We start from the raw sequence: 56,354 nt of genomic DNA on the forward strand, positions 1-56,354 counted from the left end.
CCGGCCGCCGCCTGCTCCTGGTGCACGCCCACCCCGACGACGAGTCGATCGGCAACGGCGCCACCATGGCCCGGTACGCCGCCGAGGGCGCCGGCGTCACCCTGGTGACCTGCACCCTCGGCGAGGGCGGCGAGGTGATCCCGCCCGAGCTGGCCCACCTGACGGCCGATCGGGAGGACATCCTCGGCGCGTACCGGATCGGCGAGCTCACCGAGGCGATGCGCGCCCTCGGCGTCACCGACTTCCGCTTCCTCGGCGGCCCGGGGCGCTACCGCGACTCCGGGATGATGGGCGTGCCCGACAACGACGTGCCCGGCTGCTTCTGGCAGGCCGACGTGGACGAGGCGGCCGACCACCTGGTCGCGGTGATCCGCGAGGTGCGGCCGCAGGTGCTGGTCACGTACGACCCGGACGGCGGCTACGGGCACCCGGACCACATCCAGGCGCACCGGGTCGCGATGCGCGCGTACGAGCTGGCCGCGGATCCGGCGCACCGCCCGGAGCTGGGCCCGGCCTGGCGGACCGCCAAGGTGTACTGGAACCGGATGCCCCGCTCGGTGCTCGACGCCGGGCTCGCCGCGACCGCCGCCGCGGCGCGCTTCCCGGGCGTGGCCGAACCCGCCGACGTCCCCGGGGTGGTGGCCGACGAGGTCGTCACCACCGTGGTGGACGGCTCCGCGTACGCCGGGCACAAGGCCGCCGCGCTGACCGCGCACGCCACCCAGATCACCGTGGACGGCGACTCCTTCGCGCTCTCCAACCACCTCGGCCAGCCGCTGTTCGCCACCGAGTACTACCAGCTGGTGCACGGCCAGGCCGGGCCCGGCGACGGCCCGGAGGACGACCTGTTCGCGGGCCTCGACACCGGGGCCGCCCGGGCGAGCGCCACCGCCTCCGAGGGGAGCGCCCGATGACCGCGCCCGCCGACCGGCCGCAGCGCGGCCCCCAGGACCGCCCGAAGGAGAGCCCGAAGGGCAACCCGAAGGACAGCCCGAAGGACCGCTCGTGGGCGGCGGCCGTGATCGGCACCCGCGAGGAGCGGCTGGCCGAGCCCCAACCGCCGCGCGCCGCCCGGATCGTCGTGTACGTCCTGTTCTTCCTGCTGGGCATCGCGGTGTCGGTGTGCGGAGCCTTTGTGCAGGCCTTGTGGCCGCCGGTGGGAGTCCTGCTGGCGCTCGCCGCGACCGGCGCGACCTTCTACGCCGGCCTGCGGATCACCGGCACCCGGCTCGGCGCCGGACTGCCCGCGGCCGGCTGGTTCCTGGCGATGCTGCTGCTGATCGTGCCGCGGCCGGAGGGCGACAACGTGCTCTGGTCCAACGCCACCTCGCTGGCCTGGCTGTTCGCCGGCTCGGTGCTGGGCGTGATCTGCGCCACCCTGCCGACCCGGACCAGCTGGTTCCCCGGGGTGCCCGGCCCGCCGCGCTGACCCCGGCGGGGCGCGGCGTACGGTACCGCACGCGACGCGCAGTCAGGAGCGTTCGGCCGTACTCTCATACCGGAGGAACCGGACGTATCAGGATCTGTCCGTGGCCGTTCCCCGCTCAGTTCTTCCCAGTATGGTGGTCCCGCAGTACGTCGTACCCGACCGCCGCCCGCCTGGAGCGAGGCCACAGACCCGGCCCCAGGCCCCGGCGACCACGAACCGCGGTCGCGCCGCACGGCCCGCCCGCGAACCCGGAGCAGAGCAGCATTGAGCAGCCGCGAATCTGACAACGCCAACCCGACGCCGCGGCGCACGGGTCCGGACGCCTACCCGTCGGGCACCCCGCCCTACGGCACCCCGGGGCTCCCCGGCGGCGACCGGGCCGCGGCCGGTGCCGCCCAGGGCGCCGCGTCGGGCGGCGAGGACGACGGTCCGAAGACCGAGACCACCCTGACCACCCGGGTCCGGATCAACATCCCCGGCTCGCGCCCGATCCCGCCGGTCGTCGTCCGCAGCACCGTCAAGAACGAGGACGGCCCCGGCAGGGGCGAGGACGGCCCGGCCGAGGAGGCCCCGGCGGCCCCCGAGCCCGGCGGCCGCCGGCACCGCACCGCGCCCGGCTCCCCCGTGCTCGGTGTGATGGAGGGCAACGACCGCAAGGGCACCCCGCCGAACCTGCCGCCGGAGTGGCAGATCCCGCCGATCCCGCCGGCGACCTCGGAGTCCGAGTCCACCGGCGCCTGGTTCCGGCCGCGGCAGAAGAAGAACCAGCCCGCCGAGCCCGCGCCGGCCACGGTGCCGGCCGGCGCCCCCGCCGCCGACCCGTTCGGCCCCGGCGGCGAGCCGCAGGCCGCTGCCGCCGCCGAGGCCCGGCCGCAGGCCGGTGCCGCCGCTGCCCGCCCGGCGCCGGGCGCGGGCCAGGCCCGGCCGAACGGCCGCCCGGTGCCCGCCCAGGCGAAGGCGCCGAACCCGGGCCAGCGCCAGGGCGGCGCGCCCACCGCGCCGTTCGGCGCCGAGGCCCCGCTGGAGGAGCCCGGCGTCTACCAGGCCGCCGACCCGTTCGCGCCGGTCGCCGACCCGTTCGCCCCGGCCGCCGGCCCCGAGGCCGGTGCGCGCGGCCCGCGCGGCGGCCGTCCGCAGCCGGGCGGCCCGCGGCAGAACGGACCGCGGCAGAACGGCCCGCGCCCGGGCGCCGCCCCGCAGGGCCCGGCGGTCGAGCAGCCGAACCCGGAGGACACCTCCGTCGACGGCTTCGCGCCGATCCGCGAGGACGTCCTGCCGCCCGCCGGCATACCCGGCCGGCCCGGCGGCGGTGCCCCGCGCGCCGCCGAAGGCCGTCCGCAGCCGGGCCTGTTCGCCTCGGCCCCGACCGGCACCGACCCGTTCGGCACCCAGCGCACCGCCGCTCCGGGCCAGGACGCCTTCGCCCCGCAGGGAACCCCGCACGGAGCGCCGCAGGGGGCCCAGCAGCCGGGCGGCCAGCCCGGTGCCCAGGCCGCCGCCCCCGGCTCGCTCTTCCCGGGCGTCCCGAACGCCCAGGGCACCCCCGGCGCCGCCCCCGGCCGCCCGCAGCGGGCCGGGCGCGACCCGGAGGCCACCGAGGTCACCCCGCTGCCCGCCCCGGCCCCTGCGCCCTCGGCCACCGAGCCCGGGCCCGCGGCCGCCCCGAAGCCCGCGCCCGCACCGGCGCCCGCGCCGGCCAAGGCCGAGCCCGCCAAGGCCAAGCGCGGCGGCCCCGGCAAGAAGCTCGTCAAGCTCGGCGTCTACGCCGTGGCCGGCGTGCTGTTCCTCGGCGCCGCGGCGTACGGCACCGGCCTGATGCTCAACCAGTCGGACGTCCCCAAGGGCACCGTGGTGCTCGGCACCGACATCGGCGGCAGCAGCCGCGACCAGGCCATCCACCAGCTGGACGGCACGGTCGGCAAGGCCGGCCAGCAGCCGCTCAAGCTGAAGATCGGCGACCAGACGGTCGACCTCGACCCGACCGCGGCCGGGCTGAGCTTCGACACCACGGCCACCGTGGACGGCCTCGCCCAGCACAGCTACAACCCGGTCGACGTGATCAAGTCGATCCAGGGCGGCAGCAAGGCGGTCCAGCCGGAGGTCCGGATCGACCGGGCGAAGCTGAAGTCCGCGCTGGACTCGCTGGCCGCCGGCTCCGGGCAGGGGCTGCAGGAGGGCTACGTCAAGTTCTCCGACACCGGCGACCCGGTCGTCGTCCCCGGCAAGGCCGGTCAGGCGGTGGACTCGGCGGGCGCCCTGGACGCCGTCGAGCAGGCCTACCGCGACCGCGCCGCGGGCAAGCCCGACCAGCCGATCGCGGTCGCCCTGACCGCCGCCCAGCCGAAGGTCTCCGCCCAGGCCCTGCAGGCCGCCGCGGACGGCCTCGGCAAGCAGGTGACCAACGGCAAGATCCACATCGTGGCCGGCGCCAAGTCCTTCGACTTCGGCGGCAAGACCGCCGCCAGGGCGCTCACGCTGGTCCCGGACGCCAACGGCAAGATCACGCCCAAGTGGGACCTCGACGCGCTGGGCTCCCAGCTGAACGGCGTCTTCGACAAGGTGAAGATCAAGAAGAACGGCCAGACCGCCGCGATCACCCCGCAGGACGTCGCGGACGCCATCACCCCGCTGTTCGACAAGACCGGCGACAAGGACCGCACCTTCAAGTTCACCGTCGCCTGACGGGCGGACCCCGCAGGGGCGGGCTTGCCGGATCGTGACCGATCCGGCGGGCCCGCCCCTCGACAACTCCCCCTCCAGGTCAGCAAGATGTGACGCCACACCTTCCGCCCCAGCCACCTCAGTCACACCGGGAGCACGCCGATGGGCCGCCGCCTCCAGCACCACCGGACGGCGCTGCTCGCCGGCCTCACCGCCGTCACGCTCTCCCTCACCCTGTGCGGCTGCGCCGGCCAGGGCGATCCCGCCGCGGACGCCGCGCCGTCCGCCGCCGCGGCCCCCAAGCTCACCTCGATCGACATCAACCCGCACGACCGGGCCCAACTGCGCCAGGGCGGCACCCTGAACCTGGCGATCCCGCAGTTCTCCCACCAGTGGTCGCCGATCCACACCGACGGCAGCGAGTCCTCGACCATGACCGTCGCCAAGCCGCTGCTGCCCACCTTCTTCCGCTCCGACGCGGCCGGCACCCAGACCCCCAACCCGGCCTACCTGCAGGAGGCGCACGCCGAGACCAGGAACGGCCGGCAGGTGGTCACCTGGACGCTCAACCCGAAGGCGCACTGGTCCGACGGCACCCCGATCACCTGGCGCGACATCGAGGCCAACTGGCGCGCCCTGAACGGGAAGGACCCGGCCTACCGGCCGTCCAGCAACACCGGCTTCGAGCTGGTCTCCGCGGTCGAGCGCGGCAAGGACGACTTCCAGGCCGTGATGACCTTCGACCGCCCGTTCAACGAGTGGCAGTCGATGTTCAACGGCGCCGCCAACGCGCCGCTGCTGCCGGCCAGCCGGATCGCCACCCCGGACCTGTTCAACACCGCCTACCTGGACGCGATCCCGGTCACCGCCGGCCCGTTCAAGCTGGAGAAGCTGGACCGCGCCACCCAGACCGTCAGCCTGGTCGCCGACCCCGCCTGGTGGGGCGACAAGCCGATGCTGGACCGGATCGTCTTCCACGCCATGCTGCCCAACGAGATGCCCGCCGCCTTCGCCAGGGGCGAGCTGGAGCTCGTCAACATCGGCCCGGACGTGGCGGGTTACCAGACCGTCAAGAACACCAAGGGCGCGGTGGTCCGCCGGGCGGGCGGGCCGGACTTCCGGCAGTTCACCCTGAACGCCCGCACCCCGGCGCTCTCCGACGCGACCGTCCGGCAGGCCGTGTTCCAGGCGATCAACCGGGACGCCGTCATCCGCTCGGACCTCAACGGCCTGGACTGGCCCGCCGTCCCGCTCAACAACCACCTGCTGGTCGCCAACCAGAACGCCTACCGGGACAACTCCCTGGGCCTCGCCCGCTTCGACCCCGCCGAGGCCGCCCGCAAGCTGGAGGCGGCCGGCTGGAAGCTGGAGGGCGACGTGCGGAAGAAGGACGGGCACGAGCTGAACCTGCGGATGGTCGTCCCGGCCGGCGTCACCCAGGCCCAGAACGAGGCCGCCAGCACCACCAGGATGCTCAAGGACGTCGGCATCAAGGTCACCACGGTGACCGCCGCCGCCAACGAGTTCTTCGACAAGTACGTCAACCAGAACAACTTCGACATCGCCGCCTACTCGCTGCTCGGCACCCCCTTCCCGGCCAGCGGCAACCGCTCCAACTTCGTCCAGAACGGCGGCACCAACCACGTCGGCGCCGGCAGCGCGGCGGTGGACTCCGCACTCGACCGGGCCGCCGCCGCGCCCGACGCGGCCACCGCCTCCGAGGCGATCAACCAGGCCGACGCCGAGCTCTGGAAGGTGGCCGGCATGCTGCCGCTGTACCAGCGGCCGCAGCTGATGGGCGCCCGCGCCGACCTCGCCAACATCGGCGCGCAGGGCCTGTCCGACATCGTCTGGGAGAACGTCGGCTACACCGGCTGAAGCCACTCGCCGGCTCAGCCGTGCAGCGTCTCCCGCCAGTAGTGGCAGGCGCTGCGGCGGCCCGGCAGCTCGCCGCCGCCCTCGCCCAGCACCGGTGTCAGCAGCGGGAGTTCGGTCAGGCAGCGGTCCTGCGCCCGGTCGCAGCGGGGATTGAAGGCGCAGCCCTGCGGGATCTGCAGCAGGCTGGGCGGCAGGCCCTTGATGGCGTGCAGGTCCCGCCCCTTCTGGTCCAGCCGGGGGATCGAGTCGAGCAGGCCGCGGGTGTACGGGTGCGCCGGGCGGGCGTACAGCTCGCGCACCGGGGCGGTCTCGACGATCCGGCCCGCGTACATCACGGCGATCTTGTCCGCGGTGTCGGCCACCACGCCCAGGTCGTGGGTGATCAGGATCAGCCCCATCCGGAACTCGGCCTGCAGCTCGGCAAGCAGGTCCATCACCTGGGCCTGGACGGTCACGTCCAGCGCGGTGGTCGGCTCGTCGGCGATGATCAGGTCGGGCTGCAGGGCCAGCGCCATGGCGATCATGATGCGCTGGCGCATGCCGCCGGAGAACTGGTGCGGGTAGTCGCCGACCCGCTGCTTGGCGGCCGGGATGCGGACCCGTTCCATCAGCTCGACGGCCTTGGCCTTGGCCTCCGCCCGGGACAGGCCCTGGTGCACCCGGAACATCTCGCCGAGCTGGTAGCCGACGCTGAGCACCGGGTTGAGCGCGGACAGCGCGTCCTGGAAGATCATCGCGATCCGCTGGCCGCGGACGGCCCGGCGGGCCCCGGCGGACATGGTCAGCAGGTCCTCGCCGCGGAAGAGGATCCGCCCCGCGGAAATCCGGGCCGGCGGCACGTCCAGGATGCCCATGATCGCCTGCGCCGACACCGACTTGCCCGAGCCGGACTCCCCCAGCACCGCCAGGGTCTCGCCGGCGGCCACCGAGTAGCTCACCCCGTTCACGGCCCTGGCCACGCCGTCCCGGGTGTGGAACTCCACGTGCAGGTCGTCGACCTCGAGCAACGGGGTCCCGGGCGCCAGGCTCGGCCGGCTTCCGATCACCTCCACCGCGTCCATCAGCAGCCCTCCTCCGCGCAGCGCGACCTTCGCCGGGCGCAGAGCAACTATCAAGGACGGGGCCGCACTTGGGGAGGGCGCGGGAGATCTCGGTTGCATCACGGCGAAAGGGCGCGCCCCCGGGAACGGGGACGCGCCCTCGGGCCCGCGGTGCTACTGCTGCTCCGGCTCCGGGCCGTTCTCGCGCTCCGCCGCGCTCTGCCCGTTCTCGCGCTCCGCCGCGCTCTGCTCGATGTCGCGCTCCGCCGCGAAGTGACACGCCGAGTCGTGGAACGCCCCGCCCTCCAGCCAACTCGGCGAGACGAGCAGCGGGACCTCCACCGCGCACCGCTCCTGCGCCTTCCAGCACCGCGTCCGGAACCGGCAGCCGGACGGCGGGTTGGCCGGCGACGGCACGTCCCCGGTGAGCACGATCCGGTCGCGCGACTCCCGCGCGGCCGGGTCCGGCACCGGCACGGCGGACAGCAGCGCCTGGGTGTACGGGTGCGTCGCGTGGTCGTAGATCTCGGTGTCGCTGCCGATCTCGACCATCTTCCCCAGGTACATCACCCCGACCCGGTCGGAGATGTGCCGGACGATCGAGAGGTCGTGCGCGATGAACATGTACGACAGGTTGAACTCGCCCTGCAGCTGCTCCAGCAGGTTGATCACCTGCGCCTGCACCGACACGTCGAGCGCCGACACCGGCTCGTCGCAGATGATGATCTCGGGCTTGAGCGCGAGGCCGCGGGCGATGCCGATGCGCTGGCGCTGGCCGCCGGAGAACTGGTGCGGGTACCGGTTGATGTACTCGGGGTTGAGCCCGACGACGTCCAGCAGGTCCTGGACGGCCTTGCGGCGGTCGCCCTTGGGCGCGACCTCGGGGTGGATCTCGAAGGGCTCGCCAATGATGTCGCCGACCGTCATGCGCGGGTTGAGCGAGGTGTACGGGTCCTGGAACACCATCTGGATGTTGCGCCGGACGGACTTCAGCGCGGCCCCGCTCAGCCGGGAGATCTCCTCGCCCTTGTACTTGACGGACCCGCCGGTGGCCGGCTCCAGGTTCATCAGCACCTTGGCCAGCGTGGACTTCCCGCAGCCGGACTCGCCGACGACGCCCAGCGTCTCGCCCTGCATCAGGTCGAAGCTGACCACGTCGACCGCCTTGACCGCGCCGACCTGCTTCTTGAGCAGCACGCCCTGGGTCAGCGGGAAGTGCTTGACCAGGTCGCGGACTTCGAGGATCGGTTCGCCGCGCCGCACCTCCTGGGTGAAGGCGGTCTCCTCCGGCTCGGCCACGCCCAGGGCGCTGGAACCGTGGGGGGCCGTTCCCTCAACGGTCATGGAGGGTCTCCTTCCAGAAGAAGCAGGCGCTGCCGCGGCCTTCCAGCGGCGTCCCGTCGTCCTCGGTGACGGGGAACAGCTCCGGCACCTCGGCCCGGCAGACGTCCTGCGCGCGCGGGCAGCGCGGGTTGAAGGCGCAGCCCGGGGGGATCCGCAGCAGGTTCGGCGGCAGGCCCTTGATCGCGTACAGCTCCTGGCCCTTCTGGTCCAGGCGCGGGATGGAGTCCAGCAGGCCGCGGGTGTACGGGTGCGCGGGCCGCGCGTACAGCTCGTGCACGGGCGCGGTCTCGACGATCCGGCCCGCGTACATGACGGCGATCTTGTCGGCGACGTCGGCGACCACGCCGAGGTCGTGGGTGATCAGGATGAGCCCCATGTTGTACTCGGCCTGCAGCTCGGCGAGCAGGTCCATCACCTGGGCCTGGACGGTCACATCCAGCGCGGTGGTGGGCTCGTCGGCGATGATCAGGTCCGGTTCCAGGGCCAGCGCCATGGCGATCATGATGCGCTGGCGCATGCCGCCGGAGAACTGGTGCGGGTAGTCGTTCACCCGCTGTTTGGCGGCCGGGATGCGGACCCGCTCCATCAGCTCGACGGCCTTCGCCTTGGCCTCCGCCCGGGACAGGCCCTGGTGGGCGCGGAACATCTCGCCCAGCTGGAAGCCGACGCTGAGCACCGGGTTGAGCGCGGACAGCGCGTCCTGGAAGATCATCGCGATCTTCCGGCCGCGGATCCGGCGCCGCTCGTCCTTGCCCATCTTCAGCATGTCCTGGCCGCGGTAGCGGATCTCCCCGCGCGGGATCCGGGCCGGCGGCATGTCCAGGATGCCCATGATCGCCTGCGCCGTCACCGACTTGCCGGAGCCGGACTCGCCGAGGACGGCCAGCGTCTCCCCGGCCCGGACGCTGTAGTTGACGCCGTTGACGGCCCTGGCCACGCCGTCCCGGGTGACGAACTCGACGTGCAGGTCCCGTACGTCGAGCAGCGGCCCCTGGTACGCCGCGTCCTGTTCGCCCTGGGTGGTGTCCACCGCTGTGGTCACGTTGCGCTCCCCTCGCTCAGCGAAGCTTCGGGTCGAGGGCGTCGCGCACCGCGTCGCCCAGCATGATGAAGGCCAGCACGGTGACGGACAGCGCGGCGGCCGGGAAGAACAGCACGTACGGCGCCGTGCGGATCACCTTCTGGGCGGAGGAGATGTCGATGCCCCAGGAGATGGTCGGGTCCTGCAGGCCGATGCCGAGGAAGCTCAGCGTCGCCTCGGCGGCGATGTAGCCGCCGAGCGCGATGGTGGCGACGACGATCACCGGGGCGATCGCGTTCGGCAGGATGTGCCGGAACATCAGCCGCCCGGTCCCGGCGCCGAGCGCCCGGCCGGCCACCACGTAGTCGGCCTGCTTGACGGTCAGCACCGCGCCGCGCATCACGCGGGCGATCTGGGTCCAGCCGAGCACCCCGAGCGCGATGACCACGCTCCACACCGTGCGGGTGGAGAAGGCGTTGAGCAGCACCAGGGCGCCGAGCAGCAGCGGGATGCCGAAGAAGATGTCGACGATCCGGGAGATCACCGCGTCGACGGCGCCGCCGAAGTACCCGGCGACCATGCCGGTGAGCCCGCCGATCACGGTGACCGCGGCGGTGACGAAGATGCCGACGGTGATCGAGGCGCGGGCGCCGTACACCACCCGGGCGAAGATCGAGCGGCCCTGCGCGTCGTAGCCGAACCAGCCGTTGCCGAAGACGTCGCCCCAGTCCGGCCGGCGCAGGTAGTTGTGCACCAGGTCGGCCTTGCGCGGGTCGGCGTCGGTGAAGGCGTAGGGGAAGATCGCCATCACGACCAGCAGCAGGATCAGGACCGCCGAGAGCAGGAAGATCGGCCGCCGGCGCAGGTCCCGCCAGGCGTCGCCCCACAGGCTGCGGGCCTCCTCGCGCTTCGCGGCGTCGGGCTCGACCAACGTCTCCTGCTCGACGGCCATGCCCTGCTCGCCCGCGTAGTCGAGGCGCGAGAGCCCGGGCTTCGGGTGCGGCTCGTACGAGTCCTCGTCGTGGATGTCAGGCATAGCGGATCCTCGGGTCCAGGACGGCGTAGAGGAGGTCGACGAGCAGGCTGGCGACCAGGTAGACGATCACCAGGACGGTCACGATGCCGACCACGGTGGGGCCTTCCTTGGTGTTGATCGCCCGGTACAGCACGTTGCCGATGCCCTGCACGTTGAAGATGCCCTCGGTGACGATCGCCCCGCCCATCAGGGCGCCGAGGTCGGTGCCGAGGAAGGTGACCACCGGGATAAGCGAGTTGCGCAGCAGGTGGCGGGTGATGATGGTCCGCCGGGGCAGGCCCTTGGCGACCGCGGTGCGCATGTAGTCGGCCCGCAGGTTCTCGCCGATGGACGTCCGGGTGAGCCGGGCGACGTACGCGAGCGAGAGCGAGCCGAGCACGACCGCCGGTAGCGCCAGTTGGGAGAGGTCCCGGGAGTCCTGCACCGTCGGCGTCACCCAGCCGAGGTTCGTGGCGAAGATGGTCTGCGCGATGTAGGCCAGCACGAAGACCGGGACGGAGATCACCACCAGGGTCAGGATCAGCACCGCGGTGTCCGCGATGCTGCCGCGGCTCAGGCCGGAGATCAGGCCGAGCGCGAGGCCGAGGACCATCTCGAAGACGAAGGCCAGCAGCGCGAGCCGGATGGTGATCGGGAAGGCGTCCTTCATGATGTCGGAGACCGGCCGGCCGGTGAAGCTGGTGCCGAAGTCCCCCTGGAAGAGGTTCCCCATGTAGTGCAGGTACTGCTTCCAGATCGGCTGGTCGAGGAAGTACTTGTGCTTGATGCTGGCCACCACGGCCGGGTCCGCCGCCTTCTCGCCGAACAGGGCGGTCACCGGGTCACCCGGCAGCGTGTAGACCATCAGGAAGATCAGCAGCGTGGTGCCGAAGAACACCGGGATCATCTGCAGCACCCGCCGCAGCACGTAACTGCCCATCCGAGCCTCCTTCTTCCTAGGTAGCCGGCCGGTCGGGCGGACCGGTCGGCCGGGAGGGCCGGGCCCCGCCCTCCGTGCGGGGAGGGCGGGGCCGGCGGGAGCCGATGGATCAGCCCTTGACCTCGACCTGGGTCCAGGCCGGGTTGCCGAAGGAGTCGAACTTGACGTTCTGCACCTTGGTGGAGAAGCCCGAGTTGGTGCGGTAGTACCAGAGCGGGATGGCCGGCATCCCGCTCGGCAGCACGGCCTCGGCCGCCTGGTAGCCGCTCACCGTGTCGGCGACGCTCGCGGCCTCGTCGGCCTTGGTGGCGGCCTCGTCGAACTTCGGGTCGCTGTAGCCGAAGTCGTTGGAGGCGGCGCCGGTGCGGTACACCTCGTTCAGGAAGTTGGCGTTCAGCGGGTAGTCCTGCACCCAGCCGGTGCGGAAGGCGCCGTTGAGCGAGTGCGAGGTGATCGCCGCGCGGGCGGTCTTGAAGTCGGACTTCGGGTCGCCCAGGCAGTCGACACCGGTGTTCTGCCGGATCGAGTTGCAGACCGCGTCGACCCACTCCTTGTGGCCGCCGTCCGCGTTGTAGGTGATCAGCAGCTTGTTGCCGGGGACGCCGCCGCCCTCCTGGATCAGCTGCTTGGCCTTCGCCGGGTCGAACTTGCAGAAGTCGCCGCAGGCGCCGTCCTTGAAGCCCTCGACGCCCTCGGCGACCCACGCGGTGGCCGGCTTGCGGGAGCCCTGCAGCACGGTCTTGGTGATGGTGTCGCGGTCGATCGCCATCGACAGGCCCTGGCGCACCTTGGCCTTGTCGGCGCCGGCCCAGTCGGCCTGGTACAGGGTGAAGCCGATGTTCTGGATGGCGCCCTGCGGGGCGTCGATCGCCCGGTCGCCCAGGTCGTTCTTGTACGTCGCCAGCGCGGACGGCGGCACCTGGTCCATCACGTCCAGGTTGCTGGACTGCAGGTCCGCGTAGGCGGCCTCGGACGTGGTGTACATCTTGAAGCGGATGCCGCCGTTCTTCGGCTTGTCCACGCCCTGGTAGTCCGGGAAGGCCTTGGTGACGACCTCGGTGTTGTGGGCCCAGCTGACGAACTGGTAGGGGCCGTTGCCGACCGGCTTCTGCCCGTACCCGGCCGGGTCCTTGAAGAAACCGTCCGGCAGCGGGGAGAAGGCGATGTAGCCGAGCTTGTACGTGAAGTACGAGACCTTGTTGCTCAGCTTGATGGTGAAGTGCAGGTCGTCGGTGACGGTCAGGCCGGACATCGTGTCGGCGGTCGGCTGGCCGCTGGCCGGGTGGACGTCCTTGTAGCCCTCGATGTCGGAGAACCAGGAGCTGTTGATCTGGGCGTTCTTCGGGTTGGCGCTCCAGTTCCAGGAGTCCACGAAGTTCTTGGCGTGCACCGGGGTGCCGTCGTGGAACTTCCAGCCGTCCTTCAGGGTGACGGTGAAGGTCTGCGAGTCGCTGGTGTCGATCTTGTCGGCGACCTGCATGCGGATCTTGGCGGTGCTGGGGTCGTAGTCCACCAGCCCCTTGAAGAGGTTCTGGATGATGCGACCGCCGCCGACCTCGTTCGCGTTGGCCGGCTGCAACGGGTTCTGCGGCTCGCTGCTCTGGTAGCTGAAGGTCTTGCTGGCGTCCGACGAGCTGCCGCCTCCTCCGCCACTGCTGCTGCAGCCGGTGGCCGCCAGGGCCACGGACGTAGCGGCGGCGAGGACCAGGCGAGCACGGGCGGCTACGGGCATGGAGGTCCCTCCTCATGGTGTGTGTCGCATCACACCCCATGAGAAGCGCGCCCCGGCGACGGCGCGAGTCGGGAGCACCCGGACGGGTGCCGTGACCCTGCGCCGAGTTGACGCCGCGACGGATCGGCGCCGGTCCCGGTCCGCGCGGCTCCCGGCCCGGGAACGCCGGAAGGGCCCGCGGCCGGAGCCGCGAGCCCTTCCGGGTGTGCCAGGGGGACGTCAGGCCGCGGCCGACTCCCGGACCTCGGGGAAGTGGCAGGCCGAGTCGTGCGCGGCCGGGCCCTCCAGCGTGGTCGGGATCGCCAGCAGCGGGACCTCCTCGGAGCAGCGGTCCTCCGCCTTCCAGCACCGGGTGCGGAAGCGGCAGCCGGACGGCGGGTTGGCCGGCGAGGGGATGTCGCCGCTGAGGATGATCCGCTCGCGGTTCTCGCGCGCCGTCGGGTCCGGCACCGGCACGGCGGAGAGCAGCGCCTGGGTGTACGGGTGGGTGGCGTTCTCGTAGATCTGCTCGTCGGTGCCGATCTCGACCATCTTGCCGAGGTACATCACGCCGACGCGGTCGGAGATGTGCCGGACGATGGAGAGGTCGTGCGCGATGAACATGTACGACAGGCCGAACTCGCCCTGCAGCTGCTCCAGCAGGTTGATCACCTGCGCCTGGACGGACACGTCCAGGGCGGAGACCGGCTCGTCGCAGATGATGATCTCGGGCTTGAGCGCGAGGCCGCGGGCGATGCCGATGCGCTGGCGCTGGCCGCCGGAGAACTGGTGCGGGTACCGGTTGATGTACTCCGGGTTCAGGCCGACGACGTCCAGCAGGTCCTGGACGGCCTTGCGGCGGTCGCCCTTGGGAGCCACCTCGGGGTGGATCTCGAAGGGCTCGCCGATGATGTCGCCGACCGTCATGCGCGGGTTGAGCGAGGTGTACGGGTCCTGGAACACCATCTGGATGTTGCGGCGGACGGCCTTGAGGGCCGAACCCTGCAGCGTCGAGATGTCCTCGCCCTTGAAGAGCACCTGGCCGGAGGTGGCCCGCTCCAGGTTCATCAGCACCTTGGCCAGCGTGGACTTGCCACAGCCGGACTCGCCGACGATGCCGAGGGTCTCGCCCTTGGCCAGCTCGAACGAGATGCCGTCGACCGCCTTGACCGCGCCGACCTGCTTCTTGAAGAGGACGCCCTGGGTCAGCGGGTAGTGCTTGACCAGGTCCTTGACCTCCAGGATGGGCTCAGCCATGGAGGGTCTCCTTCCAGAGGTGGCACGCGCTGGCGCGGCCGATGAGCTCCTTGCCGTCCTTCTCCGTCACCCGGTGCAGCGGGGGGATCTCGGTACGGCACAGGTCGGTGGCGACGTCGCAGCGCGGGTTGAACGCGCAGCCGGTCGGCACCTTCAGCAGGTTCGGGGGCAGGCCCTTGATCGCGTAGAGCTCCTGGCCCTTCTGGTCCAGGCGCGGGATCGAGCGGAGCAGGCCCTTGGTGTACGGGTGCGCCGGGCGGGCGTACAGCTCGTGCACCGGGGCGGTCTCGACGATCCGGCCCGCGTACATCACGGCGATCTTGTCCGCGACGTCGGCGACCACGCCGAGGTCGTGGGTGATCAGGATCAGGCCCATGTTGTACTCGGCCTGCAGCTCGGCGAGCAGGTCCATCACCTGGGCCTGGACGGTGACGTCCAGGGCGGTGGTGGGCTCGTCGGCGATGATCAGGTCCGGTTCCAGGGCCAGCGCCATGGCGATCATGATGCGCTGGCGCATGCCGCCGGAGAACTGGTGCGGGTAGTCGTTCACGCGCTGCTTGGCGGCGGGGATGCGGACCCGCTCCATCAGCTCGACGGCCTTGGCCTTCGCCTCCTTCTTGGAGGCGCCCTGGTGCACCCGGAACATCTCGCCGAGCTGGTAGCCGACGCTGAGCACCGGGTTGAGCGCGGAGAGCGCGTCCTGGAAGATCATCGCGATCTTCTGGCCGCGGATCTGGCGCCGCTCCTCGTTGCTCATCTTGAGCATGTCCCGGCCGCGGAACAGGATCTCGCCCTTGGTCACCTTGCCGGGCGGCATGTCCAGGATGCCCATGATGGTCTGGGCCGTCACGGACTTGCCGGAGCCGGACTCGCCGAGGACGGCGAGGGTCTCGCCGGCCGCGACGGAGTAGTTGACGCCGTTCACGGCCTTGGCGATGCCGTCCCGGGTGTGGAACTCCACGTGGAGGTCCTTGACCTCCAGGAGGGGAGTGCCGACTTCGAGCCGGTCGCTCTTCTGGTTGTTGTTCTCGATCACGGTGGTCATCGGGTCGTCACCTCTTCTCTCAGCGGAGCTTCGGGTCGAGGGCGTCGCGCACCGCGTCGCCGAGCATGATGAACGCCAGCACCGTCAGGCTCAGCATTCCGGCGGGGAAGAACAGGGCGAACGGGGCCGTACGGATGGACTTCTGGGCCGAGCTGATGTCGATGCCCCAGGAGATGGTCGGGTCCTGGAGACCGATGCCGAGCCAGCTCAGGGTCGCCTCGAGGGCGATGTAGCCGCCGAGCGCGATGGTGGCGACGACGATCACCGGGGCGATCGCGTTCGGCAGGATGTGCCGGAACATGATCCGGCCGGTGCCGGCGCCGAGCGCCTTGGCGGCCGTCACGAAGTCGGCCTGCTTGATGGTGATGACCGAGCCGCGCATGACGCGGGTCATCTGGGTCCAGCCGAGGGCGACCAGCGCGAACACCACGCTCCACACGGTGCGCGAGGTGAAGGCGTTGAGGATCACCAGCGAGCCGAGCAGCAGCGGGATGCCGAAGAAGACGTCGGTGAGGCGGGAGATGATCGTGTCGACCCAGCCGCCGAAGTAGCCGGCGATCATGCCGGTCAGACCGCCGACGATGGTCACGCCGACGGTGACGCAGATGCCGACGACGACCGAGGCGCGGGCGCCGTAGATCACGCGGGCGTAGATCGAGCGGCCCTGGATGTCGTAGCCGAACCAGTCCGCCTGGAAGAAGTTGGTGTAGTCCGGCTTGCCCAGGTAGTGGGCGCGCAGGTCACCGGCGCGCGGGTCCACCGAGGTGAACAGGCCCGGGGCGATCGCGATGACGACCAGCAGCAGGATCAGCAGCGCGGAGATCACGAAGATCGGCCGGCGGCGCAGGTCGTGCCAGGCGTCGGAGCCGAGGCTGCGGGCCTTCTCCGGCTTGGCCACGGCCGCCGCGGCGGCCCCTTCGCGCGGGGAGGGGATCTGCCCCGCGTCCTTCTTCTCGGTCAGGTCAGGCATAACGAATCCTCGGGTCCAGGACCGCGTAAAGCAGGTCGACGATCAAGCCGGCGGCCAGGTACACAAGCACCAGGAAGGCGACGAAGCCGGAGACCGTCGGCCCCTCCTTGTGGTTGATCGCCATGAAGAGCGCGTTGCCGACACCCTTGACGTTGAAGATGCCCTCGGTCACGATCGCGCCGCCCATCAGGGCGCCGAGGTCGGTGCCGAGGAAGGTGACCACCGGGATCAGCGAGTTGCGGAGCAGGTGGGTGCCGATCACCTTGCGCCGCGGCAGGCCCTTGGCCACCGCGGTGCGGACGTAGTCCGCCTTGATGTTCTCGGCTATGGAGGTACGGGTGAGGCGTGCGACGTACGCCAGCGACAGCGAGCCGAGCACGACGGCCGGCAGCACCAGCTGGGAGATGTCGTTGCTGTCCTGGACGGTCGGGGTGACCCAGCCGAGGTTCTGCCCGAAGACCGTCTGGAACACGAAGCCGAGCACGGGGACCGGGATCGAGATCAGCAGCAGGGTCATGACCAGGGTGCCCTTGTCGAAGAGCTTCCCGCGGCGCAGACCGGAGACCAGGCCGATGCCGACACCGAGCACGATCTCGATGGCGAAGGCCAGCAGGGCCAGCCGGATGGTGACCGGCAGGGCCTCGGTGATCACGTCGAGCACCGGCCGCTGGTTGCCCAGCGTCTTTCCGAAGTCACCGGTGACCAGGCCCCCCATGTAATCGAGGTACTGCTGGATCAGCGGCTCGTCGAAACGCATCTGGTGCTTCAGGGCGGCGAGCTGGACCGGGTCCGGCGCCTTGTCGCCCCACATCGCGGCCACCGGGTCACCCGGCAGCACGTGCACCATAAAGAAGATGAGCGCGGTCGTTCCGATGAACACCGGGATCATCTGGAGCAGTCGCCTCGCGACAAAGCGCCCCATCGTGCCTCCATGTTGGCTCTGCCGGGCCCGTCAACCCGGAGAGATAAGTCGGCGTGCCAACGGCCGGTGCCAGTCCTCTCGCCCTTGTGGGGATGGACGGGCACCGGCCGTTGTCACCGGGTCAGGCGGTGCCGACCGATTACTTCTTCTTGACCTCGACGTCGGTGTAGACCGGGTTGCCGAAGGAGTCGAACTTCACGTTCTGGACGTTCTTCGAGTAGCCCGAAGAGGTCTTGTAGTACCAGAGCGGGATGGCCGGCATGTCCTTGGCCAGGACGGCCTCGGCCTGCTGGTAGAGCTCGGCGGTCTTCTCGACCGAGGTGGCCGCGTCGGCCTCCTTGGTGAGCTTGTCGAACTCGGGGCTCGAGTAGCCGGCGTCGTTGGCCGCGGCACCGGTGCCGTAGACGTCACGCAGGAAGTTGGCGTTCAGCGGGTAGTCCTGCACCCAGCCGGTACGCATCATGCTCGGGACCTGCTTCTTGGTGACCAGGTCGCGCGAGGTCTTGAAGTCGGGCTTCGGGTCGCCCAGGCACTCGACGCCGGTGTTCTGGCGGATCGAGTTGCAGACCGCGTCGACCCACTCCTTGTGACCACCGTCGGAGTTGTACAGGATGGTGATCTTGTTGCCGGGGACGCCGCCGCCGTCCTGGATCAGCTGCTTGGCCTTCGCCGGGTCGAACTTGCAGGCGTCGCCGCAGGTGCCGGCCTTGTAGCCCATGACGCCCGGGGCCACGAACGCGTCGGCGGGCTGGCGGTTGCCGTTGAGGACCGTCTTGGTGATGGTCTCGCGGTCGATCGCCATCGAGAGGCCCTGACGGACCTTCTCCTTGCCCGGGGCGTTCCACTCCTGGTTGTACAGGGCGAACGAGATGTTCTGGATGGCGCCCTGCGGCTGGTCGACCGCGCGCTTGCCCAGGTCGTCCTTGTACTTCGGCAGGTCGGTCGGGTCGACCTGGTCCAGCACGTCGAGGGTGTCGGACATCAGGTCCTTGTACGCGGCCTCGCCGGCCGTGTAGTTGCGGAAGATGATTCCGCCGTTCTTGGCCTTGTTCGTGCCCTGGTACTTGTCGTAGGCCTCAAGGGTGATGGCCTTGTTGTGCTCCCACGACTTGAACTTGTAGGGGCCGTTGCCGACCGGCTTCTCGCCGTAGCCGGCCGGGTCCTTGAAGAAGCCCTCGGGCAGCGGGTAGAAGGAGGAGTAGCCGAGCTTGTACGTGAAGTACGAGACCGGGCTGGTCAGGTCGATGGTGAAGTGCGTCTCGTCGACGACCTTCAGACCGGACATCTCCTTGGCGGTCGGGTCGCCCTTCTCCGGGTGCACGGCGTCGTAGCCGGCGATGTCGGAGAACCAGTCCGAGTTGATCTGGTTGTTGGCCGGGTTGGCCGACCAGTTCCAGGAGTCGACGAAGGACTTGGAGGTGACCGGGGTGCCGTCGTGGAAGGTCCAGCCGGACTTCAGGGTGACGGTGTAGTGCTTGGCGTCGGTGGTCTCGATCTTGTCGGCCACCTGGTTGCGCAGCGCGCCGGTCGCCGGGTCGTAGTCGACGAGGCCCATGAAGAGCTGCTTGACGATGCGGCCGCCCTGGTTCTCCATGGCGTTGGCCGGCTGCAGCGGACGCTGCGGCTCGCCGCTCTGGTAGCTGAAGACGCCGTTGGGGTCGACCGCGGAGCTGTCGTTGCTACCCGCGGAGTTGTCACTGCTGCCACCGCTACCACAAGCAGTCGCGGCGAGGGCGACAGCAACAGCTGCGACAACCCACTTGGCCTGGCTCGCACCGCGCATCGGTGTGCCTCCTGAATTCGACGTTGCAACGAGGAGAGCACTGCGGACGGTTCATACCGGGCCCGCTGTGCCGTCCGCGCTCGTGGTTTCGGCGCGCACCCCTGCGCGTTAACCCTTGACCCGAGCCTGACTGGCTCCACTATCCGTCACGCACGGACACGAAAGTGACCAGTGACGATCTCAATTAGGTCACATGAACAGTCGGTAAGTTTCGAAAACCGGACATATGAGACATAGCCAGACAGGCACCAAACGGACAGTCGTCACGGATGACGAACTGTCACGTCCGCTCAGCGGACACCCGGGTGTGATGAGCGCTATTCCGTGAATAGCGGCCCCGACAACTTGGAGTAGTTGAAAAAGTTCGCCCCCCTCTCCATCTGGAAAGGGGGGCGAACATTCCGGCCAAAGGCCGTGGCTATGACCGGATCACGCCTTCTTGGCGCGCGAGGCGGTGCGTCCGCGGTCCTTCTGGTCGAGAACGACCTTACGGATGCGAACCGTCTCCGGGGTCACCTCGATGCACTCGTCCTCGCGGCAGAACTCCAGCGACTGCTCCAGCGAGAGCTTGCGCGGCGGGACGATCGACTCGGCCACGTCGGCGGTCGAGGACCGCATGTTGGTGAGCTTCTTCTCCTTGGTGATGTTCACGTCCATGTCGTCGGAGCGCGAGTTCTCACCGACGATCATGCCCTCGTACACCTCGGTGCCCGGCTCGCAGAAGAGCACGCCGCGCTCCTGCAGGTTGGTCATCGCGAAGGCGGTGACCACACCGGCGCGGTCGGCGACCAGCGAGCCGTTGTTGCGGGTGGTCAGCTGGCCGAACCACGGCTCGTGGCCCTCGTGGATCGAGTGCGCGATGCCGGTGCCGCGGGTGTTGGTGAGGAACTCGGTGCGGAAGCCGATCAGGCCGCGGGACGGCACGACGAACTCCATCCGGACCCAGCCCGAGCCGTGGTTGGACATGTTGTCCATCCGGCCCTTGCGGACGCCCATGAGCTGGGTGACGGCACCCATGTGCTCCTCGGGCACGTCCACGGTCAGGCGCTCGACCGGCTCGTGGGTCTTGCCGTTGACCTCCTTGGTGACCACCTGCGGCTTGCCGACGGTCAGCTCGAAGCCCTCGCGGCGCATGGTCTCGATCAGGATGGCCAGCGCCAGCTCACCGCGGCCCTGCACCTCCCAGGCGTCCGGGCGCTCGGTGTCCAGCACGCGCAGCGAGACGTTACCGATCAGCTCGCGGTCCAGGCGGTCCTTCACCTGGCGGGCGGTGACCTTGCGGTCCACCTTGACGCCGGACTTGGCGTCCGCGCCCTTGCCGGAGCCGCCGCGGCCGACCAGCGGCGAGGTGTTGGTGCCGATGGTCATCGAGATGGCCGGCTCGTCCACCGTGATCAGCGGCAGCGCGATCGGGTTCTCGGTGTCGGCCAGGGTCTCGCCGATCATGATGTCGGAGATGCCGGCGACGGCGCAGATGTCACCGGGGCCCGCCACCTCGGCCGGCTTGCGGGTGAGCGCCTCGGTCATCAGCAGCTCGGAGATGCGGACGTTCTGGATCGTGCCGTCGCGCTTGATCCAGGCCACGGTCTGGCCCTTGCGCAGCTCGCCCTGCTCGACGCGCAGCAGCGCGATGCGGCCGAGGAAGTTGTCGGCGTCCAGGTTGGTGACGTGCGCCTGCAGCGGGGCGTCCTCGTCGTAGCTGGGGGCCGGGACGTGCTCCAGCAGGGTGGAGAAGAACGGCTCCAGGTTGGTGCTGTCCGCGGGAACGGTGCCGTTCTCCGGCTTGGTCAGCGAGGCGACGCCGTCACGGGCGCAGGCGTAGACGATCGGGAACTCGATCTGCTCCTCGTCCGCGTCCAGGTCCAGGAACAGGTCGTAGGTCTCGTTGATGACCTCGTCGATCCGGGAGTCCGGGCGGTCCGTCTTGTTGATGCACAGGATGACGGGCAGGCGCTGGGAGAGCGCCTTGCGCAGCACGAAGCGGGTCTGCGGCAGCGGGCCCTCGGAGGCGTCGACCAGCAGGACGACCGCGTCCACCATCGACAGACCGCGCTCGACCTCGCCACCGAAGTCGGCGTGGCCCGGGGTGTCGATGATGTTGATGGTGATCGGCGCGCCGCCGTCCTTGGGGTGGTACTTGACCGCGGTGTTCTTCGCGAGAATGGTGATGCCCTTCTCGCGCTCCAGGTCGTTCGAGTCCATCATGCGGTCGTCGAGCTGCTGGTGGGCGGCGAAGGCGCCGGCCTGCTTGAGCATGGCGTCGACCAGCGTGGTCTTGCCGTGGTCGACGTGGGCGACGATGGCGACGTTACGGATGTCGTTGCGCGTGGGCATGCCTTGCTGATTCTCCCGGAATCGTGGGTTGCGGCGCCCGGCTGCGTGACGCGCACTTGCGATCCCTGTCGATCGCCGCCGCCCGTTCCGCCTGCTACTACCGGTCCACCCGCCGGGCATCTGGACATGCGCGGCTTCCCCCTATCGTACGGGGAAGCGCCCAGGTGGGCAGAAACGACCAGGTCGGGCGGGATCAAGATCACAGCCGGTCGCCGCGCTCACGGCGCCCTACCCGGTCCAGCCCACGTCCTGGAAGCGCGGCCGGGTGAAGCCGAAGGCGCCGGCTCCGGCGAGGCCGGTCCGGGTGCCGACCAGGTCGGGGCGCTGGTAGAGCGGCACGGAGTGGCCGAGCTGCCAGATCCGGACGTCGGCCTCCTGGAGGAGGTCGAGCCGGGCGGCCGGGTCGAGCTCGGCGGCGGCCCGGTCGAAGAGGCGGTCGATCTCCTCGGTGCCGCTGCGGGCGTAGTTGCCGCCGGGGTCGAGGGCGCCGTCCGGGTTGGGCCGGGGCTTGGCGTAGGCGGCCCGCTGCTCGGCTGCCGGGCTGGGGCCGGCGGGCCAGGAGAACAGGGCGAGGTCGTAGTCGCCGGCGGCCAGGTGGTCCGCGGCGAAGGTCTCGGCGGGCACGGCCACCGGCCTGACCGCGATGCCGGCCTCGGCGAGGTTCGCCCGCAACGCCTCGGCGGTGCGGGCGGCGGTGGCCGAGCCGGCCGGGAGCAGCAGCGTCAGCGACAGCTCCTTGCCGTCCTTGGTCCGGGTGCCGCCGTTCGGGCGCTTCCAGCCGGCCCGCTCCAGCAGGTCGGCGGCGTCCGCGCGCCCGGCCGCGGCGCTGTCGTCCCGGTAGCCCTCCTGGTCCTGGGCGAGCAGGTGGCTGCCGAGCGGGGCGCCGGGCAGACCGAGCGGGGCGAGGGCGGCCTCGGCGATCCGCCGCCGGTCGACGGCCCGGGTGAGCGCGCGGCGCAGCGCCGGGTCCGTGAGCGGGCCGCGGGCGGCGTTGACGGTGAGCTGGGTGAGCGAGGCGGCTGCGGCCCGGTGGAGGGTGAGGCCGGGCAGCGACGCGGCCCGTTCGAGGGCCGGTGCCGCCGCCTGGGGCTCGGCCCGGTCCACGGCGGCGGTGAGCGGGGCGACGTCGAGCCGGTCCTGGTCGAGCGCGTCGAGCCGCCGCTCGGGCGGGACGGCGAGGAAGTCGATCCGCTCGGCCTTCGGCCGGTCCCCCCACCACAGCGGGTTGCGCACCACTTCGACCCGCTCGGCGTCGTACCGGGCGACGGTGTACGGCCCGGCGCCGAGGTGTCCGGTGCCGGTGAGCGCCCGGGCGAAGGCGCCCGGGGTGGCGGTCTCGGCAGCCGGGTAGAGCGGCCCGAACAGCGCGCGCCACTCGCCGTACGGCCGCCGGAAGGTGACCTTGACCTCGTGCGGGTCGGCGCCCTGGGCGATCGAGTCGATGGCGTCGTACCCGGCGGCCGGGCGCCCGCGGTAGGCGGGGTCGAGCCCGGAGAGGGCGGCCCGCTGGGCGCTGAAGTCGGCGGCGGTCAGCGGGGTGCCGTCGCTCCAGACGGCGTGCGGGTTGAGCCGGTAGGTGACGACCTGGGGCTGCTGTCCGGGCGGGGTGGACTCGGCGCCGGCCAGGTAGTCCGGGTCGGGGGCGAGCCGGCCGTGCTCGTCGGGCCGGAACAGCGCGGGGTACAGCGCCTGCGCGAGCAGCGCCGAGTCGGCGGTGGCGCCGCCCTGGTAGACGTTCAGCGTGGCGGGGACGCCGTCCAGGGCCCAGCGCACCGTGCCGCCGTCCCGGACGGCGTCGCGGTCGGGCGGCCGGACGTCCCCGGTGCCGGCGGTCGGGTCGGCCGGGACGGGGGCGGCGGCCGGGGTGCGGGCCGGGGCGGGGCCCTCGGTGCAGCCGCCGAGCGCGGCGGCGAGCAGCAGCGCGGCGGCTGCGGCGGTGAGCGGGCGGACGGGCATGGCGGTCATGCAACGCCGCCGGGCGGGCGGGGCCCGGGCCGACACGGCGGGCCGCCGGGCGGCTCACCCGGACGGCCCATCCCCTCGCAGGCCCTACAGCGCCAGCTCGAACCAGACGATCTTGCCCTTGGGGGTGCGCCGGCTGCCCCAGCGCTCGGCGAGCAGGCTGACGAGCTGCAGGCCGCGGCCGCCCTCGTCGGTCTCCTGGGCGCGCCGCTGCCGGGGCTGCGCGTAGCCGTCGTCCCAGACCTCGCAGACCATGCTGCGCTCGCGCAGCAGCCGCAGCCGGATCTCGCCCCGGCCGTGCTTGAGCGCGTTGGTGACGAGTTCGCTGACGAGCAGTTCGGTGGTGTCGACCAGTTCGTCCAGGCCCCGGGCGAGCAGCCAACTGCAGGCCAGTTCACGGGCCTTGGCGACGGAGGTGGGCTCGGGCGGCAGGAACCAGTTGCCGACCGCGTCCTCGGGGAAGGCGTGCACCTTGGCCATCAACAGGGCGATGTCGTCCTCGCCGTGGTGCGGGTTGAGCTCGCCGAGCACGTGGTCGCAGAGTTCCTCCAGGCCCTTGCCCTCGTCGGAGAGCGCGACCCGGAAGGCCTTCAGGCCCTCGTCGAGCTGGTGCTTGCGGCTCTCCACCAGGCCGTCCGTGTAGAGGCCGAGCAACGCGCCGTCCGGGAGGGTCAGTTCGACCTCCTCGAAGGGCTCGCCGCCGACGCCGAGCGGCAGGCCGGGCGGCACGTCGAGCATCCGGGCGGGTTCGCCGGGGCTGAGCAGGACGGGCGGCAGGTGGCCGGCGTTGGCGAACACGCAGCGCCGGGTGACGGCGTCGTAGACGGCGTAGACGCAGGTGGCGAGGTAGACCTCGCGGGCCTCCTCGTCGGCCGACGAGGTGAGCCGCCCGTACGGGCTGTGCGGGCCGGCCGGGACGGAGTCGTCGCCGAGGCCGCGGGCGATCTCGTCGAGCGCGCCGAGCACTTCGGCCGGGTCGAGGTCGAGCATGGCCAGGGTGCGGACGGCGGTGCGCAGTTGGCCCATGGCGACGGCGGCGCGCAGGCCGCGGCCCATCACGTCGCCGATGACGAGGGCGGTGCGGTTGCCGGGCAGCGGGATGACGTCGAACCAGTCGCCGCCGACCTCGGTGTTGTTGTTGCTGGGCAGGTAGCGGCAGGCGATCTCCAGGCCGCTGGCGGCCGGCTTGCCGGGGGGCAGCAGGCTGCGCTGGAGGATGAGGGCGCGCTCGTGCTCGCGGCGGTAGAGCCGGGCGTTGTCGATGCAGACGGCGGCGCGGGCGACGAGTTCCTCGGCGATCGCGACGTCGCGGGCGTCGAAGGGCTCGCTGCCGATCGCCCGGGAGAGCTGGACGAGGCCGAGCACCTGGTCGCGGGCGACCAGCGGGACGATCAGGGTGGAGCGCAGCAGCGGGTCGGGCCCGGGCTCGGGGACGACGCTGCGGCCGGTGCGCAGCGCCCGGGCGTGCGGGGAGCGGCGCGGGTAGCAGAGGGTGCCGCCGGCTTCGGCGATCGGCAGGCCGGTGACGGAGCCGAGCACCGAGGAGGCGCCGCCGATGACGCTGGAGACGGCGACCCGGCGCAGTTCGCCGCTGCCGTCGGTGAGCACGCTGTCGCCGAGCCGCCCGGCGCTGGGGACGGTCTCGCCGGAGAGCAGCGCGGTGTAGAGGTCGACGGTGGCGAGGTCGCAGAACGGCGGGACGACGACGTCGAGCAGTTCCTTGGCGGTGGTCTCCAGGTCGAGGGTGGAGCCGATGTGGGCGCTGGCCTCGTTGAGCAGGGCGAGGTTGCGGCGCACGCCGTCCGCCTCGCGTTCGGCGACGTGCCGGCTGGTGACGTCGGAGACCTGCCCGGCGATGCCCATCGGCTGCCCGGCGCTGCCGTTGAGGCGGTACAGCGACACGGCCCAGAGCCGGTTGCCCTCGCGGGTGGGGACGGGCGTGTGGAAGCGCAGGTCGAAGACGGGCTCGCCGGTGGCGAGGACCTTGCGCAGGGCGGCGGTGAGCCGGTCGGCCTCGCCGGCCGGGAAGAGGTCGTGCGCGGTGAGGCCTTCGAGGTCGGCAGGGGCGAGGCCCATGCCGGAGGCGAAGGCGTCGTTGACCCGCTGGAGGCGCAGCCGGTCGTCGAACAGCACGAAGCCGGTCGGGGTCTGCCCGAAGACGGCTTCGGAGGCGGCGAGGTCGGTCTCGACCCGGCGCAGCCGGCCGAGGTCGACGGCGAGGCAGGTGGCGCCGGCGGTGGGCAGGGCGCTGTCGGGCATCAGGTACAGCTCGGCGAGGCCCTCGCCGCCGCCCGCCTCCCGGTAGGGGGTGGTGCCGACCCACTCCTCGCCGGCCAGGGTGCGTTCCAGCCGGGCGCGGCCGCGCTGCCAGAGTTCGCGGGGGACGAAGGTGGCGATCGGGTCGGCGCCGACCGCTTCGCCGGCGGGGACGCCGAAGAACTCGGCGGCGCGCTCGCTCCACTGGCTGATCCGCCCGTCCGGGCCGATCGCGAAGGTGGCGACCCGGATGTAGTCGTAGATCGATCCGGGGTCGCCGACGCCCCAGGTCCGCGCCCCGGTGACGGCGGTGCGGGCGGGGCCTTCGGCACGGCCGCCCGGTGGGGCCGTGGGCGTGGGCGGTTGCAAGGCGCCGACCTGCCCGGGAACAGCGGCATGACCGCTGCTGCTCGGCGCGTTCCGCGCCGGGGTGCTGTTCAACGGACCGACCCCTCCAACCCGCGACCGTCCGGATGTCGAGAAGACCGAGTATTCATCATCGAGGGGTACGTTCACACGCCCTCAACATCACAACATCAGATCGGGCGAAGGTTTTTGTCCTACCGCCCGCGCAACCACAATGCCACGTCCGCGCCCCCTTCCGGGGCGCGCGCTCCCCCAGCGCCCGGGATGGCATATGCGTCCCGGTCCCGCGACGGACCGGCCGGCCTCACGGCGTCTCGGCCCCGCGGCCCGGCAGTGCCTGCTCGAACCAGACCACCTTGCCGATGCCCTCGGCCCGGGCGCCCCAGCGCAGCGCGAGCCGGCGGACCAGTTCCAGGCCCCGGCCGCCCTCGTCGGCCTCGGCCGCGTGCCGCTCGCGGGGCGGGTCGGGCAGCGGGTCGGAGATCTCGACCAGCAGCGTCTCGCCCAGGGTGAGCCGTAGCCCGATCGGGGCGCTCGCGTACCGGACGGCGTTCGTGACCAGCTCGCTGACCAGCAGTTCCGCGGTGTCGGTCAGCTCCTCGACGCCCCACTCGGCGAGCGTGCCGCGGACCAGCCGGCGGGCCCGGGAGACGGCGGTGGGTTCGGCCGGCAGGGTCCAGCCGGCCGTGGGGGTGCCGGCCTGGCCGTGGCCGAGCCGGGCGAGCAGCAGCGCGACGTCGTCGGGTTCGCGCCCCTGCTCCATGGTGTCGAGCACCGCCTCGCAGGCGGCCTGGATGGAGGCGTACGGCTCCTGGAGCACGGTGACGAGGCGGCCGAGGCCGACGTCGAGGTCCTTGTCCCGGGACTCGACCAGGCCGTCGGTGCACAGGGCGAGCAGGCTGCCCTCGGCGATCTTCAGTTCGACGGATTCGAACGGAACTCCGCCGACGCCGAGCGGCGCGCCGGAGGGCAGGTCGAGGATCCGGCCGGCGCCGCCGGGCAGCGGGCTGCCGGTGCGGGTCGGCTCGTCGGCCTCCTCGCGGGGCACCACCAGCACCGGCGGGATGTGCCCGGCCTTGGCGACGGTCAGCATCGAGGTGCCCGGGTCGTACACCGCGTAGACGCAGGTGGCGAGCAGCGCCTCGTCCGGGCCCTGGGCGAGGTCGTCGGCCAGCTCGTGGACGTGCCGCAGCAGCACGTCCGGCGGCAGGTCGAGGGCGGCCAGCACCCGGACGGCGGTGCGCAGCCGGCCCATGGTGGCGGCGGCCCGCAGGCCGTGGCCCATCACGTCGCCGACCACCAGGGCGGTGCGGTCGCCGGGCAGCGGGATGACGTCGAACCAGTCGCCGCCGACCTCGGTGCCGCTGCTGCCGGGCACGTAGCGGTAGGCGACCTCGACGCCGGTGGGCTGCGGGACCTGCTGCGGGAGCAGGGTGCGCTGGAGGGTGAGCGCGGCGGTGCGTTCGCGGGCGTAGAGGCGGGCGTTGTCCAGCGAGCTGCCGGCCCGGTCGGCGAGTTCGACGGTGAAGGCGAGGTCGTCCCGGTCGAAGCCCTCGCGGTAGCCGGCCCGGCTGACCAGCAGCAGGCCGATCACGATGCCGCGGGCGCGCAGCGGGACGACCAGCATCGAGTGCACGCCGAGGTCGTGGGCGGCCTGCGTCTTGGGGTCCCCGGGGTAGGTGACGTCGTCGAGCTGGTCGGCGCCGGACAGCAGCTCGGGGACGCCGGTGCGCAGCACCCGGCCGCAGGCGGAGTCCTCGGCGAAGGTGATCCGGGCGCCGCGGCGGAGCATCACCTCGACCTCGGGGCCGTCCTGGACGGAGGCGGTGCCGAGCTGCAGCAGCGAGGTGCGGCGGTCGTGGCCGTGCCGGGGCAGGTCGTCACCGTGCGCGACGGCCTGCAGCAGGATCACCGCGGAGTGGTCGGTGAGCCGGGGGACGACGGAGTTGGCGAGCTCCTGGGCGATCATGGCGGCGTCGAGCAGGTCGCCGACCCGGGAGCCGAACTCGTTGAGCAGCGAGAGCCGGCGCCGGGCGTGCTCGACCTTGGCGACGGCCCGGTAACGCTCGGTGACGTCCATGACGGTGCCGGAGATGCCGAGCACCCGGCCGGAGCGGTCCGTCATCCGGCTGTAGGAGATCGAGCGGTAGCCGGCCCGGGAGGTCACCGGGGAGGCGAGGGTGACGTCGATGACCGGCTCGCCGGTGGCCAGCACCTGGCGCTGGATGGCGGTGATCTCGTCGGCCGTCCGCTCGGGCAGGGTCTCGCCGGTGGTGCGGCCGACGTGGTCGTCCAGGGCGACGCCGTTCATCTCGGCGAGGGTCTGGTTGACGGCGGTGTAGCGCAGGTCGGTGTCCAGGATGGCGATGCCCAGCGGGGACTGCTCGAACAGCGCGTCGCGCACCGCGAGGTCCCGCTCGATGGCCCGGACGGCGGTCGCCTCGGCCAGGCTGACCTGCAGGAACGGGGTGCCGTCGCCGTCCACCAGGAGGGCGATCCGGGCGTCCACCGGGACGGGCACGCCCTCCCGGTCGCGCAGCTCGGCGTTGCCGGCCCAGCGGCCGTGCCGCAGCGTGTCCTGGACGGCGGCGCGGATCCGGCCGACCTGCTCCTGGTCGGGGATCAGCTCCTCGATCCGGCGGCCGACCAGCAGTTCGCTGGGCCAGCCGAGCAGTTCCTCGGCGGCGGGGCTCCAGAGCACCACGCGGCCGGCGGTGTCCAGGATCGCGATGGCGACCTTGAGCATGTCGAGCAGGCTGCCCTCGGGGGGCGCGGCGAGGCCGTACGGGGTGTCGGCGGGCCCGCCGGGGAACGGCCGGCCGGGGCGGCTGCGCAGGCCGGCCGGGGCGGCGGCGTCGGGGGCGGCCGGATCGGCGGCCGGATCGGCAGCCGGGGGGACGGCCAGGGTGGGGGCGGGGCGGGCGGGCGGCGCTTCGGGTTCGGCGGGCCCGGCGGGCCCGGCGGGCGCGGCGGCGGCGCGGCGGCGGCCGGGCGACGGCTGCGGGGTGCCGGGGCGGGTGCCCCGGCGCAGCCGGGCGCGGGCGGCGGCGCTCCCCGCGATGCCTGCCCGCCGCTCTCCCCCGCGACCGCTCCCGGTACTCGGCACCGTCGAGGCCTCCGGCTCTGGTCGGGATCGGCGCCGCCGGCTGGGGGGCGGCTCACCGATGGTGACGAATTGGGCCGAATAGTGACATACCCAGCGGGGCCCAGGCTATCCCGGGTCCCGCGTCCTCTTGTCCGATTGACCGACCCGGGCGGTCTGCGCGTCGCCGGGCCGCCGGGTGCCGTTCGCCGTCGCGGTCGTCAGGGGTGCAGCAGAGGGGCGACGTGCGGCAGGACCTCGCGGTCGTGGCCGATCCAGTCGACGGCGTCCAGTTCGTCCGGGCCCAGCCAGCGCAGCTCGTCGTGCTCCTGGAGCGGGCGCGGCTCGCCGGCCAGCAGCTCGGCGGTCCAGAACCGCAGCTCCAGGCCGGGGCGCACGGTCCACGCGCCGGGCAGCCGGCTCAGCGCCCGGGCCCGTACGCCCAGCTCCTCCAGCAGCTCGCGCTCCAGCGCCTGCGCCTCGGTCTCGCCCGGCTCGGCCTTGCCGCCGGGGAACTCCCAGCGCCCGGCCACCGCCGCGGGTGTGCTGCGCCGGGCGGCCAGCACCCGGCCCTGGTGGACCAGCGCGCCGCCGACGACGATCCGGGGGGCGGGGGGCTGCTCGGGGGCTTCGTCCATGCCCCGAACCCTACGGTCTCAGCTGTCGGCGCCTTCCGCGTCCGCCTCCACCCAGTAGAGCTGCTTGTGGCCGCGGGCCTCGAACTCGGCGGCCAGGCGCTCCGCTTCGGCCCGTTCGAGCCCCTCGGCGACCAGGAAGCGGTTGCCGTTGTCGTCCTGCCGCATCACGCGGTGGCTGCCCATGGCGCCAGCGTACGGGCCCCGGCCTGCGTGGGGGTCGGGCCGGGGCCGCGCCCGTGACCCTACGCCCGGCGAGCTACCGGCAGGTACGGATGGTGTTAACGCTGAGTAACCCCGGGGCGGGGCGGCGGGCCCGCGTCAGACCCGCAGGTCGGGCACCTGCTCGCCGGTGGACAGGCCCAGCCCGCGCCGGATCTCCGCGTTGAGCGCCATCGACTTCACCTGCAGCCCCTCGGCCCGGCGGATGTCGCCGGGCAGGTCGGTGCCGGAGGCCGCGTCGCTCCAGGCGCCGGCCGCCTGCTCCTTGGCCGCGGCCAGCTTGGCGACCTTCGGGGCGACCTCGGCCGGCCAGGCCACCGAGGGCTTGTCCAGCGCGGTGGCCTCGGCCCGGCAGGCGTTGGCCATCCGCCGGGCCCAGTCCCGGTACTCGGCGGGGGCGGCGGACGGGTCCTTCGACGGCTGGTCGGCGGTGGCCCGGTTGAAGCCGCGGGCGGCCTCCAGGTAGGCCAGCTGGGCGGCGGTCAGACTGCGCCGGTCGGTGCGGACCGTCCCCACGTGCTGCTCGTCGCGGTCCTCGAAGGCGCAGGTGACGCGCCGGTCGCCGCGGCCCCAGGTGGTCCGGGTCGGGTAGAGGTAGACGTCGTCCATGCCGTCCGGCACGGCCCACTGGTCGAGCGCGTACTCGTCGAGCACCGGGCGGCACAGCTCGGCGGCGCGGGAGCGGAGCACCGTCTCGCCCGGGAAGGACGAGCCGTCCGCCGTGGGGAAGTCGGTGCCGCCGGCCACCTCGCCGTGGTGCGGCTCCGCGCAGGGCACCCGGCGCACCCAGTACACCGTGTCGTCGCCGCCCGGGTTGGCCACGACGCCGTCGCCGGTGTCGTTGTAGCAGTCCCCGGCCTTCAGCTCGGACCAGTGCACGGCGCCGGCCGGGGCCTTCCCGCCGCCGCTGCGGGCGAGGTCGTCGTCGTGCCGCGGGCTGAAGTCCCCGGCGCCCAGGACGAGCGACATGACCACCGTGCCGACCGCGCCGAGCACCACGCCCGCCACGGCCATGCCGAAGCCGTGCTCCCGGCGGCGCTTGATCTGGGTCAGCGCGACGATGCCGAGGACCAGCGCCACCGGCGCGGCCAGCACCACGCCGGTCACCAGCGCGGCCACCGCGAGGCCGTTGGTCGGCGCGGGGGAGGGGGCGGCCGGTGGGTACGGGTACGGGTACGGGTACGTGTACGGGTCGCCGTGCGGCGCGGGCGGGTGCGGAGCCGGCTGGAGGCCGGACACGGCCGAGGGCGGCACCGAGGCCCAGCCGCCGGCGGGCAGCGGCGGGGGCGGCGGCTGCGGCGGGGCGGCGGAGGGGAAGGGGGCGGCGGCCTGCGGCGGGGCGGGGGGTGCCTCGGGGGTCCCGGGGGCCTCGGGCTGGGCGGGCGCCTCGGGCTCCGAGGCGGACTCGGGCTCCGCCAGGGCCTTCAGGAGGTCGATCCGCGGGTCGCGTTCCTCCCGCGCCGAGGCCGACTCGGGCGCCGGACCGCGTTCCTGCTCGCGTTCGCGCTCGTGTCCCTGCTCGCGTTCCTGCTCGCGTTCCTGCTCGCGTTCCTGCTCGCGTTCCTGCTCGCGTTCCTGCTCGCGTTCCTGCTCGCGTTCCGTCGCGGCTTCCCCGGCGGGCGACTCCGGCCCCGGCTCCGGCAGCTCGGACTTCGACACCTTGGACTCCCCCACCCCGCCGCGACGGGCATCGGCTCCGGCAGTTCGACTCATCGGCCGCTCCGCACCAGCCGGTCGGACGGACCCGAACCGGCCCGGATTCGAGCGGCCGCGCGACTCTATCCGATCATTCCGACGATCCGCCGCGCCATTTCCGGCGCTCGCCCGCCCGGCCTCCCCGGCCGATCACCCGCGCGCCAGGATCTCGCCGTGCAGCATGGCGAACCAGCCGTCCCCGGCGGCGCTCCACTCCCGCCAGCCGGCCGCGATCCGCTCCAGCTCCGCCCGGTCGGCGAAGCCCCGTTCCACCGCCGTCCGTCCGAACGCGGTGCCGGTGACCCGGTCCGCCCACATCCCGCCCCACCAGTCGCGCCGCTCGGGCGTCGCGAAGGTCCACGTGGTGGCACTCGCGGTCACCTCGGCGAAGCCGGCGGCGCGGGCCCAGGACAGCAGCCGCCGGCCGGCGTCCGGTTCACCGCCGTTGGCCCGGGCGACCTGCCGGTACAGCTCCAACCAGCGCCCCAGCTCGGGCACTTCGGGGTACCAGGTCATCGACGCGTAGTCGACGTCACGGACCGCGACCACCCCGCCGGGCGCCGTCACCCGGCGCAGCTCGCGCAGCGCGGCCACCGGGTCGGCCACGTGCTGCAGCGTCTGGTGGGCGTGCACCACGTCGAACTCACCGTCCCGGTACGGCAGTCGGTGGACGTCCGCGCACTCGAGGGCGACGTTGGCGAGCCCGCGCCCGGCGACGTGCTCGGCGGCCCGGGCCAGCACCTCGGCGGAGGCGTCCACGGCCACCACCCGCCCCTGCGGGCCGACCAGCTCGGCCAGGTCCGCGGTGATCGTGCCGGGTCCGCAGCCGACGTCCAACAGGGCCTGCCCGGGCCGCAGTTCGGGCAGCAGGTAGCCGGCCGAGTCGGCGGCGGTGCGGGAACGGTGCGAGCGCAGCACCGCCTCCTGGTGGCCGTGGGTGTAGACGGCGGCGGCGGGCTTCGGTGCGGTCATGCGGTCCCCCTGCTGGGTGCTCGGCGTCCGGCTCGACGGCTTCTCGGGCCGTTCCGACGCTAGCCCACGTTCCACATCACGAGAAGATTCGTCTCACATTTCGACCGAGCGACAACCGCCCGGCGCCCGCCCGCCGTACCGTGGACCCACCCGAGAGAACGGTCCCGCCCATGCCCGGCCAGCGCCCCTTCGTCCTGCTCAGCGCCGCCATGTCGCTCGACGGCCACCTCGACGACGCCTCCCCCGACCGCCTGCTGCTCTCCAACGCCGCCGACTTCGACCGGGTCGACGAGGAGCGCGCGGCCGCCGACGCGATCCTGGTCGGCGGCAACACCCTGCGCACCGACAACCCCCGCCTGCTCGTCAACTCCCCGGCGCGGCGGGCCGCCCGGCTCGCCGCGGGCCGCCCCGAGCACCCGCTGAAGGTGACGCTCAGCGCGAGCGGCGCGCTCGACGCCGGCCTGCGGTTCTGGCACACCGGCGGCGCCAAGCTCGTCTACAGCACCGACGCCGGGGCGGCGGCGCTGCGCCCCCGGCTGGACGGACTGGCCGAGGTGGCCGCGCTCGGCCCGGCGGTCGACCTCGGCGCGGTGCTGGACGACCTGGGCGCGCGCGGCGTGCGCCGGCTGATGGTCGAGGGCGGCGGCGGGGTGCACACCCAGTTCCTCGCCCGGGGCCTCGCGGACGAGCTGCACCTGGCCGTCGCCCCGCTGCTGGTCGGGCAGGCCGGGGCGCCGAGGTTCGTCGGCCCGGCGGCGTTCCCAGGCGGCCCGACCCGGCGGATGCGGCTGCTGGAGGCACGTACCGTGGGCGACGTCGTCCTGCTCAGGTACGCCCCGAAGGAGCCCGCCCCGTGACCAGCCCCGCCGCCGACCTCGCCCACCTGCGCCGGGCCGTCGAGCTCTCCCGCCGCTGCCCGCCCTCCACCACGGCCTTCTCGGTCGGCGCGGTGATCGTCGGCGCGGACGGCACGGTGCTGGCCGAGGGCTTCAGCCGGGAGACGGACCCGCACGACCACGCCGAGGAGGCGGCCCTGGCCAAGCTCCCGGCCGGCGACCCGCGGCTGCGCGGCGCGACCGTCTACAGCAGCCTGGAGCCCTGCGGCCGGCGCGCCTCGCGGCCGCGGCCGTGCGCCCGGCTGCTGATCGCGGCCGGTGTGCCGCGGGTGGTGGTCGCCTGGCGGGAGCCGGACCTGTTCGTCACCGACTGCCAGGGCGCCGCGCTGCTGGCGGCGGCCGGGGTCGAGGTGGTGGAGCTGCCGGAGCTGGCGGAGGAGGCCCGGGCGGTCAACGCCCACCTGCTCGGATGATCTTTTGTATCATTTAGATACAAAAGACTCGCCTTCTGTCGCCGAGGCCCCCAAGGAGCCACCCATGCCCGCCGCCACCCCCATCCGGCTGACCACCCGCGCCCTCCTCCTCGACATGGACGGCACCCTGGTCAACTCCGACGCCGTGGTCGAGCGCTGCTGGAGCGCCTGGGCCGTGCGGCACGGCCTCGACCCCGTCGCGGCACTGGAGGTCGTCCACGGCCGCCAGGGCCACGCGACCATGGCCGCCCTCCTCCCGGACCGCCCGATGGAGGTCAACCTCGCCGAGAACGAGCAGATGCTCGCCGAGGAGCGCGCCGACACCGAGGGCGTCGTCCCCGTCCCGGGCGCGCCCGCCTTCCTCGCCGCCCTGGCCGGCCTGCCGCACGCCCTGGTCACCTCCGCCGACCTGGCGCTCGCCCGCATCCGGATGGCCGCCGCCGGCCTCCCGCTGCCGCCCGTTCTGGTCACCGCCGAATCCGTGGGCGCCAGCAAGCCCGACCCCGAGGGCTTCCTCAAGGGCGCCGCCGCCCTCGGCTTCGCCCCCGCCGACTGCCTCGCCCTGGAGGACTCCGGCGCCGGCATCGCCGCCGCCCACGCCGCCGGCATCCCCGTCCTCGGCATCGGCCCCCGCGCCGTCCCCCACCACCCGGACGCCCACACCCCCACCCTCGACACCGTCACCGTCACCCCCCACCCGGACGGCACCCTGACGCTGACCCTCCACCCCTGACGGGCGAGCGCTCAGTAGTGGTAGCGGGCGGCCAGGACGATGATCTCGTCGTGGCCAACGAGGTAGACGAGGCGGTGCTCGTCGTCGATGCGCCGCGACCAGGCGCCGGGCAGGTGGTACTTCAGCGGCTCGGGCTTCCCGATCCCCGCGAACGGGTCACGGAGGGTGTCCTCGATGAGCTTGTTGAGCCGCGCGAGCATCTTGCGGTCGTGCTTGAGCCAGGACGTGTAGTCCTCCCAGCCCTGCTCCTCGAAGACCAGCCTCACGCGTCGGCCTGCCCGGCGTCGGCGGCATCGGGGTCGATCAGCGCACGCTCGGCGAGGTTCGTCCGGCCCAGGGCGTTCTCGTAGGCCTTCAGCAGCCGGCGCGCGTTGGCGGGCGAGCGCAGCAGGTACGAGCCCTCGCGCAGGGCCGCGTAGTCCTCGGCGGACATCAGCACGGCGTTCCCGTGCCTGGAGACGATCTCGATCGCGTCGTGGTCCTCGTTGACCTGCTTGATCAGCGGGAACAGATCCCTGCGGGCCTCGCTCGCGGTGATGGACATGAGGCATCTCCCTCCACAAGTGGTACCGGATAACGTACCACTCCGGGTCGCGGTCGAACCGGAACGCCGTCGAGGGGCCGGACTCCGGTGGAGTCCGGCCCCTCGACGAGGCACTGCCGTCAGGCCGCTCAGACGTTGAAGCGGAACTCCACGACGTCGCCGTCCTGCATGATGTATTCCTTGCCCTCGATGCGGGCCTTGCCCTTGGCGCGGGCCTCGGCGGTGGAGCCGGTCTCGACCAGGTCGGTGAAGGCGATGACCTCGGCCTTGATGAAGCCCTTCTGGAAGTCGGTGTGGATGACACCGGCGGCCTCGGGGGCGGTGGCGCCCTTCTTGATGGTCCAGGCGCGGGCTTCCTTGGGGCCGGCCGTGAGGTAGGTCTGCAGGCCGAGGGTGTCGAAGCCGACCCGGGCGAGGGTGGCGAGGCCGGGCTCGTCCTGGCCCATGGACTGGAGGAGCTCGAGGGCCTCGGCGTCGTCCAGCTCGATCAGCTCGGACTCGATCTTGGCGTTGAGGAAGATCGCCTCGGCCGGGGCGACCAGCTCGCGCTGGGCGTTCTTGAAGTCCTCGTCGGCCAGCTCGGCCTCGTCCACGTTGAAGACGTAGAGGAAGGGCTTGGCGGTGAGGAGGTGGAGCTCGCGGATCGGGGTGGTGTCGAAGCCGGCCTCGAAGAGGGTCTTGCCGGTCTCCAGGACGGCCTGCGCGGCCTCGGCGGCGGCCAGGACGGGGGCGGTGTCCTTCTTGAGGCGCGCCTCCTTCTGGAGCCGGGGCAGGACCTTCTCGATGGTCTGGAGGTCGGCCAGGATCAGCTCGGTGTGGATGGTGTCGATGTCGTCCTTGGGCGACACCTTGCCGTCCACGTGCACCACGTCGGGGTCGGTGAAGGCCCGCACGACCTGGCAGATCGCGTCCGACTCGCGGATGTTCGCGAGGAACTTGTTGCCCAGGCCCTCGCCCTCGCTGGCACCGCGCACGATGCCGGCGATGTCGACGAAGTCGACGGTGGCCGGGAGGATGCGCTGCGAGCCGAAGATCTCGGCGAGCTTGGTCAGCCGCTCGTCCGGGACGCCGACGACGCCGACGTTCGGCTCGATGGTGGCGAACGGGTAGTTGGCCGCCAGCACGTCGTTCTTGGTCAGGGCGTTGAACAGGGTCGACTTGCCGACGTTCGGCAGGCCGACGATTCCGATCGTGAGCGACATGAAGCGCAGTCCCGTGGGCTTGGAGGAGTTGGGTCGGCACCGTACGGGCCGACCCCCAAGTCTACGGGCAGCCCCAAGCCGCGCTCACGCCTCGGTCGACGCCGCCCGCGGCTCCAGGAACTCCAGCCGGTTGCCCAGCTTGTCCGCGGCGTAGAAGCGGCGGTGGTCGGGCAGGTTGTCGTCCCAGGTCACCTCGTGGCCGTGCGCGGTGAGGCGGGCGGCGAGGGCGTCCAGGGAGCGGACCAGGATGCCGGGGTGGCCCTTGACGGACGGGCGGAAGTCGGGGGTGACGCCGAGGTGGACCTCGACGCCGCCGCCGCGCCCCGCCGAATCAGGACTCGCAGCAGCCGCCGCGCGCCGCGAGCACCGGCGGCTTCGCCAGCTCGGTCATGCCGAGGACGCCGACCCAGAAGGCCCGGCACTCGTCCTCGGCGCCGGCCGGGATGTCGAGCTGGAAGTGGTCCAGGCGCTCGAAGGCGAAGTCTGCGGTCTCGGTGGTCATGACGGTCCCCCGTGCGGTCGTGCGGTCATCCGATGATCATGGTGTGTCGACTCGGCCGGGCAGGTCAGCCCCCCGAATGACGATCACAGGAGTACTCCTTCCGGAGACACGGATCAAGACCTGAACGGTCCATTACACAGTGTGGCGATGATCGGACCGTACGTTGGGCGGGTGGAGCAGAGCACCCGTACCCAGCCGCCAGGGCCCAGACGTCGTCCGCGCAGCGGCGCGGCCGGGGCCTCCGTTCCCGGTCCCGGCCGGGCTCCCGAGGGAGCCCCCGCCGCCCCCGCCTCCCGGCTGCGCCCGGTGGCCGGCCAGCCCGCCGCCCGCCCGGCCACCCCCCGGCTGCGGCTGCGCCTGCCGCTGCGCGGACGCGGCGACGCCGCGCTGTACGGGCGGCGGCGGACCGGGCGGCCGACCCGGCTGACGGCGGTCGGCACCGGCGTGGTCGCGGTGCTGGCCACGCTCGCCGTCGCGGGCGTGGACCGGCTGCTGTTCGACGGCCTCGGCTGGCTGTTCGGGGTCGGCTACCTGGTGGTCTGCTTCCAGCTGGCCGTCCGGGTCCGCTACGCCGACCTGCTGGCCGCGCCGATCAGTGGGCCGATCGCCTTCGCGGCGGCGCTGCTGCTGCTCGCGCCCGTCAACTCCTCGGGCGTCACCGCCCAGGTGGTGGCGCTGGCGACCGGGCTGGCGCTGCGGGCCGGCTGGCTGTTCTCCGGCACCGGACTGGCCGCGCTGATCGTGCTGGCCCGCTTCGTCGCCCAGCGCCGGATCCACCGCGCGCGGTAGCGGGCCCTCAGCCGTAGCGGGCCCTCAGTCGGCAGCCCGGGCCGCCGCCATGGCGGCCCCGACGATGCCCGCGTCGTTGCGCAGCTCGGCCGGCACCACCCGCGCCTCGCGCTCGCGCAGCCGCGGCAGGAACTTCTCGTGCTTGCGGCTCACCCCGCCGCCGATCACGATCAGCTGCGGCGAGAAGAGCATCTCCACCAGGTCCAGGTACTCGTCGACCCGCCCGGCCCACTGCTCCCAGCTCAGCCCGTGGCGCTCCTTGGCGGCCGAGGAGGCCCGGCGCTCGGCGTCCTTGCCGCGCAGTTCCAGGTGACCGAGCTCGGTGTTGGGCACCAGCGCGCCGTCGACGAAGAGCGCGCTGCCGATGCCGGTGCCGAAGGTGAGCACCAGGACGACGCCCTGCTCGCCCCGCCCGGCGCCGTGCGCGGTCTCGGCGATCCCGGCCGCGTCGGCGTCGTTGAGGACGGTCGCGGGCAGGTCCAGCGCCTCGCGGAACAGGCCCGCGGCGTCCAGGCCGATCCAGCCCTTGTCCACGTTGGCCGCCGTCCTGGTGCGGCCGCCGACGACGACGCCGGGGAAGGTCAGCCCGACCGGGCCCTGGTGGTCGAAGTGGCGCACCACCTCGCGGACGGCCGCGACGACGGCCTCGGGCGCGGACGGCTGCGGGGTGAGCACCTTGTACCGCTCCTCGGCGAGCGCGCCCCGGGCGAGGTCGACCGGGGCGCCCTTGATCCCCGAACCGCCGATGTCCACGCCGAATACCGCCGTCATCACGACCACCCTCCGCGACCCGTGCACCCGTCTGTCCACAGCCTGTGCACAAAACTACGAGAGCCGGAGCGGGCCCGCACAGCGAAAAACCCGGTGCCCGTACGGACACCGGGTTCCTCGGCGGTGGTCTACAGCTTGCCCGCGGCCTCGGCGCGCAGGTCGCGGCGCAGTTCCTTGGGCAGCGAGAAGGTCAGGTGCTCCTCGGCGGTCTTGACCGTCTCGACGGTGTCGTAGCCGCGCGCGGCCAGCCACTCCAGCACGCCGTCGACCAGGATCTCCGGCACCGAGGCGCCGCTGGTCAGGCCGACCGTGGTGACGCCCTCCAGCCACTCCTCCCGGATCTCCTCGGCGAAGTCCACCAGGTGGGCGGCCTTGGCGCCGTACTCCAGGCCGACCTCGACCAGGCGGACGGAGTTGGAGGAGTTCTTCGAGCCGACCACGATCAGCAGGTCGGTCTCCTCGGCCAGCTGCTTGACGGCGACCTGGCGGTTCTGGGTGGCGTAGCAGATGTCGTCGCTGGGCGGGCTGACCAGCGCCGGGAAGCGCTTCTTCAGCTCGCCGACGGTGGCCATGGTCTCGTCCACGGACAGCGTGGTCTGGGACAGCCAGACGACCTTGGACTCGTCCCGGACCTTCACCTGCGCGACGTCCTCGGCGCCGTCCACCAGGTGGATGCGGTCCGGGGCCTCGCCCATGGTGCCGATGACCTCCTCGTGGCCCTCGTGGCCGACGAGCAGGATGTCGAAGCCCTCGTCGGCGAAGCGCACGGCCTCCTTGTGCACCTTGGTGACCAGCGGGCAGGTGGCGTCGATGGTGGCGAGCTTGCCGGCCTTCGCCTCGTCGTGGACGGACGGCGCGACACCGTGCGCGGAGAAGACCACGATCGAGCCCTCGGGCACCTCTTCCGTCTCGTCGACGAAGATCGCGCCCTGCTTCTCCAGGGTCTGCACCACGTACTTGTTGTGGACGATCTGCTTGCGGACGTAGATCGGGGCCCCGTACTGCTCCAGGGCCTTCTCGACGGCGATCACGGCGCGGTCGACGCCCGCGCAGTAGCCCCGGGGGGCGGCGAGCAGGACACGGCGCTGCGCGGAATTCGACATGGCTCCATCGTACGGGCGGCGGCGGGCCGCGCCGGTCGCGGCGCCGGGCGGCACCGACTGGCGGAACTTCCCGGGCGGAACCGGTCACCGGTGATCGAATCTGGTGTCCATGAGCGTGTCCACGAGCGCGACGAACGAGCAGCCGGGCCCGAGCGGCCTGCGCCGCAGCCTGGGCGTGCGCGACCTGATGGTCTACGGACTGCTGTTCATCGCCCCGATGGCCCCGGTCGGCGTGTTCGGCGTGCTGGACGCCCGGAGCCACGGCGCCGTCGCCGCGGTCTACCTGGCCGCGACGGTGGCGATGGGACTGACCGCCTACTCGTACGCGCAGATGGTGCGCGCGGTGCCGCAGACCGGCTCGGTGTTCGCCTACGCCCGGGCCGGGCTGGGCGAGGGGGCGGGCTTCCTCGCCGGGTGGATGACGACGCTCGACTACGTCCTGATCCCCGCGGTGGCCTACCTGTTCGCCGGGATCGCGCTGCACTCGCTGGTGCCGGACGTGTCGCGCTGGCTGTGGACGGCGCTCGCGGTGCTCGTCACCACGGCGCTCAACCTGGTCGGGGTGCGCACGGCGGCGGTGGTCGGCTTCGCGGTGCTGGCGCTGGAGATCGCGGTGCTGCTGGTGTTCACGGCCGCCGCCGTGGTGGCGCTGGCCCAGGGCGGCGCGCGGCGCGGCTGGGACACCCCGTTCACCGCGGTCGGCGGCTTCTCGCTCACCGCGGTGGTCTCGGCGGTGTCCGTCGCGGTGCTCTCCTACCTGGGCTTCGACGCGATCGCCACCTTCGTCGAGGAGGCGGTCGGCGCCTCGGCGGCGGTGGCGAAGGCGGTGCTGTGGTGCCTGGCGCTGGCCGGGGTGCTGTTCGTCGCGCAGACCTACCTGGCGGCAGTGCTGGCGCCGACGGCGCCGCAGCGGCTGGCCGCCGACCCCGCCGCGCAGGGCTCGGCCTTCTACGACACGGTGGAGAGCGGGATCGGGCACTGGCTGCACGTGCTGGTGGCGGCGAGCAAGGCGATCGGCGCGGCCTTCGCGGCGCTGGCCGGGCAGGCGGCGGCCGGGCGGCTGGTCTACGCGATGGCCCGGGACGGGCGGCTGCCGCGCGCGCTCGGCGCGGTCGACCCGGCCAGCGCGGTGCCGCGCCGGGCGCTGCTGGCGGCCGCGGCGGTCACCATGGCGGCGGCGGTCTGGGCGGCCGAGCGGGACGACGGGCTGGACCGGCTCACCTCGGTGGTGAACGTGGGCGCGCTGGCCGCCTTCGCGCTGCTGCACGCCTCGGTGGTCGGCTGGTACACGGTGCGGCACGGCTCCCGGGACCGGCTGCGGCACCTGGCCGTGCCGGTGCTGGGCATCGCGGTGATCGGCGCGGTCGTGTACGAGGCCTCGACCACGGCGCAGCTGGTCGGGCTGGCCTGGCTGGCGGTCGGCCTGGTGGTGCTCGGCGCCCAGGGGACGGGGCCGGTCGGCCGGCGGCGGTAGCGGCGCCAGCCGGGCGTCCCACCGGTGTCGGCGCGCGCCGCTAGCCTCGTACGCATGGCCAACTCCAGCTCCCCCGAAGCCCCGCTCCCGGTCGGCAAGGTCTCCGCGCTGATCGGCGGCTGGATCGACCGGCTCGGCGCGGTGTGGGTGGAGGGGCAGATCACCCAGCTCAGCCGGCGGCCCGGGGCGGGCGTGGTGTTCCTGACCCTGCGCGACCCGCAGGCGGACGTGTCGCTCACGGTGACCTGCTTCCGCTCGGTGTTCGACCAGGTCGCCGACGTCGTGCAGGAGGGCGCGCGGGTCGTCGTGCACGCCAAGCCGGAGTGGTACGCGGCGCGCGGGCAGCTGTCGCTGCGGGCCGCGGAGATCCGGCCGGTGGGCCTGGGCGAGCTGCTGGCCCGGCTGGAGCAGCTGAAGCGGCGGCTCGCCGCGGAGGGGCTGTTCGCGGAGGGGCGCAAGCAGCGGCTGCCGTTCCTGCCGCAGTGCGTCGGGCTGGTCACCGGGCGGGGCTCGGCGGCCGAGCGGGACGTGCTGGAGAACGCCCGGCGGCGCTGGCCGGCCGTCCGGTTCGAGGTGCGCAACGTCCCGGTGCAGGGGGTGAGCGCGGTGGAGCGGGTGAGCGCGGCCGTCCGGGAGCTGGACGAGCACCCCGAGGTGGACGTGATCATCGTGGCGCGGGGCGGCGGCAGCGTCGAGGACCTGCTGCCGTTCTCGGACGAGGGGCTGGTGCGGCTGGTCGCGGCCGCCCGTACGCCGGTGGTCAGCGCGATCGGGCACGAGCCGGACCAGCCGCTGCTGGACTTCGTCGCCGACCTGCGGGCCTCGACGCCGACCGATGCCGCCAAGCGGGTGGTCCCGGACGTCGGCGAGGAGCTGGCCAAGGTCCGCCAGCTGCGCGACCGCGCCCGCCGGCACGTGCGGGCCCGGGTCGAGCGCGAGCAGCACGGGCTGGACGGGCTGCGCAGCCGCCCGTCCGTGGCCGCCCCGCACCGGATGCTGGACGGGCGCCACCAGGAGGTCGAGGGCCTGCTGGAGCGGGCCCGGCGCACCCTGCGGCACCGGCTGGACCACGCGCAGAGCGACCTGGGGCACACCCTGGCCCGGGTGGTCGCGCTCTCCCCGGCGGCCACGCTGGAGCGCGGCTACGCGGTGCTGCAGCGGGCGGACGGCTCGGTGGTGACGGACCCGGCGCAGGTCGCGGCCGGGGAGGGGCTGCACGCCCGGGTGGCGGGCGGCGGCTTCGACGTGGCCGTGGCCGCGGCCGCCGACCGGGCCGCCAACCAGCGGGAGCGCTGAACAGGAACGCTCAGAAGGAGCGCTGGCGGGACAGCGCGATGGAGTGCTCGCCGAAGCCGAGGCTGCGGTAGAGCGCCTCGCCGCCGCTGGTGGCGTGCAGGTCGATCCGGCCGACCCGGCGGCCGTCGAACCAGTCCAGCAGCGCCTCGGTGCAGGCCCGGCCGTAGCCGCGCAGCCGGTGACCGGGGTCGGTGCAGATGTTGAAGACGAAGCCGAACCGCCCCTCCGGGTTGCCGGGCGCGGGCAGCCGCTCCTCCAGCGTGCCGACCGCGCAGGCGGCGAGCCGGCCGGGCCGCTCCGGGTCGTCGACCACGAAGGACGGCATGGTCAGCCGCTCGGCGGGGACGGCCAGGCGCTCGCGCAGGATCCGCTCGGCGGTGGCCTGCCAGGGCCCGGGCCCGGCCAGGGCGGCCATGCCGGGCATCGCCTCGAACATCAGGTTGCGCAGCCGCACCAGCTCGGCGGCGTCGGCGGGGACGGCGGGTCGGACCTCGGTCATGCGGCGGAGGCTAGCGCCCGGGCCGAGCGGGTGCACCCGAGTTTCGCGGCGCGGGCCCGCCGCGGTCGGCGCGCGGGCCGCCCCTGTCGGCGCCAGCCCCTACGCTGGCACGCATGGCAGAGCAGCAGGAGCAGCAGGGCGCGGCGGCGCCGACCCCGGACGACGCGCTGGGCTACGAGCACGCCCGGGACGCGCTGGTGGAGGTCGTCCGGCAGCTGGAGAACGGCGGGACGTCCCTTGAGGAGTCGCTGGCTCTGTGGGAGCGTGGCGAGCAGCTGGCGAAGGTCTGCCAGCGCTGGCTGGACGGCGCCCGGGCCCGCCTGGACGCCGCACTGGCCGCCGAGGAGGGCACAGAGCCGGGCGAGATGTGACGCGCGTCACACTCGCTTGGGGAATCGTTGAATCTTCACCTATGTTGGACGGTGTGATCGGCCTCGCCGGTCAACCCGTGACCACCCCTCCCGCATGAGGTGCAGAAGCATGACCACCGACGCCCTGGTTCTCGACGCCGCCGCCCAGGACCTGCTGTTCCGCGAGGCCCACACCGCCAACACCTTCACCGACGAGCCGGTCTCCGAGGAGCAGGTCAAGGCGATCTACGACCTGATCAAGTACGGCCCGACCGCCTTCAACCAGACGCCGCTGCGCATCGTCCTGGTCCGCTCGGCCGAGGGCCGCGAGCGCCTCGTCCAGCACATGTCGGACGGCAACAAGGCCAAGACCGCGGCCGCCCCGCTGGTCGCCATCCTCGCCGCGGACAACGAGTTCCACGAGGAGCTGCCGACCCTGTTCCCGCACTTCCCGCAGGCCAAGGACGTCTTCTTCTCGGAGCGCGCCGTCCGCGAGGGCGCCGCCGCGCTGAACGCCTCGCTGCAGGCCGCCTACTTCATCATCGGCATCCGCGCCGCCGGCCTGGCCGCCGGCCCGATGACCGGCTTCGACGCCGAGGGCATCAACAAGGAGTTCTTCGGCGACGGCGACCACTCGGTGCTGACCGTGGTCAACATCGGCAAGCCGGCCGAGGACGCCTTCTACCCGCGCTCCCCGCGCCTGTCCTACGACGAGGTCGTCACCACCGTCTGACGCGCCCCGCGCACGCGAAAGGGCCCGCACCGGTTCGTCCGGGTGCGGGCCCTTCGGCGTGCTCGGGAGCGCCGGGCCTACTTGAGCGCCTGCGCCAGGACGGCCAGCTCCTCGTAGGAGGCGGTGCCGGTGAGCACCGTCGCCCCGGTGCCGTCGTGGACGGCCAGCGCGCGGGCCTTCTCGCCCTGCACCCGGTCCCAGGTGCGGCCGGCCACCTGCTCGCTGCCGTCCGGCGTGCCGCCCGCGACCTTGTCGGCGAGCAGCGCGTCGCGCGGGACGTCGCTCTGCTCGACCGCCGCGTACTGGCCGGAGGGCGTCACGAAGCCCAGGTGCCAGGCGTTGCCCTTGCCGTTGCTGATCGCGGCCGGCTGGTAGCTGACGGAGGTGGCCCGCCACTGGTCGGGCAGCCCCTCCGGGGACAGCAGCTGGTACGGCGCGGCGCGCTTCGCCGAGGCCGCCTCCACCCGGTACTGGACCGGGTGCACCGGGTCCTTGCCCGCGTCGTGCGGCAGGAACAGGTACCCGACCCCGACGACGAAACCGACCGCCAGCATCGACAGGACCATGTCCCGCACGCTCTGCCGACCCCTCATGCCCTTGCTCTCTCCAGCCACCCCCACATGGTGACCCATCCCCACACCGGCGCCGCCACCAGGGGGTCCACGTCCGGGTGAAGGCGGACGAAGCGGCCGATTCCGCACCCCGAGGGGGACCCGCGCCACAGACAGTCATCTCGTGGGCAGATACGATCGCAGGACCCTCACCACGGCGTTCGACCAGGCAGTAGTCGGGCGCTCACTGGCCGTCGCGTACAGAGAGGTAACGACGATGACCACGCAGTACCCGCACCACCTTCCCAGTGCCCTGGAGGTCGCGCCGGAGGCTCCGGACCGCAACCTCGCGCTCGAACTCGTCCGCGTCACCGAGGCGGCCGCGATGGCCGCCGGCCGGTGGGTCGGCCGCGGCGACAAGAACGGAGCGGACGGCGCCGCCGTGAAGGCGATGCGCACGCTCGTCTCGACCGTCTCGATGAACGGCGTGGTCGTCATCGGCGAGGGCGAGAAGGACGAGGCGCCGATGCTCTACAACGGCGAGCGGGTCGGCGACGGCACCGGCGCCGAGTGCGACGTCGCGGTGGACCCGGTGGACGGCACCACGCTGACCGCCAAGGGCATGAACAACGCGGTGGCCGTGCTGGCCGTCGCCGACCGCGGCACCATGTTCGACCCCAGCGCCGTGTTCTACATGGACAAGCTGGTCGCCGGCCCGGAGGCCGCCGAGTTCGTCGACATCACCGCCCCGGCGGCCGTCAACATCCGCCGGGTCGCCAAGGCCAAGGGCAGCGCCGTCGAGGACGTCACCGTGGTCGTCCTCGACCGCCCGCGCCACGACGGCCTCGTCCGGGAGATCCGCGAGGCGGGCGCCCGGATCAAGTTCATCTCGGACGGCGACGTGGCGGGCGCCATCATGGCCGCCCGCGAGGGCACCGGCGTCGACCTGCTGATGGGCGTCGGCGGCACCCCCGAGGGCATCATCGCCGCCTGCGCGATGAAGTGCATGGGCGGCGTGATCCAGGGCCGGCTGTGGCCCAAGGACGACGCCGAGCGGCAGAAGGCCATCGACGCCGGCCACGACCTCGACCGGGTGCTCACCACCGACGACCTGGTCAGCGGCGAGAACGTGTTCTTCGTCGCCACCGGCATCACCGACGGCGAGCTGCTGCGCGGCGTGCACTACCGCTCCGAGACGGCCACCACCAGCTCGCTGGTGATGCGCTCCAAGAGCGGCACGATCCGCGAGATCCACTCCACCCACAAGCTGTCGAAGCTGCGGGCCTACAGCGCGATCGACTTCGACCGCGCCAACTGAGGCCCGGGAGGACGCGGTTCGCGGCCCCGGCGGAATCCCCCTCCGCCGGGGCCGCGGCACGTCCGCGGGTCGGGGCCGGGTCTCCGGCCCGGCCTCACCCGGCTATCCGGCTGCGCGCGGCCGCCGACACCCGGGCCGCCTCCCGCAGCTCCGCGTCCCGGCGGCGGCGCCGGGCCAGCACCACCCGCCGCTCGGCGGCCGTCAGCCCGCCCCACACGCCGTACGGCTCCGGCTGGGCCAGCGCGTGCTCGCGGCACTCCAGCAGCACCGGGCAGCGGGCACAGACCCGCTTGGCCTGCTCCTCCCGCGCCAGCCGCGCCGCCGTGGGCTCCTTCGACGGCGCGAAGAACAGCCCCACCTCGTCCCGGCGGCACGCCGCACCGGTGTGCCAGGGGTTGTCCTCGCCGGCCCCGGCACCCGCGGAGGCGCCCGCCGCACCGCCCGGCGACGACGGCTGGGGCGGGACCTCGCGGGGGCGCTCCAGCAGCCGCGCGGCGGTGACTGGCGAGGTGGTGCGGGACTCGATCGGATGCAGCACGGCCGTACTCCTGACGAGGCTCTCGGACACGGGGGCACGCTCCCCTGCCCGGCTGCGAGCCCCCGCTGTCCAACCCTCGGGTCGGCCGCCGGGCCGCCTCCGGTGCGCAGCCGTACGAGAAGCGATGTGCGGAAGGACCTACCCCGCCCGGCCCCGATTCATGCACCCTGCACGCAATCGGCTACGGAGTGCACCCACGGCAACGCCGAACGCCCGACCGGGAGTTGACCCCGGCCGGGCGCTGTTTCCAGCCAACATGCGCTATTCCGAGCCGAGTTGCTTGCGCACCCACTCGGTGATCTTCTTGCCGCGGCGCGGCTTGGCCTCGCAACCGCCGAACACCGCAACGCCCTTGACCCGGACCACCGGCGCGTACGGGTCCGCCGCGGTCTGCTCCTTGACGTCGAACCCGCCGAAGATGCCGACCCCGCCGCCGTGCAGGCTGACGTTCTCCGGCACCCGGATGTCGACCCCGCCGAACAGCGCCGTCACCTCGATCTCCACCTCGGGGGACTCGAACACCGCGTCGGTGAGGTCGATCTCCACCCCGCCGAACGCCGCGAACGCCCGCAGGTGCGAGCCCACCCGCCAGCGGCCCTTGCGGGACGCGCCGCCGAAGATCGCCACCATCGACGGCGCCTCGTGGCGCGCGGGCGGCAGCCGGGGCCCCGGGCGGGGCGCCGACGCCGGGGCGGCCTGCTTCTCGAAGGAGAGCGGCCGGTGGGTGGGCAGGTCCCGGGTGAGCGGCGCCAGCTCGCCGAAGGTCTTGGCGCGGTACGCGGCCTCGATCCGCTCCGCGTGCTCCTCGGCGTCCAGCCGGCCCTCGGCGTAGGCGTCCCGCAGCAGTTCGGCGACCCGCTCGCGGTCGGCGTCGGAGACCCGCAGGTCCGCCTCCGCCACCGGGGCGTGCGGAGCCGGGGTCTGCGGGGCCGGGGTCTGCGGGGCCGGGGTCTGCGGGAGCGGCGGCTCGGGCCGGGATTCGGGCTTGGTCAGCGGTACGGGCGCCGGCACCGACGGCTGCCCCGGATCGTCCTGCGGCGGCGAGTTGTCCACGGGCCAAGCCTAGTCGCTCGCACTCCTGCCCGAGTGAGCCCGGTCACGCAAGGCCGACCTGTCCGCATGCGCGCGAACGACGGGTCCTACCCTGGATGGTGCTTCGCCGACGCAGCCGGATCACTGGAAACCTAAGGACCGCCCCCATGGCTCCCACGCCAGACTTCGAGTACAGCGACCTGCTCCCCCTGGGCGCTGACCCGACCCCGTACCGCAAGCTCACCTCCGAAGGCGTCTCCACCTTCGAGGCCGGCGGCCGCACCTTCCTCCAGGTCGAGCCCGAGGCGCTGCGCCTGCTCACCGCCGAGGCGATGCACGACATCTCGCACTACCTGCGCCCCGCCCACCTCGCCCAGCTGCGCCGCATCCTGGACGACCCGGAGGCCAGTCCCAACGACCGCTTCGTCGCGCTCGACCTGCTGAAGAACGTCAACATCTCGGCCGGCGGCATCCTCCCGATGTGCCAGGACACCGGCACCGCGATCGTGATGGGCAAGCGCGGCCAGAACGTGCTCACCTCCGGTGCGGACGAGGCGTCGATCGCGCGCGGCGTGTACGACGCGTACACCAAGCTCAACCTGCGCTACTCCCAGATGGCCCCGGTGACCATGTGGGACGAGAAGAACACCGGCAACAACCTGCCGGCCCAGATCGAGCTGTACGCCACCGACGGCGACGCCTACAAGTTCCTGTTCATGGCCAAGGGCGGCGGCTCCGCCAACAAGTCGTACCTGTACCAGGAGACCAAGGCCATCCTGAACGAGGCGAGCATGCTCTCGTTCCTGGAGCAGAAGATCCGCTCCCTCGGCACCGCCGCCTGCCCGCCGTACCACCTGGCCATCGTGATCGGCGGCACCAGCGCCGAGTACGCCCTCAAGACCGCCAAGTACGCCTCCGCGCACTACCTGGACAACCTGCCGACCTCGGGCGACGCCAAGACCGGCCACGGCTTCCGCGACCTGGAGCTGGAGGCCAAGGTCACCGAGCTGACCCAGAAGATCGGCATCGGCGCCCAGTTCGGCGGCAAGTACTTCTGCCACGACGTCCGCGTCGTCCGGCTGCCGCGCCACGGCGCCTCGCTGCCGGTCGCCATGGCCGTCTCCTGCTCCGCCGACCGCCAGGCGCTCGGCAAGATCACCGCCGAGGGCGTCTTCCTGGAGCAACTGGAGACCGACCCGGCCAAGTACCTGCCGGACACCACCGACGAACACCTCGACGACGACGTGGTGCGCATCGACCTCGACCAGCCGATGTCCGCGATCCGCGCCGAGCTGTCCAAGTACCCGGTCAAGACCCGGCTCTCGCTCACCGGCACCCTGGTCGTCGCCCGCGACATCGCCCACGCCAAGATCAAGGAGCGCCTGGACGCCGGCGAGGGCATGCCCAAGTACCTCCAGGACCACCCGGTCTACTACGCGGGCCCGGCCAAGACCCCCGAGGGCTACGCCTCCGGTTCCTTCGGCCCCACCACGGCCGGCCGGATGGACTCCTACGTCGACCAGTTCCAGGCCGCCGGCGGCTCCATGGTCATGCTCGCCAAGGGCAACCGCAGCAAGCAGGTCACCGATGCCTGCGCCCAGCACGGCGGCTTCTACCTCGGCTCCATCGGCGGCCCGGCCGCCCGCCTCGCCCAGGACTGCATCAAGAAGGTCGAGGTCCTGGAGTACGCCGAGCTCGGCATGGAGGCCGTCTGGCGCATCGAGGTCGAGGACTTCCCGGCCTTCATCGTCGTCGACGACAAGGGCAACGACTTCTTCCGCGAGACCACCGAGGGCCCGCTGATCACCAACCTGCGCGTCCGCTCCAAGGAGTAACCCGCACGCCCCACGCGCCCCACGACCGCCCCGGCCGCCCCTGCGGCCGGGGCGGTTCCTCGTCTCGAGGACGCCGCTCGTGGGTAATGTGGATAAAGCAGGTGGATCACCCACATCACCCATGGAGGTGCCTGATGAGCATGACCAATGTCGATGTCGATGACGCCGTCCTGGCGGAGGCCATGCGGTTGATGGGGGCGACGACGAAGAAGGACACCATCAACAATGCCCTCGCCGACTACGTCAACCGCCTGAAGAGACTGGAAGCCCTGGAGAAGCTGTCCCGCCGAGCCGCCGCCGGCGAGTTCGAGCCGACGATGCGGGTGTACGAGGCCCGCAAGCGGGCACAGCGCGAGGAAGCCGAATGATCGACAGCTTCCTGATCGACACCTCGGCCTACGTCCGGCTGATGTCGGATCGAGGGCTTCGGTCGCAGTGGCGGGGGCACATCGAGTCCGGTCTGATCAGGATCAGCAAGTCGACCCGCACCGAGATCCTCTTCTCCGCCAGGAACTCGGCCCACCGGGACGACTTGGAGGACGAGCTGGCGGCGCTGTTCGGCCCGGCCGTCAGCGTTCCGAAGGCGATCTGGGACTGGATCGACACCGCTCAGTACAAGCTCACCCAGAAAGGCCAGCACCGTGCGGCCGGGCTGGCCGACCTGCTCCTGGCCGGAACCGCCGTCCACCACGACATGACCGTGCTTCACCTCGACGACGACTTCGCCACCGTGGCCCGGGTGGTCACCGAATTCCGAGAACGAGATATCCGCCGGTCGACCGCAGGCTGACCGGCGCCGCAGCACTCAGGCGTCGAAGTCGTACTCCAGGACGTAGGAGGCGGCGTCGAGGATCATCTCGTTGAGCTCGACGACCTGGCCCTCGTCGGCGAAGGCGGTGCGGCAGATCAGGATGACCGGGGTGCCGGCGGACAGGTCGAGGCGGGCGGACTCCTCCGCGCTGGGCATCCGGGAGCGGACCTCCTCGCGGAAGTGGACGGGCTTCGCGCCGATCTCCGCCAGCCGGGCGTAGGTGCCGCCCGGGCCGGTGTCCTCGCGGGTGATCGCCGTCCCGGCGACCAGCAGGGCCGGCAGGTACGAGGTGGAGAGCAGCACCGGCTTGCCGTCCAGCACGAAGCGGCGGTGCCGCACGCACATCGGCGCGCCCGGGTCCACCCCCAGCACGCGTGCCACGTGTTCGGGCGCGCCGCGCTCGGTGACGGACACCTGGTCGACCACCAGGGTGCGGTTGTCGATGTCCGCCGACCATATCGACCGCCCCGACCCCCACTGCCCCTGCGCCAGCCGCTGGATGCCGCGCCGGCGCAGCGGCCGGAAGTCCCGGACGAACACCCCGGCCCCGCGCCGCGCCTCGGCGATGCCCTCGCTCTGCAGCACGCCGAGCGCCTGCCGGGCGGTCATCCGGGCGACGCCGTACTCGTCCATGAGGTCGTTCTCGCCGGGGAGGCGGTCCCCCGCGCGGTAGCGGCCGGCGTCGATCGCCGCCTTCAGCGTGTCGGCGATCCGCTGGTACTTGGGCTGTTTCTCGCCGCTGCTGCCGCTCATCGCCGCTCCCTCTCCCTCGGGTGAATCCTAGGCGCGCCTCCGGTCGCTTGATAAGGAGATACGACCGTTGACATCTCTAGAGATATTAGCTTCTCTAGAGATGCTGGGTAGTCGCCGAGCAGCAGGCACGCACACGCACGGACAGCGACCAGGACGCGCCCCCACCGGCCGCGCGCCCGCACCAGAGCAAGGAGCAGCGCGATGAGCACCCGTCAGCGCAACGCCCCGGCCTACCGGCCGCAGGTGGGTGAACTCGTCCTCGACCGGCGATCCGGTCGCACCGGCATCTACATGGACACCATCGGCGGCGAGCACTACCTCCGCCCCGAGGGCGGCGGCCGCGAATGGGCCGTCGAACCGGACCACGTCTCCCCGGCGGGCGGGCCGCAGGGCTCAACCGAATGAGATCAATCCGGTAATCTGGCAAAAACCAGGCAAACTACAGCATTTCGGGCTGATCAATCGCCCGATGAATCCGGAATTCCGGAACGATCCACCGACACCGCCGGGCACGTTACGGATAACCACGGTCACCATGCGTGCACCGCGGACGGGATTCGGCCACCCGGCGGGCACGCCCCGGGCACGCTTTCTCCGAATTGGCGCGGCCATTACGAAAGCGCCCCCGCGCCCGGACGGGGGCGCAGGGGCGCTCGGGCGCACCTCTTTACGGGCAGCCGGAGACGACGCTCTCCGGCTCGTAGGTCTTGCCCGGCTCGTCGCCGACGGGCTTGGCGGGCCCCTCCACGTGCTCGGCCTCATCGCCGAAGGCGCCGTTCTCGAAGGCGTCCTTCCGGTCCGCATCCGGCGCACTGTACTCGGTCGGGTTCGAGGTCGCTGCCACCGCGCCCTCGACAGCCTGGCCGGCTTCCACAGCGGCAGCCGGGGCCGGGGTCGGCGCCGCGTTCTCGGGCGTCGACGGCACCGGGGTCTCGCTCTGGTTGTTGGCCATTGGGCGGCCGCCTTTCAGTCATCAATTGTGTTGAGCCCGACCTGCTTGGCGCGGGCGCGGGGACAGTATCGTAGGGTTGATTAAATGTCCGATAAACAGCGTGCGGCTTGCGGGGCCGTCCGGCAGAGTCGGGCGTCCGCCTAAGCTGAAGCACCGCGGCGGACCGCCGAGCGCCCTTTCACGAGATCGACACCACAGGCCATCGGGGGACTTCATGGAGTTTCGGGAGACGCCGCAGGCATCTGCGTTGCGCTTCCAGGTCCTGGGTCCGGTCCAGGCATGGCTCGACGGGAAACCGCTCTCGCTCGGATCCCCCCAGCAGCAGGCCGTGCTGACCACCCTCCTGCTGCAGTCCGGTCGCCCGGTCACCACGCAGGACCTCGTCGACGCACTGTGGGGCGACCGTCCGCCGACCCAGGCCGTGGCCGCGCTGCGTACCTACGTCTCCCGGCTGCGCTCCGTCATCGACCCCCGTCGGGAGATCCGCAGGCCCTCCGAGGTGCTGGTCTCCATCGCGGACGGCTACGCGCTGCGCATCCCGAACGACGCCCTGGACCTGACGGTCTTCGAGCGGCTGTCCGCCGACGCCGCGGCCGCCCGGACCTCCGGAGACCGGCACGAGGCGCACCGACTCCTCGCCGAGGCTCTCCAGCTGTTCAGCGGCCGTCCGCTCACCGGCGTCCCCGGCCCCTATGCCGACGCCCAGCGGGCGCGGCTGGCCGAACGCCAGGTGGCCGCCTCCGAGGAGCTCTGCGCCGCCGCCCTCGACATCGGCCTGCACGCCGAAGTCGTCGGGGAACTCAACAACCTGACGGCCGAGCACCCGCTGCGCGAGCGCCCGCGCGAGCTGCTGATGCTGGCGCTGTACCGCTGCGGGCGCCAAGCCGAAGCGCTCGGCGTCTACACCGACACCCGCAAGCTGCTGATCGACGAACTCGGAGTCGAGCCGGGCGCCGGCCTGTCCACGATGCACACGCGCATCCTCGCCGCCGACCCGAAGCTCGTCCTCCCGGCCGCCCCCGCGCCCGTCCTACGGGAGGACGGCCCGACAGCGCCGCCGGTCCCCGCTCAACTTCCCGCCGACGTACTGGACTTCAGCGGCCGAGCGGAGCTCGTGGACGACCTCTCGGCGGTCCTCCAGAACGCCACCGGCCAGGCCGTGGTGGTGACCTCGCTGGCCGGGATCGGGGGCGTCGGCAAGACCACCCTCGCCGTCCACGTCGCCCACCGCGTCCGGTCGGAGTTCCCGGACGGCCAGCTGTACGTCGACCTGCGAGGGGCGGGCACCTCGCCGGCCGATCCGGTGGTCGTCCTGGGCGACTTCCTGCACTCGCTCGGCGTCACCGAGAGCCCCGACTCGCTCGACCAGCGCGCGGCCCTCTACCGCTCGCAGCTGGCCGGCCGCCGGATGCTCATCCTGCTGGACAACGCGCGGGACGCCGAACAGATCAGGCCGCTCATCCCCGGCGTCTCCGGCTGTGCCGTGCTGGCCACCAGCCGCTCCCGGCTGGCCGGCATCCCCGGAGCGCAGCTCTTCGACGTGGAGGAGCTGACGCCGGAGGAAGCGCTGGCGCTGTTCTCGGCCATCGTCGGGGAACAGCGGGTCGCCGCCGAGCTGGAGGCGGCCATGCAGGTGGTCACCGCGTGTGGCTTCCTGCCGCTGGCGGTCCGCATCGCTGCCGCTCGTCTGGCCAGCCGCCCGCGCTGGAGCGTCTCGGACCTGGCCCGTCGGTTAGCCGATCAGCGACGACGCCTGGACGAACTCCAGCTCGGCAACCTCGCCGTGGAGACCACCATCGGACTTGGTTACGGACAGTTGTCCGCAGCCGAGGCCCGCGCCTTTCGACTGCTCGCCCTGATCGACTCCCCCGACATTCCGCTCGCGGCAGCCGCGGCGCTCCTCGGTGTCGACGAGCTCGCCGCCGAGGACCTCACCGAGGCGCTGGTCGAGGCGAACATGCTTGAGTGCTTCACCCCTGGCCGCTACCGCTACCACGACCTGCTCCGGCTCTACGCCCAGCGGCAGAACGAACGGATCGGGGACACCGAGGTACAGGAACAGGCGGTGCTGCGTCTGCTCGATCTGCTGATCCCGACCTTGCGCAACGCGGCCCAGGTCATCGAGCCGGACGACCCACTGCCCGAGCTACTGACCACCTCTGTTTCGCCCGGGCTCGATCTGCCGACGAGCCAGGCCGCGCAGGACTGGCTCCACGCCGAGGGCGCCTTGCTGCTCAGCGCGTTCGAGGCTGCCGCCGGCGGCCCCAGAGCTCTGCAACGAGCAGCCGTCGACCTGGTCAACTACCTCTTCAGCATCGACCCGGACCCGACCTGCGGACCGCGCCTGCTCCGGATCCTGGAGGCCATCGGTCACGACTCGGAGCCGCACGACGACTCGGCCGTGTGCGCCCGCGCGTACTTCGCGCTCGGCACTCTCCAGTCCGTCACCAGTGATTTCCACGGCGCCGAGGTCTCGCTGCGTCGGAGCCTCGACCACCAGGCACCGGACGATCCGTCCGTCCTGCTGCTGGCCACGGCCAACACGCTGGGCTGGATCCTGAGCCTCGGCACCCGGCTGGCCGAGGCGCTGTCGTTCCTCGAACAGGCCCGAGCCACCAGCCGGGCCGTCGGCAGCCCGACCGCCGAGGCCCGGATCGTCGGCAACATCGCCCGGGTCCAGCACCGCCTCGGCATGACCGGGACGGCGATCCGGTCGGCCAGCGACGGCGTGGCTGCGGCGCGGGAGTCGAAGAACGGCCCGCTGCTCGCCCAGACCCTCTACCAGCTCGGCGTGGTGCTCCCCGGCGCCCAGGCCGTCCCCCACCTCCGAGAGGCCCATCAGCTCTACCAGTCCCAGCAGAACCCCCTCTGGGAGGGCTACACCCTCGCCCGGCTCGCCTCCGCCCTACTCGCCGCTGGTCAGCACGCCGACGCGGCCGAAGCAGCGGGCGGCTCCTTGGCGATCGGCCAGGAGATGGACTCCGCCTACTGCCAGGGCCTGGCCAACGCCGCGCTCGGCGAGGCACTGCTCGCCCTCGCCCAGCCGGCGCGTGGGCTCGCGTGTCTCACCGAGGCGCACGCGATCTTCGTCCGGCTCGGTGTGCCCGAGGCCTCCCCTGTGGCAGACCTCATCTCCCGACAGCACACCGAGCCTCCTCTTCCCCTCCCCTAGCGCCCTGAGGCCTCCGCCCCCCAGCGGAACACCTCCCCCGATCCGCGCGTCGGCGCTCCCGCAGCCCCCCGGCTGCGGGAGCGCCCTCAACGCTTCCCCGGCGCTGGGTCCACTGTGCACCGGCGCGATTGACGTTCGATAAACGCCGCCTCGTCCGTCCACGGACCGGGTGTTTCCGCAGGTCGGGTGCGCCACCCCCGGCGCGCCATGCGGCGTGCGGGGCCAAACGTGCTCCCCTGGCCCGCACCGTCGTGCTTCCGCAAGCCCGCCCACATCGGCCCAAGCATGACGAGTTGGCCGGAAAGGGACCCCACGGCGCAGTGATCACGCATATTCTCGGATGCCAGTACACACACGAGTGTCTGCCGGCAGCGTGTCGAAGTACGGTCCGTCCGTTGGTGCGGGGAGCCCTGGGCGCCCCGGCCCACCAGGCGGGACAGTGCGGGCGGAGGCCACGGGTGGAAGGGTGCCTCTCATCGTGACGACCGGACGGATATCCGATGCGTTCCCCCTCGGTGAGGACGCGTGGGACGGCGAGCCCGACGGCTGCCCCGACGACGGCCCGGAGGTGCGGCACCGCCGCGCGGCCAGGGCTCTGCAGGCCGTCGCGTTCGACACCATCGGCGCCCGGTACGGCGAGGCGTTCCCCGCCAAGGACGGGCAGCTGGCCTGCGGGCGCCGGCTGCTGGCGGAGCTGGAGCCGGGGGCCCGGGTGCTGGACGTGGGCTGCGGCACCGGGGAGCCGACGGTCCGACAGCTGGCGGACGGCGGGCTGCGGGTGACCGGGGTGGACCTGTCGGACGTGATGCTGTCGCTGGCCCGCCGGGCCCGGTACGCGGGCGAGCATCCGCCGTCGTTCCATCGGATCGACCTCTACGATCTGGCCACCGAGCGCGCGTCCCGGGTGTGGGGTTCCCCGGAGCTGGGGCCGGCGGGGGCCGGCCGGTTCGCCGCCGTGACGGCGTTCTTCTCGCTGATCCTGCTGCCGCAGGACGAGATCCCGACCGTACTGGGCCGGTTGCGCGGGCTGTTGCGGCCTGGCGGGCTGCTGGTCCTCGGTATGGTCGAGGCGGATCTGGATCACGTTCCGCTTCCGTTCCTTGGCAGAGAGCTGCGGATCAGTGGGTATCTGAGGGAGGATCTGGAGCGGGTTCTGGTCACGGCGGGGTTCGCGGTCGAGGAGTGCTCGGGGCACCCGTACGCACCGGCCAGCACCTCGCTGCCGCCGGAGGAACAGCTGTTCCTGTGCTGTCGACGCGTCGGCTGAGCGCCCCCGAAGAGACCCGCACGAGACGCACCTAGACGCACCGAGACGCACCGAACCGAGCCCACCGACCACCCCGATTCCAGGACAGGCAGCCCGTGCGCGACCAGCTCAAGACCGAGGCGGAGCAGCCGTCCGCCGTCCCGGGCCCGCGCCGTCGGCTCCCGGCCCAGAAGGCCCCCGAGGCCCCCGAGGCCCCCGCCGCCGAGCGGCCCGAGCAGCCCGCGCCCGACCGCGCCGAGACACCGGTTCGCGCCGAGACACCGGCCCGCGCCGAGGTGGC

48 protein-coding genes and 2 pseudogenes (2 of these 50 only partly in view) are annotated in these 56,354 nt (G+C 72.5%); 19 read left to right on the forward strand and 31 right to left on the reverse strand.

Annotation, left to right across the window (positions count from 1 at the left end; genetic code table 11):
* The 4 genes from mshB to AB2U05_RS12435 form a co-directional block, all read left to right on the forward strand.
* Positions 1 to 914 carry the 3' portion of an N-acetyl-1-D-myo-inositol-2-amino-2-deoxy-alpha-D-glucopyranoside deacetylase gene (gene mshB, locus AB2U05_RS12420; RefSeq protein ID WP_369183217.1) on the forward strand. It extends 13 nt beyond the left edge of the window, so only the last 914 of its 927 coding nucleotides appear in the window; its start codon lies beyond the left edge, outside the window; the stop codon is at positions 912 to 914.
* A complete protein-coding gene (locus AB2U05_RS12425; RefSeq protein ID WP_107073096.1) occupies positions 911 to 1,429 on the forward strand; it encodes a DUF6113 family protein in 519 nt (172 codons plus the stop codon). Before mshB ends, AB2U05_RS12425 begins: the two co-directional genes overlap by 4 nt.
* Positions 1,430 to 1,693: 264 nt before the next feature.
* Positions 1,694 to 4,111 carry a hypothetical protein gene (locus AB2U05_RS12430; protein WP_369183218.1) on the forward strand — a complete coding sequence of 806 codons (2,418 nt, stop codon included), beginning with the start codon at positions 1,694 to 1,696 and terminating at the stop codon, positions 4,109 to 4,111.
* Between the two features lie 141 nt (positions 4,112 to 4,252).
* Entirely contained in the window at positions 4,253 to 5,968 is a 1,716-nt protein-coding gene (locus tag AB2U05_RS12435) for an ABC transporter family substrate-binding protein (RefSeq protein WP_045705481.1), read from the forward strand.
* 14 nt (positions 5,969 to 5,982) lie between these two features.
* Here AB2U05_RS12435 and AB2U05_RS12440 read toward each other — a convergent pair whose 3' ends face one another.
* The 19 genes from AB2U05_RS12440 to AB2U05_RS12530 form a co-directional block, all read right to left on the reverse strand.
* Positions 5,983 to 7,029, reverse strand: coding sequence for an ABC transporter ATP-binding protein (locus AB2U05_RS12440; protein ID WP_369183219.1), 1,047 nt, complete (start codon positions 7,027 to 7,029; stop codon positions 5,983 to 5,985).
* A 153-nt stretch (positions 7,030 to 7,182) separates the two neighbouring features.
* The gene (locus tag AB2U05_RS12445; protein ID WP_369183220.1) at positions 7,183 to 8,352 is read right to left on the reverse strand and encodes an ABC transporter ATP-binding protein; all 1,170 of its coding nucleotides are present in this window, start codon (positions 8,350 to 8,352) and stop codon (positions 7,183 to 7,185) included.
* Positions 8,342 to 9,394 carry an ABC transporter ATP-binding protein gene (locus AB2U05_RS12450; RefSeq protein WP_369183221.1) on the reverse strand — a complete coding sequence of 351 codons (1,053 nt, stop codon included), beginning with the start codon at positions 9,392 to 9,394 and terminating at the stop codon, positions 8,342 to 8,344. The genes AB2U05_RS12445 and AB2U05_RS12450 overlap by 11 nt, the downstream gene beginning before the upstream one ends.
* 16 nt (positions 9,395 to 9,410) lie before the next feature.
* The gene (locus AB2U05_RS12455; protein WP_045705522.1) at positions 9,411 to 10,325 is read right to left on the reverse strand and encodes an ABC transporter permease; all 915 of its coding nucleotides are present in this window, start codon (positions 10,323 to 10,325) and stop codon (positions 9,411 to 9,413) included.
* Positions 10,326 to 10,401: 76 nt separating this feature from the next.
* Positions 10,402 to 11,328 (reverse strand): ABC transporter permease, encoded by a 927-nt coding sequence (locus AB2U05_RS12460; protein WP_045705516.1) that lies wholly within the window; start codon positions 11,326 to 11,328, stop codon positions 10,402 to 10,404.
* Positions 11,329 to 11,437: 109 nt separating this feature from the next.
* A complete protein-coding gene (locus tag AB2U05_RS12465; protein WP_045705518.1) occupies positions 11,438 to 13,060 on the reverse strand; it encodes an ABC transporter substrate-binding protein in 1,623 nt (540 codons plus the stop codon).
* A gap of 219 nt (positions 13,061 to 13,279) precedes the next feature.
* Positions 13,280 to 14,296 (reverse strand): ABC transporter ATP-binding protein, encoded by a 1,017-nt coding sequence (locus AB2U05_RS12470; protein ID WP_369183222.1) that lies wholly within the window; start codon positions 14,294 to 14,296, stop codon positions 13,280 to 13,282.
* On the reverse strand, positions 14,289 to 15,341 hold the full coding sequence (locus AB2U05_RS12475; protein WP_369183223.1) for an ABC transporter ATP-binding protein: 1,053 nt from the start codon (positions 15,339 to 15,341) through the stop codon (positions 14,289 to 14,291). Before AB2U05_RS12475 ends, AB2U05_RS12470 begins: the two co-directional genes overlap by 8 nt.
* 19 nt (positions 15,342 to 15,360) lie before the next feature.
* Positions 15,361 to 16,311, reverse strand: coding sequence for an ABC transporter permease (locus AB2U05_RS12480; RefSeq protein WP_045704887.1), 951 nt, complete (start codon positions 16,309 to 16,311; stop codon positions 15,361 to 15,363).
* On the reverse strand, positions 16,304 to 17,233 hold the full coding sequence (locus tag AB2U05_RS12485) for an ABC transporter permease (protein ID WP_045704885.1): 930 nt from the start codon (positions 17,231 to 17,233) through the stop codon (positions 16,304 to 16,306). Before AB2U05_RS12485 ends, AB2U05_RS12480 begins: the two co-directional genes overlap by 8 nt.
* 139 nt (positions 17,234 to 17,372) lie before the next feature.
* Positions 17,373 to 19,016, reverse strand: a complete 1,644-nt coding sequence (locus AB2U05_RS12490; RefSeq protein WP_045704884.1) for an ABC transporter substrate-binding protein — start codon at positions 19,014 to 19,016, stop codon at positions 17,373 to 17,375.
* A gap of 429 nt (positions 19,017 to 19,445) precedes the next feature.
* Entirely contained in the window at positions 19,446 to 21,350 is a 1,905-nt protein-coding gene (typA, locus tag AB2U05_RS12495) for a translational GTPase TypA (RefSeq protein WP_045704883.1), read from the reverse strand.
* A 228-nt stretch (positions 21,351 to 21,578) separates the two neighbouring features.
* Complete coding sequence (locus tag AB2U05_RS12500; protein ID WP_369183224.1) at positions 21,579 to 23,306, reverse strand: ABC transporter family substrate-binding protein; 1,728 nt, start codon at positions 23,304 to 23,306, stop codon at positions 21,579 to 21,581.
* A gap of 93 nt (positions 23,307 to 23,399) precedes the next feature.
* Positions 23,400 to 25,832 (reverse strand): SpoIIE family protein phosphatase, encoded by a 2,433-nt coding sequence (locus AB2U05_RS12505; RefSeq protein WP_045704893.1) that lies wholly within the window; start codon positions 25,830 to 25,832, stop codon positions 23,400 to 23,402.
* Positions 25,833 to 26,238: 406 nt separating this feature from the next.
* Positions 26,239 to 29,040 carry a SpoIIE family protein phosphatase gene (locus AB2U05_RS12510; protein WP_369183225.1) on the reverse strand — a complete coding sequence of 934 codons (2,802 nt, stop codon included), beginning with the start codon at positions 29,038 to 29,040 and terminating at the stop codon, positions 26,239 to 26,241.
* A 197-nt stretch (positions 29,041 to 29,237) separates the two neighbouring features.
* Positions 29,238 to 29,654: an NUDIX domain-containing protein gene (locus tag AB2U05_RS12515; protein WP_045697646.1), complete on the reverse strand. Its 417-nt coding sequence runs from the start codon at positions 29,652 to 29,654 to the stop codon at positions 29,238 to 29,240.
* Between the two features lie 18 nt (positions 29,655 to 29,672).
* Positions 29,673 to 29,837, reverse strand: a complete 165-nt coding sequence (locus AB2U05_RS12520) for a hypothetical protein (RefSeq protein WP_167352932.1) — start codon at positions 29,835 to 29,837, stop codon at positions 29,673 to 29,675.
* 135 nt (positions 29,838 to 29,972) lie between these two features.
* Complete coding sequence (locus tag AB2U05_RS12525; protein WP_369183226.1) at positions 29,973 to 31,532, reverse strand: DUF4190 domain-containing protein; 1,560 nt, start codon at positions 31,530 to 31,532, stop codon at positions 29,973 to 29,975.
* 186 nt (positions 31,533 to 31,718) lie between these two features.
* Positions 31,719 to 32,540, reverse strand: a complete 822-nt coding sequence (locus AB2U05_RS12530) for a methyltransferase domain-containing protein (RefSeq protein ID WP_369183227.1) — start codon at positions 32,538 to 32,540, stop codon at positions 31,719 to 31,721.
* Positions 32,541 to 32,710: 170 nt separating this feature from the next.
* Between AB2U05_RS12530 and AB2U05_RS12535 the strand changes: the two are divergent.
* Positions 32,711 to 33,849, forward strand: a pseudogene (locus AB2U05_RS12535) (dihydrofolate reductase family protein).
* A gap of 64 nt (positions 33,850 to 33,913) precedes the next feature.
* On the forward strand, positions 33,914 to 34,582 hold the full coding sequence (locus AB2U05_RS12540; RefSeq protein WP_369183228.1) for an HAD-IA family hydrolase: 669 nt from the start codon (positions 33,914 to 33,916) through the stop codon (positions 34,580 to 34,582).
* A gap of 11 nt (positions 34,583 to 34,593) precedes the next feature.
* Here the strand turns inward: AB2U05_RS12540 and AB2U05_RS12545 are convergent, their stop codons facing one another.
* From AB2U05_RS12545 to AB2U05_RS12560, 4 genes and pseudogenes are all read right to left on the reverse strand, one after another.
* The gene (locus AB2U05_RS12545; protein WP_369183229.1) at positions 34,594 to 34,848 is read right to left on the reverse strand and encodes a Txe/YoeB family addiction module toxin; all 255 of its coding nucleotides are present in this window, start codon (positions 34,846 to 34,848) and stop codon (positions 34,594 to 34,596) included.
* Positions 34,845 to 35,126: a type II toxin-antitoxin system Phd/YefM family antitoxin gene (locus tag AB2U05_RS12550; protein WP_045697662.1), complete on the reverse strand. Its 282-nt coding sequence runs from the start codon at positions 35,124 to 35,126 to the stop codon at positions 34,845 to 34,847. The genes AB2U05_RS12545 and AB2U05_RS12550 overlap by 4 nt, the downstream gene beginning before the upstream one ends.
* Positions 35,127 to 35,254: 128 nt before the next feature.
* Positions 35,255 to 36,328 carry a redox-regulated ATPase YchF gene (ychF, locus tag AB2U05_RS12555; protein WP_045697663.1) on the reverse strand — a complete coding sequence of 358 codons (1,074 nt, stop codon included), beginning with the start codon at positions 36,326 to 36,328 and terminating at the stop codon, positions 35,255 to 35,257.
* 84 nt (positions 36,329 to 36,412) lie between these two features.
* Positions 36,413 to 36,830, reverse strand: a pseudogene (locus AB2U05_RS12560) (glyoxalase).
* Between the two features lie 171 nt (positions 36,831 to 37,001).
* On the opposite strand from AB2U05_RS12560, the gene AB2U05_RS12565 reads away from it, so the two are divergent.
* On the forward strand, positions 37,002 to 37,619 hold the full coding sequence (locus AB2U05_RS12565) for a DUF6542 domain-containing protein (protein WP_369183230.1): 618 nt from the start codon (positions 37,002 to 37,004) through the stop codon (positions 37,617 to 37,619).
* Positions 37,620 to 37,643: 24 nt separating this feature from the next.
* Here AB2U05_RS12565 and ppgK read toward each other — a convergent pair whose 3' ends face one another.
* A complete protein-coding gene (gene ppgK, locus AB2U05_RS12570; RefSeq protein ID WP_045697665.1) occupies positions 37,644 to 38,390 on the reverse strand; it encodes a polyphosphate--glucose phosphotransferase in 747 nt (248 codons plus the stop codon).
* Between the two features lie 128 nt (positions 38,391 to 38,518).
* Positions 38,519 to 39,493: a 4-hydroxy-3-methylbut-2-enyl diphosphate reductase gene (locus tag AB2U05_RS12575; RefSeq protein ID WP_045697667.1), complete on the reverse strand. Its 975-nt coding sequence runs from the start codon at positions 39,491 to 39,493 to the stop codon at positions 38,519 to 38,521.
* A 109-nt stretch (positions 39,494 to 39,602) separates the two neighbouring features.
* Here AB2U05_RS12575 and AB2U05_RS12580 point away from each other — a divergent pair, with 109 nt between their 5' ends.
* The gene (locus tag AB2U05_RS12580) at positions 39,603 to 40,967 is read left to right on the forward strand and encodes an APC family permease (protein WP_369183231.1); all 1,365 of its coding nucleotides are present in this window, start codon (positions 39,603 to 39,605) and stop codon (positions 40,965 to 40,967) included.
* Between the two features lie 54 nt (positions 40,968 to 41,021).
* Positions 41,022 to 42,263 carry an exodeoxyribonuclease VII large subunit gene (gene xseA / locus AB2U05_RS12585; RefSeq protein WP_045697671.1) on the forward strand — a complete coding sequence of 414 codons (1,242 nt, stop codon included), beginning with the start codon at positions 41,022 to 41,024 and terminating at the stop codon, positions 42,261 to 42,263.
* Positions 42,264 to 42,273: 10 nt separating this feature from the next.
* Here xseA and AB2U05_RS12590 read toward each other — a convergent pair whose 3' ends face one another.
* A complete protein-coding gene (locus tag AB2U05_RS12590) occupies positions 42,274 to 42,762 on the reverse strand; it encodes a GNAT family N-acetyltransferase (protein WP_045697673.1) in 489 nt (162 codons plus the stop codon).
* Between the two features lie 113 nt (positions 42,763 to 42,875).
* On the opposite strand from AB2U05_RS12590, the gene AB2U05_RS12595 reads away from it, so the two are divergent.
* Positions 42,876 to 43,133, forward strand: coding sequence for an exodeoxyribonuclease VII small subunit (locus AB2U05_RS12595; RefSeq protein ID WP_369183232.1), 258 nt, complete (start codon positions 42,876 to 42,878; stop codon positions 43,131 to 43,133).
* Positions 43,134 to 43,242: 109 nt separating this feature from the next.
* Entirely contained in the window at positions 43,243 to 43,845 is a 603-nt protein-coding gene (locus AB2U05_RS12600; protein WP_045697677.1) for a malonic semialdehyde reductase, read from the forward strand.
* A gap of 77 nt (positions 43,846 to 43,922) precedes the next feature.
* On the opposite strand, the gene AB2U05_RS12605 is transcribed toward AB2U05_RS12600, so the two are convergent.
* Positions 43,923 to 44,438, reverse strand: a complete 516-nt coding sequence (locus AB2U05_RS12605) for a DUF4245 domain-containing protein (RefSeq protein WP_045697678.1) — start codon at positions 44,436 to 44,438, stop codon at positions 43,923 to 43,925.
* 235 nt (positions 44,439 to 44,673) lie between these two features.
* Between AB2U05_RS12605 and glpX the strand changes: the two genes are divergently transcribed.
* On the forward strand, positions 44,674 to 45,714 hold the full coding sequence (gene glpX, locus AB2U05_RS12610) for a class II fructose-bisphosphatase (protein ID WP_045697680.1): 1,041 nt from the start codon (positions 44,674 to 44,676) through the stop codon (positions 45,712 to 45,714).
* 94 nt (positions 45,715 to 45,808) lie between these two features.
* Here glpX and AB2U05_RS12615 read toward each other — a convergent pair whose 3' ends face one another.
* The gene (locus tag AB2U05_RS12615; protein ID WP_369183233.1) at positions 45,809 to 46,252 is read right to left on the reverse strand and encodes a WhiB family transcriptional regulator; all 444 of its coding nucleotides are present in this window, start codon (positions 46,250 to 46,252) and stop codon (positions 45,809 to 45,811) included.
* A 261-nt stretch (positions 46,253 to 46,513) separates the two neighbouring features.
* On the reverse strand, positions 46,514 to 47,305 hold the full coding sequence (locus AB2U05_RS12620; protein ID WP_369183234.1) for a DUF1707 domain-containing protein: 792 nt from the start codon (positions 47,303 to 47,305) through the stop codon (positions 46,514 to 46,516).
* A gap of 146 nt (positions 47,306 to 47,451) precedes the next feature.
* Between AB2U05_RS12620 and AB2U05_RS12625 the strand changes: the two genes are divergently transcribed.
* The 3 genes from AB2U05_RS12625 to AB2U05_RS12635 all read left to right on the forward strand — a co-directional run bounded on the left by AB2U05_RS12625 (position 47,452) and on the right by AB2U05_RS12635 (position 49,909).
* The gene (locus AB2U05_RS12625) at positions 47,452 to 49,119 is read left to right on the forward strand and encodes a fumarate hydratase (protein ID WP_045709367.1); all 1,668 of its coding nucleotides are present in this window, start codon (positions 47,452 to 47,454) and stop codon (positions 49,117 to 49,119) included.
* 134 nt (positions 49,120 to 49,253) lie between these two features.
* Positions 49,254 to 49,487: a type II toxin-antitoxin system VapB family antitoxin gene (locus tag AB2U05_RS12630; protein ID WP_369183235.1), complete on the forward strand. Its 234-nt coding sequence runs from the start codon at positions 49,254 to 49,256 to the stop codon at positions 49,485 to 49,487.
* On the forward strand, positions 49,484 to 49,909 hold the full coding sequence (locus AB2U05_RS12635) for a PIN domain-containing protein (RefSeq protein WP_369183236.1): 426 nt from the start codon (positions 49,484 to 49,486) through the stop codon (positions 49,907 to 49,909). The genes AB2U05_RS12630 and AB2U05_RS12635 overlap by 4 nt, the downstream gene beginning before the upstream one ends.
* Before the next feature lie 15 nt (positions 49,910 to 49,924).
* Here the strand turns inward: AB2U05_RS12635 and AB2U05_RS12640 are convergent, their stop codons facing one another.
* Positions 49,925 to 50,683 (reverse strand): GntR family transcriptional regulator, encoded by a 759-nt coding sequence (locus tag AB2U05_RS12640; RefSeq protein ID WP_045709366.1) that lies wholly within the window; start codon positions 50,681 to 50,683, stop codon positions 49,925 to 49,927.
* 201 nt (positions 50,684 to 50,884) lie between these two features.
* Between AB2U05_RS12640 and AB2U05_RS12645 the strand changes: the two genes are divergently transcribed.
* Complete coding sequence (locus tag AB2U05_RS12645) at positions 50,885 to 51,088, forward strand: hypothetical protein (RefSeq protein ID WP_045697688.1); 204 nt, start codon at positions 50,885 to 50,887, stop codon at positions 51,086 to 51,088.
* A 262-nt stretch (positions 51,089 to 51,350) separates the two neighbouring features.
* Here AB2U05_RS12645 and AB2U05_RS12650 read toward each other — a convergent pair whose 3' ends face one another.
* Positions 51,351 to 51,635, reverse strand: a complete 285-nt coding sequence (locus tag AB2U05_RS12650) for a hypothetical protein (protein ID WP_045697690.1) — start codon at positions 51,633 to 51,635, stop codon at positions 51,351 to 51,353.
* 214 nt (positions 51,636 to 51,849) lie between these two features.
* On the opposite strand from AB2U05_RS12650, the gene AB2U05_RS12655 reads away from it, so the two are divergent.
* The 3 genes from AB2U05_RS12655 to AB2U05_RS12665 all read left to right on the forward strand — a co-directional run.
* Positions 51,850 to 54,807: a BTAD domain-containing putative transcriptional regulator gene (locus tag AB2U05_RS12655; RefSeq protein WP_369183237.1), complete on the forward strand. Its 2,958-nt coding sequence runs from the start codon at positions 51,850 to 51,852 to the stop codon at positions 54,805 to 54,807.
* Between the two features lie 568 nt (positions 54,808 to 55,375).
* Positions 55,376 to 56,074 (forward strand): class I SAM-dependent methyltransferase, encoded by a 699-nt coding sequence (locus tag AB2U05_RS12660; RefSeq protein ID WP_045697743.1) that lies wholly within the window; start codon positions 55,376 to 55,378, stop codon positions 56,072 to 56,074.
* 95 nt (positions 56,075 to 56,169) lie between these two features.
* A protein-coding gene (locus AB2U05_RS12665; RefSeq protein ID WP_369183238.1) for a SpoIIE family protein phosphatase crosses the window boundary here: on the forward strand, positions 56,170 to 56,354 show its 5' portion. It continues 1,717 nt past the right edge of the window; 185 of the gene's 1,902 nt are visible here — the first part of the coding sequence; the start codon lies at positions 56,170 to 56,172; its stop codon lies off the right edge, out of view.

It is taken from the genome of Streptomyces sp. Y1, from assembly GCF_041053115.1.
GTDB lineage: Bacteria > Actinomycetota > Actinomycetes > Streptomycetales > Streptomycetaceae > Kitasatospora > Kitasatospora rubellomurina.

What these genes read in the sequence shown, in the direction of transcription:
- AB2U05_RS12550 (WP_045697662.1), bottom strand. Translation starts at nt 35,126, where the DNA reads ATGTCCATCACCGCGAGCGAGGCCCGCAGGGATCTGTTCCCGCTGATC.
- AB2U05_RS12455 (WP_045705522.1), bottom strand. Translation starts at nt 10,325, where the DNA reads ATGGCCGTCGAGCAGGAGACGTTGGTCGAGCCCGACGCCGCGAAGCGC.
- AB2U05_RS12520 (WP_167352932.1), bottom strand. Translation starts at nt 29,837, where the DNA reads ATGGGCAGCCACCGCGTGATGCGGCAGGACGACAACGGCAACCGCTTC.
- AB2U05_RS12425 (WP_107073096.1), top strand. Translation starts at nt 911, where the DNA reads ATGACCGCGCCCGCCGACCGGCCGCAGCGCGGCCCCCAGGACCGCCCG.
- AB2U05_RS12595 (WP_369183232.1), top strand. Translation starts at nt 42,876, where the DNA reads ATGGCAGAGCAGCAGGAGCAGCAGGGCGCGGCGGCGCCGACCCCGGAC.
- AB2U05_RS12460 (WP_045705516.1), bottom strand. Translation starts at nt 11,328, where the DNA reads ATGGGCAGTTACGTGCTGCGGCGGGTGCTGCAGATGATCCCGGTGTTC.
- AB2U05_RS12600 (WP_045697677.1), top strand. Translation starts at nt 43,243, where the DNA reads ATGACCACCGACGCCCTGGTTCTCGACGCCGCCGCCCAGGACCTGCTG.
- typA (WP_045704883.1), bottom strand. Translation starts at nt 21,350, where the DNA reads ATGCCCACGCGCAACGACATCCGTAACGTCGCCATCGTCGCCCACGTC.
- AB2U05_RS12645 (WP_045697688.1), top strand. Translation starts at nt 50,885, where the DNA reads ATGAGCACCCGTCAGCGCAACGCCCCGGCCTACCGGCCGCAGGTGGGT.
- AB2U05_RS12540 (WP_369183228.1), top strand. Translation starts at nt 33,914, where the DNA reads ATGCCCGCCGCCACCCCCATCCGGCTGACCACCCGCGCCCTCCTCCTC.
- xseA (WP_045697671.1), top strand. Translation starts at nt 41,022, where the DNA reads ATGGCCAACTCCAGCTCCCCCGAAGCCCCGCTCCCGGTCGGCAAGGTC.
- AB2U05_RS12475 (WP_369183223.1), bottom strand. Translation starts at nt 15,341, where the DNA reads ATGACCACCGTGATCGAGAACAACAACCAGAAGAGCGACCGGCTCGAA.
- AB2U05_RS12630 (WP_369183235.1), top strand. Translation starts at nt 49,254, where the DNA reads ATGAGCATGACCAATGTCGATGTCGATGACGCCGTCCTGGCGGAGGCC.
- AB2U05_RS12485 (WP_045704885.1), bottom strand. Translation starts at nt 17,233, where the DNA reads ATGGGGCGCTTTGTCGCGAGGCGACTGCTCCAGATGATCCCGGTGTTC.
- AB2U05_RS12445 (WP_369183220.1), bottom strand. Translation starts at nt 8,352, where the DNA reads ATGACCGTTGAGGGAACGGCCCCCCACGGTTCCAGCGCCCTGGGCGTG.
- AB2U05_RS12655 (WP_369183237.1), top strand. Translation starts at nt 51,850, where the DNA reads ATGGAGTTTCGGGAGACGCCGCAGGCATCTGCGTTGCGCTTCCAGGTC.
- glpX (WP_045697680.1), top strand. Translation starts at nt 44,674, where the DNA reads ATGACCACGCAGTACCCGCACCACCTTCCCAGTGCCCTGGAGGTCGCG.
- AB2U05_RS12530 (WP_369183227.1), bottom strand. Translation starts at nt 32,540, where the DNA reads ATGACCGCACCGAAGCCCGCCGCCGCCGTCTACACCCACGGCCACCAG.
- AB2U05_RS12605 (WP_045697678.1), bottom strand. Translation starts at nt 44,438, where the DNA reads ATGAGGGGTCGGCAGAGCGTGCGGGACATGGTCCTGTCGATGCTGGCG.
- AB2U05_RS12490 (WP_045704884.1), bottom strand. Translation starts at nt 19,016, where the DNA reads ATGCGCGGTGCGAGCCAGGCCAAGTGGGTTGTCGCAGCTGTTGCTGTC.
- AB2U05_RS12640 (WP_045709366.1), bottom strand. Translation starts at nt 50,683, where the DNA reads ATGAGCGGCAGCAGCGGCGAGAAACAGCCCAAGTACCAGCGGATCGCC.
- AB2U05_RS12480 (WP_045704887.1), bottom strand. Translation starts at nt 16,311, where the DNA reads ATGCCTGACCTGACCGAGAAGAAGGACGCGGGGCAGATCCCCTCCCCG.
- AB2U05_RS12575 (WP_045697667.1), bottom strand. Translation starts at nt 39,493, where the DNA reads ATGTCGAATTCCGCGCAGCGCCGTGTCCTGCTCGCCGCCCCCCGGGGC.
- ychF (WP_045697663.1), bottom strand. Translation starts at nt 36,328, where the DNA reads ATGTCGCTCACGATCGGAATCGTCGGCCTGCCGAACGTCGGCAAGTCG.
- AB2U05_RS12650 (WP_045697690.1), bottom strand. Translation starts at nt 51,635, where the DNA reads ATGGCCAACAACCAGAGCGAGACCCCGGTGCCGTCGACGCCCGAGAAC.
- AB2U05_RS12590 (WP_045697673.1), bottom strand. Translation starts at nt 42,762, where the DNA reads ATGACCGAGGTCCGACCCGCCGTCCCCGCCGACGCCGCCGAGCTGGTG.
- AB2U05_RS12625 (WP_045709367.1), top strand. Translation starts at nt 47,452, where the DNA reads ATGGCTCCCACGCCAGACTTCGAGTACAGCGACCTGCTCCCCCTGGGC.
- AB2U05_RS12440 (WP_369183219.1), bottom strand. Translation starts at nt 7,029, where the DNA reads ATGGACGCGGTGGAGGTGATCGGAAGCCGGCCGAGCCTGGCGCCCGGG.
- AB2U05_RS12470 (WP_369183222.1), bottom strand. Translation starts at nt 14,296, where the DNA reads ATGGCTGAGCCCATCCTGGAGGTCAAGGACCTGGTCAAGCACTACCCG.
- AB2U05_RS12435 (WP_045705481.1), top strand. Translation starts at nt 4,253, where the DNA reads ATGGGCCGCCGCCTCCAGCACCACCGGACGGCGCTGCTCGCCGGCCTC.
- AB2U05_RS12465 (WP_045705518.1), bottom strand. Translation starts at nt 13,060, where the DNA reads ATGCCCGTAGCCGCCCGTGCTCGCCTGGTCCTCGCCGCCGCTACGTCC.
- AB2U05_RS12515 (WP_045697646.1), bottom strand. Translation starts at nt 29,654, where the DNA reads ATGGACGAAGCCCCCGAGCAGCCCCCCGCCCCCCGGATCGTCGTCGGC.
- ppgK (WP_045697665.1), bottom strand. Translation starts at nt 38,390, where the DNA reads ATGACGGCGGTATTCGGCGTGGACATCGGCGGTTCGGGGATCAAGGGC.
- AB2U05_RS12580 (WP_369183231.1), top strand. Translation starts at nt 39,603, where the DNA reads ATGAGCGTGTCCACGAGCGCGACGAACGAGCAGCCGGGCCCGAGCGGC.
- AB2U05_RS12635 (WP_369183236.1), top strand. Translation starts at nt 49,484, where the DNA reads ATGATCGACAGCTTCCTGATCGACACCTCGGCCTACGTCCGGCTGATG.
- AB2U05_RS12500 (WP_369183224.1), bottom strand. Translation starts at nt 23,306, where the DNA reads ATGCCCGTCCGCCCGCTCACCGCCGCAGCCGCCGCGCTGCTGCTCGCC.